Raw genomic sequence first — 55,272 nt, 5'->3', positions numbered from 1 at the left:
GCGCCGCTTGCAAAAAATGACATTAACCGACGTTTTCATACGCGTCGGTTATTTTTTTGCATCAAACCAATCATTCATACAAAGAGGCCGGGCTTCGTACCGGATAGATATTTACTAAAAACCGACAGTTGTTGTCGCTGAGGAATCCAGAAAATGGGGCAATTTTTTGCTTACGCGACGGCATTCGCCGTAAAGGGGAATGACCATGTCGCATAACGCTACTCCAAAAACCTCTCGCGTGGAATTGCGTAAAACGCTTACGCTGATTCCGGTTGTCATGATGGGTCTTGCCTATATGCAGCCGATGACGCTGTTCGATACGTTTGGTATCGTTTCGGGCCTCACTGACGGTCACGTTGCAACGGCGTACGCCTTTGCGCTGATCGCTATTCTTTTTACTGCGTTGAGCTACGGTAAACTGGTTCGCCGTTTCCCGTCTGCTGGCTCGGCGTATACCTATGCCCAGAAATCCATTAGCCCGACCGTTGGCTTCATGGTGGGTTGGTCATCCCTGCTGGACTACCTGTTCATGCCGATGATCAACATCCTGCTGGCTAAAATTTACTTTGAAGCGCTGGTGCCGTCCGTGCCGTCGTGGATCTTTGTTGTCGCGCTGGTGGCCTTTATGACCATCTCTAACCTGCGCAGCATCAAGACCGTGGCGAACTTCAATACCCTGATTGTGATCCTGCAGATGGGCATTGTGGCGGTGATTGTTGGCCTGATCATCTACGGTGTTTCGAACGGCGAAGGTGCCGGTACGCTGACCAGCACCCGTCCGTTCTGGTCGGAAGGCGCGCATGTTGTGCCGATGATTACCGGGGCAACGATTCTGTGCTTCTCATTCCTGGGCTTCGACGGTATCTCTTCGCTGTCTGAAGAGACCAAAGATGCAGAACGCGTGATCCCGAAAGCTATCTTCCTGACGGCGCTGATTGGTGGTCTGGTGTTCATCGGCGCTTCGTACTTCCTGCAACTGTACTTCCCGGATATCTCTCGCTTTAAGGATCCGGATGCGTCTCAGCCTGAAATCATGCTGTACGTGGCGGGTAAAACTTTCCAGTGGGGCGTGCTGATTTTCTCCAGCGTGACCGTTCTGGCTTCCGGTATGGCAGCACATGCAGGCGTCTCTCGTCTGATGTACGTAATGGGCCGTGACGGTGTATTCCCGACGCGTTTCTTCGGCTACATTCATCCGAAGTGGCGTACCCCGGCGTGGAACGTGCTGTTGGTGGGGGCGATTGCCCTGATGGCGATTAAGTTTGACCTGGTAACGGCGACGGCGCTGATCAACTTCGGTGCGCTGGTGGCATTTACCTTCGTGAACCTGTCTGTGATTTCACAGTTCTGGATCCGCGAAAAACGCAATAAGACGCTGAAAGACCATTTCAACTATCTGGTGCTGCCGGTATGCGGCGCGCTGACCGTTGGCGCTTTGTGGATCAACCTGGAAGAGAGTTCCATGGTTCTGGGGCTGATCTGGGCTGGTATCGGTCTGGTGTATCTGGCTTGCGTGACCAAAAGCTTCCGCAACCCGGTTCCGCAGTACGAAGATATCGCACAGTAATTCATAACGTCTGTAGGCCCGGTAAGCGAAGCGCCACCGGGCAGGAAGCCGGAGTTAACCACTCCGGCTTTTTTTATGTCGTTGGTTTATTTCCAGTCATTATTCATAACCATTCGTTCTAAATTAGAGAATTTGGTTATTGGTTCCCCGCCGCGTGGTCAGGAATAATTTCCTGATTGATATTCTTCAGGCTAACTAATTTATGTTTTCAATGATTTTGAGCGGGGTTATCTGCGGCGCGCTGCTGGGTTTTGTGATGCAACGCGGTCGATTCTGTCTGACCGGTGGTTTCCGCGATATGGTTATCGCCAAAAACAACCGCATGTTCTATGCGCTGCTGATCGCGATTTCCGTACAGAGCGTCGGTGCCTTTGCGCTGATTCAGGCGGGGATAATCCGCTATGATGCTGGCGCGTTCCCGTGGCTCGGCACCGTTGTCGGTGGCTACATCTTCGGGATTGGGATTGTCTATGCGGGGGGATGTGCCACCGGAACCTGGTATCGTGCGGGTGAGGGGCTAATCGGTAGCTGGATTGCGCTGGCGACCTACATGGTGATGAGCGCGGTAATGCGTTCGCCTCATGCCAGCGGTTTAAACCAGACGCTGAAGGCGTACAGCACGGAGCACAACGCTATTGCCGACACGCTGAACCTCTCCGTCTGGCCGCTGATTGCGGTTCTGCTGGTCGTGACGCTCTGGGTGGTCAGCAAAGAGCTGAAAAAGCCAAAGCTGAAGGTGGCCTCTTTACCGCCGCGCCGTACCGGGCTTGCCCATATTCTGTTTGAAAAACGCTGGCACCCGTTCGTGACGGCGGTGCTGATCGGTCTTATCGCGCTGCTGGCATGGCCGCTGAGCGAAGCCACCGGGCGTATGTTTGGGCTTGGGATCACCTCGCCGACGGCTAACATCCTGCAGTTTCTGGTGGCGGGAGACAGCAAATTCCTCAACTGGGGCGTTTTCCTGGTGCTGGGGATTTTCCTCGGTTCGTTCATTGCGGCAAAAGCCAGTCGTGAATTTCGCGTACGGGCAGCCGATGCGCCAACGACGCTGCGCAGCGGTTTCGGCGGGATCCTGATGGGCTTTGGCGCCAGCATTGCCGGCGGCTGTTCTATCGGCAATGGTCTGGTGATGACGGCGATGATGACCTGGCAGGGCTGGATTGGCCTGGTATTTATGATCCTTGGCGTCTGGACCGCGTCGTGGATTGTGTTTGTACGACCGCAGCGTAAAGCCCGTCTGGCAACCGCTGCGGCAAATTAAGCGTAAGGATTAATGATGGCAATTAAAAAACTGGACGTGGTCACGCAGGTTTGTCCGTTTCCACTGATTGAAGCAAAAGCCGCGCTGGCCGAGATGGCGAGCGGTGACGAACTGGTGATTGAGTTTGACTGCACCCAGGCGACCGAAGCGATCCCTCAATGGGCTGCAGAGGAAGGGCATGCGATTACAGATTATCAGCAGGTTGGCGATGCCGCCTGGAGCATCACCGTACAGAAAGCATGATAACAGGCCCTCCGCCGTGGCGCGGAGGGCGAATCTCAGACAATCTCTTCCGCGTACTGCCACAGCGCCTTCAGTAGCGCCTGCTTCTCTTTATCATCCGCATATTCCTGATATAACACCTGCAACTCATCGGCGTAGTGCTGTAAATATTCCGGCGTAAAGACCTGGCGACGGTGTTCCAGCCAGCGCTGCTGTTCCGCTTCATCCAGCGTTCCGGGGAAGTTACGCGCCCGATAGTTGAACAACAGTTTTTCAATACGCGGATCGACAAAGGTGATATCCAGTGCCGGCAGATTCTGCGGGTCGGTTTCCAGCACAATCTTCATGGCCGCCCGGTCAGCATCGCTGAAGAAGCCGTTATAGAGCTGGGCATCGACGTTGTCAGACGGCGTGAATGGTTCCGCTTCAGCAAAGACGGCGACCACTTTGTCACGCACCTGCGGATTTTCACGCAGTACTTTCAAATTATCGAGGCAGTGCTGGCGATTAATGCCCAGACGGTCAGCATCTTCCGGGCGCAACGTGTTCGCCTGCGCCAGCACCGGACATTTGTTGATGTGTACCAGTTTCAGGGGAACGGCGGCGTTATCGCCCAGACTGGCTTTGGCGGTATACAGACGCTCGCGCAGGGTGTCGCTGTCCAGTTCCAGCAGCGGCGAAATATCACCGGCCAGGTCAACCATAATCACCGCATTGCGGTTATCCGGATGCCAGGCCAGAGGCGCAACCCAACTGGTATTGCCGCGCCATGCGCCAAACATACCGGAAACATGCACCAGCGGCTTCATTTGCGGCACATCTATCAGCGCGGCCAGCTTGTGCTTGTTGCGGTGCGTATAGAGATACTCAAACAGACGCGGCTGACGTGACTTCACCAGTTGTGCCATGGCAATGGTGGCATAGACGTCCGCCATCGCATCGTGCGCATTGCTGTGTTCGATACCATTCGCTTTCGTCAGATGCTCCAGGCGAAAACTGGGGAGCCCGTCGTCATTTTCCGGCCAGTTGATGCCTTCCGGGCGCAGGGCATAGCAGGCGCGCATGACGTCCAGCAGATCCCAGCGTGAATTATCATGCTGCCAGCTCCACGCGTAAGGATCGTAGAAGTTGCGGTACAGCACGTTACGCGTGACTTCGTCGTCGAAACGCACGTTGTTGTAGCCAATAATGCAGGTTTTCGGCACCGTAAACAGTGCGTGGATCCGCGCGGCAAACGCAGCTTCATTGTCACCTTTCTCCCGCGCTTCCTGAGGGGTGATTCCGGTGATCATCACAGCACCCGGTTGAGGCAAATAGTCATCCGCCGGTTTGCAGTAAAACACCTCTGGTTCGCCGATAACGTTGAATTCGCTATCGGTACGCAGGGCGGCAAATTGCGCTGGTCTGTCGAGCGCCGGGTGAATGCCAAAGGTTTCGTAATCGTGGAAGAGAAAGGTGGGTTGCTGCTTGCCGTCATTCATAAATAAGTGGGTTCCGTGACTTCTGGTTGCGCGCTGCCTGGACTGCACAGAGTACCAAAGTTCGACGCGGTAATCAGCCTGACTCGCCGTGAAGCAATAAAGAAACTCGCGACCGGAAACGCGCTCATAACAACGAAAGAGAGAAAACTATGCGATAAGTCACATTTCCTTGCAATTAATCCCTGTTTGTTTTGCCAGTTTTCCGTAAAAAGGACGGCTCTTTTGGAACACCTGAGGACATGCTGTTGAAACCCCGTCTGTTTATTGCCGCTTCTTTACTCGCGATTCATCTCTCTTCTGCTTTTGCCGCGAGTTCGGCCAGTTTTGCGCCCCCTCCGCCCAGCATTGAGGCCGGTTCGTGGGTGCTTATGGATTACACCACGGGGCAAGTTCTCACTGCGGGTAATGAACATCAGCAGCGCAATCCTGCCAGCCTGACCAAGCTGATGACCGGTTATGTGGTCGACCGCGCCATTGACAGCCAGCGCATTACGCCGGATGACATGGTCACGGTGGGACGCGACGCGTGGGCGAAAGACAATCCGGTTTTCGTCGGCTCCTCGCTCATGTTCCTCAAAGAAGGTGATCGGGTATCCGTGCGCGACTTAAGCCGTGGATTGATTGTCGATTCCGGTAACGACGCCTGCGTTGCGCTGGCTGACTATATTGCCGGTGGACAGCCGCAGTTTGTCGCCATGATGAATAATTACGTCAAGAAGCTCAATTTACAGGATACCCATTTTGAGACGGTTCACGGGCTGGATGCCCCTGGTCAGCACAGCTCGGCTTACGATCTGGCGGTATTGTCCCGGGCCATCATTCATGGCGAGCCTGAGTTCTATCATATGTACAGCGAGAAAAGTCTCACCTGGAACGGCATTACGCAACAGAACCGTAATGGGCTGCTGTGGGACAAAACCCTGAACGTTGATGGGCTAAAAACCGGCCACACCTCGGGCGCGGGCTTCAATCTGATTGCCTCTGCGGTGGATGGCCAGCGCAGACTGATTGCCGTAGTGATGGGGGCGAATAGCCCGAAAGGGCGTGAGGAGCAGGCCCGTAAACTGCTCCTCTGGGGGCAACAACATTTCGACACGGTGCAGATCCTGCGCAGCGGTAAGCAGGTTGGGACGGAGCGCATCTGGTACGGCGATAAAGAGAACATCGCGTTAGGCACCGAACAAGATTTCTGGATGGCGCTGCCGAAGGCGGAAATCCCGAACATCAAAGCGAAGTACATCCTGGATAAGAAGGAACTGGAAGCACCGCTCGCCGCGCATCAGCGGGTCGGAGAAATTGAGCTCTACGACCGTAACAAACTGGTCGCCCACTGGCCTCTGGTGACGCTGGAAGCGGTAGGCAAGGGGGGCGTCCTTTCGCGTCTGAGTGATTATTTTCATCATAAGGCCTGACGATCTCTGGCAGGAGACTGGCAGGAGTTCGGCTCTGCTCACATAATAATCACAAATCTCTTGTGGCTGTTATTCAGGCTTAGTTACACTGTATATAAATACAGTGTAACAATGGAGGCAACATGAACTACGAGATCAGACACGCTGACAAGCGCACCGTTGCAGGTTTCCACCTGGTGGGACCGTGGGAACAAACGGTGAAACAAGGCTTTGACCAGTTGATGATGTGGGTGGATGACAAGCAGGTTGTGACGCAAGAATGGATCGCCGTTTACTTCGACAATCCAGATGAAGTGCCTGCCGAGAAACTGCGCTGTAGTACAGTCGTTTCGGTGCCCGCTGATTTTGTCATACCGGAAAACAGCGAAGGCGTGACGCTCAGTGAAATCGATGGCGGTCAATATGCGACGGCGGTTGCACGCGTTGACAATGGTGACTTTGCGACGCCATGGCATCAGTTATTTAATAGCCTGATGCAGGATCAAACGTATGAAATGACGTGCAAACCCTGCTTTGAAGTCTATCTGAACAACGGTTGCGAAGACGGTTACTGGGATATCGAGATGTATATATCGGTACAACCTGTCACGAAGTAAGCATAAAACCAGGCGGACCGGCGCTGAGCGACTACGCTTAGCGAGATGTCCTGTCCGCTGCGGTGATCCTCTGCGCGTAAAAACAGGTACAATCTGTTTTTGTCTTTGCCTGACGGAGTGCGTGAGTGCGTGCCGATAAGTCACTGAGTCCATTTGAAATCCGCCTGTATCGCCATTACCGCATTGTGCATGGTATTCGCATCGCGTTGGCCTTCATCCTGACCTTTTTACTTGTTCGCCTGTTTAACATTCCTGAAGGGACGTGGCCTCTGATTACGCTGGTGGTGATCATGGGGCCAATCTCGTTCTGGGGAAACGTGGTTCCCCGCGCGTATGAACGGATCGGTGGCACGATCCTCGGGTCGGCGCTGGGTCTGGTGGCGCTGCGCCTCGAGCTTTTCTCATTGCCGCTGATGCTGCTCTGGTGTGCGGCGGCCATGTTTCTGTGTGGATGGCTCGCGTTAGGTAAAAAACCGTATCAGGCGCTTTTAATTGGCATCACGCTGGCCGTGGTGGTGGGCGCTCCTGCTGGCGATATGGAGACCGCGCTCTGGCGCGGCGGCGATGTCATTCTCGGGTCGCTTCTCGCCATGCTGTTCACCGGAATCTGGCCGCAGCGCGCCTTTATCCACTGGCGAATCCAACTGGCACATTGCGTAACGGCCTATAACCGGGTGTATCAGGCTGCACTGTCGCCCAATCTGTTAGAACGTCCTCGGTTGGATAAACACCTGCAACAGCTCCTGGCTGACGTGGTAAAAATGCGCGGGCTTATCACTCCCGCGAGCAAAGAAACGCACATCCAGAAATCTATTTTTGAAGCCATTCAGACCGTCAACCGTAACCTGGTCTGCATGCTCGAATTGCAGATCAATGCCCTGTGGGCGACTCGTGAGAGCCATTTTGTCATGCTCAACGCCCATACGCTGCGGGAAACGCAGAAAATGACCCAGCAGGCGCTACTGACGATTGCGCATGCGTTGTTTGAAGGCAATCCGCAACCGATTCTCGCGAACAGTGAAAAACTGAATGAGACCGTTAACGAACTGCGCACGCTGATACGCCAGCATGATGAACATAATGTGGCCGAAACGCCGATTCATGGCTATGTCTGGCTCAGTCTGGAAACCGCCCGTCAACTGGAGCTGCTGTCGCATCTTATCTGCCGCGCACTGCGCAAATAAAAAGCAGGTAAGGGGAATGCTGCCGCTGCTGCTTCGATTCAGCAAGGAATAAGGGTATGATGGAAACCAGAATGAAGCCATTGTCATTTGTGGCTGCGAAAAGTAATGTTAGCCCTATCGTTTAAACGAATCCGACTCTCACATTATCAGGGGTGTAAAAATGGAAACTACCAAGCCATCTTTCCAGGACGTGCTGGAATTTGTCCGTCTGTTCCGTCGTAAAAACAAACTGCAGCGTGAAATCCAGGACGTTGAGAAAAAGATCCGTGACAACCAGAAACGTGTTCTGCTGCTGGACAACCTGAGCGATTACATCAAGCCGGGTATGAGCGTTGAAGCTATTCAAGGCATCATCGCCAGCATGAAAAGCGACTATGAAGATCGCGTTGATGACTACATCATCAAAAATGCAGAGATCTCCAAAGAACGCCGCGACATCTCCAAAAAGCTGAAAGCAATGGGCGAAATGAAAAACGGCGACGCGAAAGCGGAGTAACGTTTGTGTGCAGTGAGGATCCGCAATGCGATCCTCACTGACGTTTTACGCCGCCGCTGACCATCCGTAACAGGTGCTGTTCTGGCCAGTGTTCGGTCAGTCTGTTTTTTGCCAGTAGCCACTTAACATAGTCCACATCGTGTCGCTGTCTGTCGAGCATCAGTCCGACGACGCTGCCGCTGTGCGCCACGTTCACGCCGTATAAATCGCACTCTTCAACCAGCGACAATAGCGCATCGAAATCGGGTTTCGGCAACAGCATCTGGCTGGCGATGGCGCTCAGCGTCGCCGCTTCTCCCATGCGATACGGATTTTGTTCCGCACAAGCTTCCTGGACTTTTTCCCATGCCCGCTTGAGTGCAGGCGCACCAGCATGCAAACCGGCCTGCCGCGGAATGCGGTGATAGTCGGCGGTGCGTAAAGTTTGCGGGCTTTCCAGCACGAGGAGATCCAGTGTGGGTTGAGAATCGCAGGGGATTTGCGTCGAAGCGTCGTTGTGGTCAAACAGCGTCAGCTGTTGAAAAACGGTGCTGTCAGTCGGTTCCAGCGAGACGCAGAGTTGCGCGAGCGTGGATTCATCCAGTTGATGACCGAGATGCTGCGCAGTGGCGACAGCGGTTGCGGCGATATCCGCCGTACTGCTGGCCATACCTTTTGCAATCGGGATAGTTGAATGGATCGAAACACGAATATCCTGGCTCAGGTGCGCGGGGTAGTTCCAGTGTTCAAGGAGTCGGTTGACCATCGCCCGGGAAAGAGGGCGCTCGTCCGCTAAAGGAGAACCGGTACAGACCTCGACGGTGCTGTACCAGTCAACCGGGCAGGAGACCAGTTTCTCGCTGCCCATAATCCAGCCCTGAATAAGCTCTCCGCATGACGCGGGGCACTGCGCAACAGCCACGTTATCACCTTTCTGCTCGACAATCCTCGGCGCATAGTGTCATGGCGATTTCGCTATTACCATGATTTGCCGCAATTTGTGCGGCGCGAACTCAGGCCGACACGGCGAAAGTTTCTGATTCTGCGAGAGCAATCCGCATCACGTCCTGGGCTATCATCAGCTCTTCATTGGTGTTGATGACCGCCACTTTGACGATCGCGTTTTCCGCCTGAATAAAGGTTGCATTCCGTTGGTTCTTCTCTTCGTCTATGGCAAGACCCAGGAAGTGCAGGTTCTGACAGATTGCCGCTCTGGCGCGCGCCGAGTTTTCCCCGATACCACCGGTAAACACCAGCGCATCCAGTCCACCCATTTGCATGATATAGCTGCCAATCGTGGCGCGAATACGCTCCGCAAACAGCGACAGTGCGAGCGCCGCGCGGGGATCCCCGGCGTCAGCAGCCTGCTCAACGTCACGATAGTCATGCGAGACGCCCGAAACGCCAAGCAGCCCGGATTCATTGTTCAGCAGGTGATTGAGCTGCTGTGGCGTCTTGCCTTCACGCTGGGCAACCCAGGGTAAGATGGACGGGTCGATATCCCCGCTGCGGGTTCCCATCATCACGCCAGACTGCGGGGTGAAGCCCATCGATGTATTAACCGACTTTCCGCCCTTAATCGCGCAAATACTGCTGCCGTTGCCCAGATGACAACACACGACGCGCAGTGCGCTAAGCGGTACGCCAAGCCTTTCGGCGAGTGTCGCACTGACATACTTATGGCTGGTCCCGTGGAAACCGTAGCGGCGGATACCAAACTCCGCGTAATACCGCCACGGAAGCGGATAGATATAGGCAGGTTCTTCCAGCGTTTGATGAAACGCGGTATCAAAAACGGCAACTGAAGGTACGTCGGGCAGCAACTGGCGAAACACGTTGATGCCAAGCAGGTTAACCGGGTTATGCAAGGGTGCCAGTTCGGCAAGGCGTTCAATTTCCGCCAGCGATTCATCGGTCACGCGCACGGAATCCTTAAACGATTCCCCGCCATGCGCCACGCGATGGCCGACACCCTCGATATCCTGCAGGCTGGTGATAATACCGTGGCTAATCAGCATTTCGAGAAGCAGGGTCACCGCCTCGCGATGATCGGCAACCGGCGTAGTTTGCTGCCATTTTTGATCCTGCGCTTTCAGGGTGATCCGGGCATCCGGCAGGCCGATACGCTCAATGAGCCCCTGGCACAGCAAATCGCCCTGCGGCATGTCCAGCAACTGAAATTTAAGGGACGAGCTGCCCGCGTTGATCGCCATTATTTTGTGAGACATGAAGATTCCTTTTGGTTCAGAAAGGCAAACAGTTCATCAAGACCGGAATGGTTGACGGCGCTGGTCACGAAGACGCGCCGCGCGCCGGCCTGCTCCAGCCACCCGGTGACCTGCGCAATTTTCTGCGGGTTCGCTAAATCTGATTTGGTCACCACGCCGAATGCCGGTCTGTTCATCGGCGCGGTAAAGCCGGGGGAGAAAGGTGACCACTGCGCATCGCTATTAAGCACCAGCGCAATGACATCCGCCTCGCAGGCGCTTGCCAGCAGTGCGCTGTACAGACAACGGTTTTCCAGATATTCGCCAGGGGTGTCGATGGTTTCGGCAGACCAGACAATCGCCTGCGTTTTCTGATACTCGAGAGCCTCGCCGCGCAGACACTGCGTCAGCGAGGTCTTACCGCACTGGCTGGGGCCAATCAACATCATGCGCTGCATAACGCTACGTCCGCGTGATGGAACAGGTTGTAAAACGCATCATTTCACCAAGCGTGCGCGTTACCTGCTTCAGGGCGTACTCCACCGCCGACACGTCGCCGGTTAACACCACCGCACCGGTGAAACGGTCGAGAAAACCTATCTCTACTGCGCCGGATTTCGTTGCGATGTCACAGGCAATAATGGAAGCTTCACTTGGCGTGATGGTGAGAATGCCAATCGCCGAGACGCTGTCCTGCAATCCCAGTTTCTTGAACAGATCTTTGCCGGGGTTCGCAATCAGATGTGCCAGCGTGACCTGTTTGCCCGGTACGTACTCCTGGATCATGCGATCCGTGGTCGGTTGTCTTTCCATCATCCCTCCACTATCTGACGCCACATCGCGTCGTGCGGGCGTGGGATCACCGAACGATAAACCAGCAGACCTTTTTCACCCGCGCTCTCACTGGCAACCGTGACCGCGTTGTTGACATCGGAGACGTCGCCTGCGACCACCATGTAGCATTTGCCGCCGATGCCGAACGCCATATGAACGCGCACGAGCGTCACGTTGGACGCCTTCACCGCCCGGTCAGCCGCGCTGATACAGGCCGCTACGCTCCAGGTTTCGACAATCCCCACCGCCTGACGTTTATCCACGCTGTTCAGGCCGCTGATTGCGGGAAGCACGCTGGCATGAATGTTGGGCAACACCAGACTGTCGACCAGCATTTCGCCAGCGAGCGTGTTTCCGGTTTCGATCGCCTGTTGTACCGCGCCAACGTCGCCGCCCAGCATGAGTAAAAATTTACCCGGACAAATGGTTTTGCTGACCAGCAGATCCACATTGGCGCTTTTCAGCATGGCATCGCCCGCTTCCATCCCTTTGGCAATGCTGGTGAGTTCTAAAATACCTATGGCCTGAGACATGGTTAACCTCTTACAACGATAATGGCCTGATCTGTTACCTCACAGACAATGCCGTCAATACTGGCGTGAACAGGCGCACCGAGTGCGCCTTGCGGAATGTCAGCAACGCACTGACCACGCGCGACGCGCTCGCCTTTCTGAACGCAGGGCACCGCGCTGGCGCCGATGTGCTGGCGCAGCAACAGCGTCGTTTTCTCAACAACGGGCTCGCTGTTGACTAACGGCGCTTCCCGATACCACGGCGTTAGCCCCAGTTTGGCGATGAGTCGTTTAACCGGCACCAGACGGTATTTCGCCATCTCATCAGCCGGATTGAGCGGGCCCTCGTAGCGCTGATTTTGGGCGCGCAGTTCGCGCTTCAGCATGCGGTTAATCCGCATGGGTGAAATACCTACCGGACAGGCCACACTTTCACAGACGTTACATTCGGAACAGGTGAGGGCGCTGAGCAGCAGTTGTGGTGTGGCGGCCTGATGGAAATTGACTGCGCGCACCAGCAGATGCGGAGAGAGTTCGTGACCGATGAGATGCCTCGGGCAGAGATCGGTACACAGGCGACATTGTTCACAAACGGTTCTCGCTACCGACAGCACGGTACGCTCATCCTGCATACGCTGCTGAATCAGCGGATGTGATTTCGGCAGCACCAGCAGTCCGCCGGTAGTTTTCGTGACCGGCGCGTCCAGCGACGTCACCAGGCTTCCCATCATTGGTCCGCCGTTGATAAATCCCGGATCGTCGATGGTTGCGCCGCCAACCATCTCCAGCACGTCGCGTAAGGACATGCCGATGGGGACGGTTACGGTCTGTGGGCGGGCAACGGCACCGTTAATCGTGAGCGTACGGCGCGTCACGGGATACTGCTGCTCGACCGCGCGGGCGATATTCAGTACGGTTTGTACGTTGTTGACCACCACCCCCACGCTGACCGGCAGGGCGGCGGGGGGAACGCGACGACCTGTTGCCATCCAGATCGTCAGAACTTCATCTCCCGCCGGATAGACGTCGGGCAGAATGTGAAGCCTGATCGCCGGGGGCAACAGCGGCGTCAGGGCGGCAATCGCTGGCTGGTACTTTTCTTTCAGGGCGATAATCCCTTCGCGGGCTCCGGTGGCCTTCATCGCATACTGTACGCCGCGAATCAGACGCGCCGCCTGCTGCGCCATGAGTTGCTGATCGACTTTCAGCATCGGCTCGCATTCGGCAGCATTGACCAGGAAAATCTCCACCTGAGCCTGGAGTTTGACATGCGTCGGAAAGCCGGCACCGCCGGCCCCCACAATGCCTGCCGCGCGAACGCGCTCGACGAGGGTCTGCGCATTCAGTGTGGCCAGTTCATCATTCAGGGCGGTATTCATAGCAACTCCTCAAGCAGTTCCTGAATGGCTCCGGCATCCGCAGCTCTGGGGTTGGTCTTCAGCGTTACGTCCGCCAGCGCGGCCTGAACCATTGCCGGAATACGCTGTGACCAGTCCTGCTTTTGTTCTTTAAGCGTGGCGGCGAGGGTAGGGATAGCGCACGCTTTTTTCAGTTGTTCAATGTGCTGCACCAACGCATTCACACTCGCCGTTTCATTGGCGCTGTCAGGAGATAAATGACAGGCTTTGGCGAATCGGGCATAGCGTTTAGCCGCCCGTGGATCGTGCGCGTTGAAGCGGATCACTGACGCCAGCAGCAGGGCATTTGCCAGGCCGTGGGGCAGATGGAACTGGCCGCCTAACTGGTGGGCGATGGCATGGTTCAGTCCCAGTCCAGCCTGGCTGAATGCCATTCCTGCCAGCGTAGAGGCGTTGTGCATTTTGCCTCGAGTGGCTAGACAGTCGCCTTTACGAACGGCGACAGGCAGATACTGAAAGACGATCTGAGCTGCTTTTTCAGCGAGTGCATCGGTAAAGTCACTGGCGTGCGTGGACACATAGGCTTCCAGCGCGTGCGTCAGAACATCCATCCCGGTATTGGCGGTGATGGCGGGCGGGACGCTGACGACCAGCATCGGATCAAGGATCGCCATGTCCGGATAGAGCGCGTTGTTAAAGAGCGGATACTTAATGCCTTTCTCCGGATCGCTAATCACGCAGGCGCTGGTGACTTCCGACCCGGTTCCGCTGGTGGTCGGGATCGCCACGCAGGTTTCAATATCAATATCAAACTGACGGCTGAACCAGACAATGGCCTTCGCCGCATCCAGCGCGGAGCCGCCGCCGAAACCGATCACCACATCAGGGCGCAGGGATTGCATTTGCGCAATCCCCTGAACGACGGTTCCGATGGTCGGGTCTGGCGTGATCTCACTGAATACGCTGATCCGGTTATCCGCCGGTATCGCCTCGCGCAGCGTATTAATCAGCGGCGAACGAGCGAGAAAACTATCGCAGATAATCCAGATGTGCTTGTTCGTAAAGCGGCCAAGCACCTTCAGACTTCCAGGGCCGCTGTACAAACGGGTTTGCAGTGAAAAGGTATTCATCACAACCTCATTAGCGGATTGAGAAACCGTTAGTCAGCACACAGCGACGGGAACGGGCAAACGTGCGCGCCGACGTTGTCCCTTCACCGGTCGGCGTGGCGATGGTGAAGGTGGTAAAACCTTCGCCGCCGACGCCAATTCCCGCATAGGAGGGGCCATTTTTAACGAAAATGGAGGTTTGCAGGGTCCGCGCGGCGAGGTTCAGGCGGGACACATTCTGCGAGTGCATAATGGCGGTATGATGCAGCCCATCTTCCACTTTCAGCGCCAGCGACAGCGCGGCGTCAAAATCGTTAACCTTCACCACCGGCAGCATCGGCATCAACTGCTCACTGGTTACCCAGCTGTCATCCGCGCTGACGACGCCAATCAACAGGCGCGGCGCTTTTGCCGGGACCGGAATACCGGCGGCGTCGAGCATGGCGGAAGGGCTTTTACCGACCAGTTTTTTATTGGCAATGCCTTCAGGCAGGCAGGTTGCGCGCAGTTTCTCGATATCGGCCGGACTGAGCAACAGTGCGCCGAAACTTTGCATTTGCTGGATTAGCTGTTCCGCAACTGACTCCACCACTATCAGGCTTTTCTCTGAGATACAGGGCAGGTTGTAGTCAAATGCCGCGCCGTTGATGATATCTTCTGCGGCCTTCACCAGGTCCGCTGTCTCATCGACGATGCAGGGGGGATTGCCCGCGCCTGCGCCAATCACTTTCTTCCCACTCTTCATGCCCATTGCCACAATGCCTGGACCGCCGGTAATGGCCAGTACGGCAATTTTCGGATGCGCCATCATTTGTTGGGTGGCTTCAAATGTCGGTTCGGCAACGGTCACCACCAGATTGCGAATGCCACAGCTGCGAAACGCGATATCCTCAATCATGGCGATAAGCTTCAGCGACACCGTTTTGGCACCCGGATGCGGGCTGAAATAGACGCTGTTGCCTGCCGCCAGCATGCTGATGCTGTTGTTGATAATGGTTTCTGTCGGGTTGGTGCTGGGAGCGACTGAACCAATCACGCCAAACGGTGAATATTCAAACAGTACCATGCCGCCGTCGCCGGTGAGCGCGGTAGTGGTCAGGTCTTCGATGCCAGGGGTGTTGTCCAGCGCCGCTTTGTTTTTGAGGAATTTGTCCTCTTTGTTACCCATTCCGGTTTCCGCTGCGCTTTCTGCTGCCAGGGCTGCCAACTGTGGTGCCAGCTCTTCCCGGATAGCGCTGATAATGGCGCTGCGCGTTTTCAGCGGTGACTGCTGATAACGCAAGAACGCCTGGTGGGCGGCATCGACTGCTTCACCAACAGACTGAAAGATTCCGTTCCCTTTGATTTCAGTTTTTGCGGGAGCCAGTTGCTCGCTCAAAATGGTGCGGATGAGGGTTTCCAGTTCAGTAGTATTCATTGATGTGTTCTCACGTTTATTGCCGCAATGGCAGCCTGTGCAATGTCCATGTCCTGTTCAACGCTTCCCCCGCTGATACCAAGACCCCCAATAAGCAATCCATCACGCCATAGCGCATAGCCGCCGCCAAACGTGACGACTTTTCCCTGCATATGACTTTCCAGCCCGTACAGCGGTGCGCCGGGCTGAACCACCGACGCGAGTTCATGAGTCGCGGTTTTCATCGCCACGGCGGTCCAGGCTTTTTTCGGTGCCAGTTCGCTGCTGACCAGCAGAGCGTCCGGCATCCGCCAGGTAACGGCTTCTGTACCGTGGGCGTCAACAATACTGACGACCACCGGGACGTTTAAGGCTTGCGCCCGCTCAACGGCGGCGCGGGTTAACTGATGGAGATCGCCAAAAGAGAGCGACATCGCAGATTCCTTTTTGACAGGGGCGTGACCGGTTGCCAGATAGCGTTTCGTCACTTCCCGGATAATCGTGTCCTGATGGGCGTCGTGATCTTCCGCGCGCGCCAGCGCATACAAGCAGTCTGACAGGCGATTGATATAGCGCATTAGCACATGCCTGACGCTGACATCGGCAGCGAGTTCAACCAGCCGGCGTTCAGCCCGGCGCGCCAGCGTGCGGGCAAAATGCAGGCGGCTTGCTGCTTCACAGCGGCCTGGCAGAATAAAACTGTGCAAGGGCGCGACGCGTCCCATTGCGGTATCAATAGCCGCTTCCAGCGCGGCAATGTCCTCAGAGCTGATGTAGCGCTGGTCCGCTGAGGGCTGTTCGCTTTCGCTGGCAAGTTCAGCGCTGAACCAGAAAATTTGCAGTTGAATGGCTTCCAGCAGCGCGCGATGCTGCGCGTTGCGGGTGGCGCAGACGCACAGGCTCAGCGCGGCGTTAAGCTCATCAAGCGTGCCGTACGCTTCCACTCGGGGGTGCGTTTTACTGACGCGCTGTCCGGTAAAAAGCGCCGTTGTGCCTGCGTCGCCTGTGCGGGTATAAATCGCCATAACACCCCCTTAACGAGAAAGCGTGTCGACAATGCCGACAACGGCCAGATCGATGGCCTCATTCGGCCCGGAAAAAACATGCCTGGCGCTGGAACCGCTGCTCAGGAGCACCAGTTCGCCAACGCCTGCGCCGACGGAGTCAACGGCGACTTCATCGCCTGCCGTCGGATTCGCCGGCAGTTCGCCGTCGGCACTGACCCGGCGTACCAGCAGAAGTTTTTTACCGACCAACGAGGGCGATTTTTGCGTGGATACCACCGCGCCTGTAACACGTGCCAGATGCATGGTTCACTCCTGCTTAATTAAATGGATGTGGCGTGAACTCGCGGTCTCGCGAGCCAGCGCGGTAACAACACATGTGCGATGCAGCACCAGTAATCCTGAGGGTAACCGGGCAACATCGGCATAACTTAACAGTCGGGTAGGGTGCAACATGATCGGCTGACCCTGTTCATCGCAGAGAACCAGCGGCAGTCGGGCCAGTTTCTTCACCGGCAATGCGGGCAACAACCGACGTTGCACTGAGAGTTGCACCCGAAGACCCAATGCCAGCGCCTCATGAATCATGACGGCGGCGGCATGCGATGAATCGTTGTCGGCGATCTGCTCCAGCAGGGGCAGATCGACCTGCAAAATATGCAGGGAGGCGTACTGACAAAACAGGATGTGGGAAGGTGTTTCCCGCAGTTGCGCGACGCTCAGCGTGACGGAGCTTTGTGTTCGACGCTGCAGGCGGGAGACCACCTCCTCGACGATTCGCTGCAACAGTTCGCCGTTCATCGCGGTGTCACCAGCGTGACGAAGGCATTGGCGTCATCTGCCCCAGCGGCATTGGCCTCGTCGGTATCAATATGCATCTCCAGGCGCATATCGGGGGAAACACGTACCGCAACGTTGTCGAAGATCAGCCGACGATCGGTTCCCTCAATGGCGACACTGACGCTATCGCCATGAGCAACGCGCAGGATCAGCGCATCCAGCGGCGACATGTGAATGTGGCGCTGGGCGACGATCACGCCAGAGGGGAGTTCGACTTCGCCAAAGGGGCTCACGAGGCGAATACCCGGCGTACCATTAAGATTACCGGACATCCGTAACGGTGCGGCGATGCCCAACGTTCTGGCATCCGTGCGCGAAATCTCCACCTGGCTGGTGCTACGTAGTGGCCCCAGCAGGCGGACATTTTTCAGTTGACCTTTTGGACCCACTAACGTGACGGTCTGCTCAGCCGCGTACTGTCCCGGTTGCAGGAGTCCTTTTTTCTCACTAATCGGATGTCCCGGAAAAAGACGGGCATAATCCTCAGCGTTAAGGTGGATATGACGGTTGGAAACGCCCAGTGGAATAGGGCGATCCCGCAATTCATTCAGCACTTTGCTGACCGTCGTTTCCAGAAGTTGCTTATCCATTACGCTTAACCTCGTTTACCTGAATGCAGGCAGAGCGACCGGGGTTCGCCTTTCTGGCGCTTACAGGCCGGGTCCAGACACAAATTGCAGCTGATAATCCCGTCTTCAGGCGCCGCTTCCGGTGCTGACTCTTCTACAACGACTTCAGTTTCAGGTTCTTCAATGGGGGCTGGCACGGGCTCAGGTACAGACACCGCTGCGGGTGCTGATACAGGCGCCGGGGTGGCAGCCATCGCGCGGGAGAGAATGCCCTCGCCGGGTCTGGCGATCACTTTATGCGCGACCAGGCCATCTTGCTGTTCGGCGAGATGAGCACCGGTGATGATGGCAGATTGTACTGACGCCACATCACCGGTTATCTTGATCACCGTCCAGCCTGAACCGTTGGTTTTTTCAAGGCCAACCAGCGTGATGGAAGCCGCTTTCGCCATGGCATCTGCGCAACAGATGGCTAATGCCAGACCACTAACTTCGAGTAATCCCAGTGATTGCTTCACGCTGTGCTCCTTTTCGATAGTACTCAGGCAGATTTCGGTAAAATAGCCTCAACGTCGCTGTGCGGACGCGGGATAACGTGGCTGGATTTCACCTCGCCCACGACGCTTGCTGCCGCGCAGCCTGCATCAACGGCGGCTTTAACGGCGCCGACGTCACCGCGAACCATGACGGTCACCAGACCGGAGCCGATTTTTTCGTAACCGACCAGTTGCACGTTGGCAGATTTCACCATGGCATCTGCGGCTTCAATCGCGCCGACCAACCCTTTTGTTTCAACCAGTCCCAGTGCGTTATTCATACTGCGATTCTCCTGTGGATTAAGCATTGAGATCCCGGAAGGGGATCCCTTTGACTAACCTTGCCGCGTTGTTTCCAGTACTTCGCCGGTCAAGGCTGTTTTGGCGATACGTCAGCGTAAAAAGCGGCGCTGAAGTGGGTAAATTTTTGTAGTGCACGACCAGGGTTTCTTCGTTGCAGGCGATGCCAACCAGCAGCGGCGACATGCGGGCTGCCTGCCATGCGCTCTGAACGACTTCTCCCGCCGCCTGGTGTTGAATCACAAACGGGATGCCTTCTTCTTCAATGCCGAGCAGCACCTCTTTCCAGACGGAAAGACAGTCGCCGATAGTCGAAATCACAATGGCAGGCGTAGTGACGCTACTGTCCATGGGCAAACTCCTTATGCCAGGAAAGGATGAGGCCGGTAGCCACTGCGTTTCGCGGTCCTTCGGTGCCGCGAATATTTCCGCGTCCGGCAACCAGTCGATAATGCGCCAGGGCGTCCGTCACCAGTTGCGGCACTTCAAAGTCCAACGAGGAGCCGCCCACCAGAACGACGAACGGAATGTCGCGGATATTGCCCGTCGGGCTAACCTGTCGTAGCGCGCGCAGGGCATTGGTGACAAATACGCGCTCTTTGGCGCTGCGACGAATGGCGCGAACTTTTTCCAGTGCGAGATCGCCGGGCAGAGGCACCAGTTCATCCGGTTTGACCACGCAGACGCGGGCAAATACCGCAGGGGGAAGCGGAGTCGGGAAAAACTGAACGCTGCCGTCTTCGTGACGCAGATGGAACAGGCTTTCGACCTTGGCTAACGGATACTTTTTGATCTCTTCTGCCAGGTAGCGGTCATCAAGCCCCAGTTCCCGGGCGATGATCATGGTCACCATGTCGCCAGCCCCGGCCAGGTGCGTGGCGATAATTTCGCCTTTAGGATTTATGATGGAGGCGTCGGTCGAGCCAGCGCCTAAATCCAGAATCGCCAGCGGACGCGTGGTGCCGGGCGTGGTGAGTGCGCCCAGAATCGCCGCTTCAGCTTCTGCGCCGCCAACCTGAACGTCCACGTTCAGCTTTTCTTTGATTTCGCTGGCGATCATCGCCATCTGCAGACGGTCTGATTTCACCATCGATGCGATACCGACGGCCTGTTCCAGAGAAAACTCACCGGCCAGTCCGCCGGTGACGCTGACGGGGACGGAGGTGTCGACGGCCAGCAAATCCTGGATAAAAATTTCGTTGCTTGGCTTGTTGGTCAGTTCCGCCATCGTCTGGCGAACGTGTTCCAGCATGCCGCCAATATTGGTGCCCGCTTCACCGGTAACGTTGTCCAGTTTCGGGCATTCGCCGACCGCTTTCATAATGGCGTCGGCACCCGCGGCGACATCAACGCGCAGCGTACGTCCCTGTGACTGCAGTTCAATGTTTCCAGCAGGAATGGCGCGCGCTTTAACATCACCTGAAGGGGTTTTCACCACCACAGCGGAGCGGTTGCCAATCAGCGCTCGCGCCATCGGAACAATGTTTTTGGTCTCGTTCGCGTTGAGATTAAACACCGTCGCGATGCCATAAGGGTTTGACAGCGTTTCGATAACCTTACCGGGTACGGCGACCTCAATGGCGGCCAACATTCCGAGCGGTATACGGTCGATGTACAGCACTTCATCAACGATAGGCAGCGGTTTTTCCAGTCTGTTACTGACCAGAACGCCATCGTCCTGTTGCAAAATGACGCCCGTTAACTGATAACCAGCACGGACAGAGGCGTTAATCATGGTGGCGACATCAGCGAAATCGAAAGCGGATGACACCACCAGAATTAACGGGGTATCCGCCGGGCGGGTGAGTAACTCTTCCGGCGTGATAGTGATCCCCACACCCAGACCGACACCGCCCGGTGTTTTCGGGTTATGACCGATCATGGTGGATTCGGTGATGATAGTTTCCGTGATGGTTTCCATCGCGACATCACCAATCACCGGGGTGGCTTCGTTGATACGGATAAGCGAGATATCGCTGACATTGATGCCTGCATTGTTAGCCGCAAGCGTAAGCGCCTCCTGAATCCCAAACACATTACGCAATGTGCCTTTTATCCCGGTGGTTTCCGCCAGCGCGCTACCGGTAATGGTGAGCGCGCCAGTGCCATCCACTGTCGCCAGTGCGACTTCTGTGGATGAGTTGCCGATATCAATGCCAGCTATATATCTCATGACCTTTCCTTAGTCGTCGCCTTTCAGTTTCTTACGCTCGACGTACAACACCGCAGCTTCACGAACAAACGCGGCGCAGATTTTGGCCTGATAGCGATTTTCAAGATCGTCCGCGATCGCGAGCAGTTCTTCTTTCGTTGAACGGTAAGGACGCAGAGCGTTATAGATCTCAAGAATGCGATCGTCCGGTACTGCCGTCAGTTCTGCGGCACGCTCAAAGTTCATCGCCAGGCGGTCACGTCCAGCATCTTTGGCGATAGCCGCCTGAATGCGCAGCGTTTCCGGTGTGATACGCATATCCTGCGCGGTCACTTTGTTGCTCAGAACGTTTTCGAGAGTGAACTCATCCAGCGTTTTGTTGGTGGCCGTTTTGACCCACTCAGGATGCTTACTGGCGAGTGGATAGTCGGTCACTTTTGCGGTCTGGGTCGTACTGCTCGAACCGGCTGCCGGGGCAGATGTGTCGCCCTGCAGGCTGTTCATGCGGCTCAACACATCCCGTACCATCGATTCAATTGCATCGGTATTCATAAAGGGATCCTTATTAAAGCGCCACGCGCAGTTCCTGCGGGTTTTTGCCCGTCACGACGTACTTCGTCTCTTTAATGTGCAAAATGGCGGATTTAGCCTGATATTTCGGGCGTGCCATCTGATCGTTCAGCGTCGGAACCGGCTGCGGTGATTCACGCTTGGCATAACGCGCGGCGTTTTTACCAATCTGGCGATAGGTTTCCAGCGTCAGCAGCGGTGCCTGCGGGAACAGCTCCAGGTTGGACAGCGGCGGCAGTCCCTGTTGGTGGATGACCGTCGTGCCTTTTGACTGGATGCCGATAGAGATGCCAGAGCCGCTCAGACGGTTACCCTCCACGGCAACAAAGGCCACGTCGGACGATTTAAAGCAGCGAATCACACGCGCTTTGATGCCTTCTTCTTCAATACCGGCAATCACTTCACGCAGAATGTTCTTGTGCGGCAGACCGACGATATTAACGGTCTGAGAAAGGCCAAACGCCGGGCCGACAGCGATGATGACTTCATCCTGTTGCGTGCCCTGTTTTGCCTCGCCAATTTCCGTCAGAAAACTGTCACCGGCCGGTGCAGCAGGTGCGGTTGACGTTCCCGGCGCGCGAAACGAGACGGGCTTATCGCTGGTCTGCATTTCGGACAGAACGTCTTCAATAATCTGGCGCAGCAATTTTTCATTAATTTCCATTGTTCACCCCTTAGCCAAGCTCGTTGGGATCAAGTGCGCCAGGGATGTTCTTAATTTCTTCCCAGCGTTCGCCTTGCAGGCGATAACCTGTTGCCGGACCGGCATAATCGTTGACGTCATTGACTGCAGAGAGCACTTGTCCGTCGCCGACGATAATGGCGGAGGTATGCAGATAGTCCCCGGTTAACTTGGCTTTCTGGATGTTGAGCATGTCCTGCGCGACATCGGTAAAGCCACCCTGAGCCAGCGCTTTCACCACTTCCAGACCGTTGCGGTTTTTGTTGATGATTTCCTGCGCAAACTTGATGTCCTCAACGATGTTACGTTCAGGCATATCTTTTGAACCGTGTGCGTAGGTGGCGGCTTCGACTTCTTCATCCGTAATCGGCGGCAGACCCATGCCGGCGAAAACCGCCTGCAGAGCACGTGCTGCTTTGTTACGAATGGCGATAACGTCCTCTTCACGCACCGGACGCAGACCACCGTCCACTTTCAGGTCACGCTGGATAACGTTGTAGTCATCGAAGTCTTCCGCATCTTCGTTGGAGCCCGCGAACATGTTGTCGTAGTTCGGTACGGCGGAATAACCGGAAGAGATAAAGTCGGTACCCGGCAGGAACTGCATCAGCAGACGCGCGGTACGACGCATATCGGAGTGGGTAAAGGTCTGGTCGTTACTGGAGGCGCATTCCAGATCCAGTGATGAACAGATCAGGTTTTCTGCCAGAACTGCGCGGATCCCTGATGGAACGGCGGACGGAACGCCGATGCAGCTCACGGAGCCGTTTTGCAGACCTTGAACACCCGCCGCTTTGGTGATGTATATGCAGCGCGCTTCCAGATACAGCATGGATTTACCTTCGGCATAGCCCATCTGCACTTCGGAACCTGAACCGGAGGTGAAACGCATTTTCAAACCACGGGAGGCGTAAGAAGAGGCGAGGAAGCCTTTTGACCACGGCGTATCATCGCCATCGGTAAATACCGGTTCGGTACCGTAGACGGAAATGGTTTCGGCGTAGCAGGTATGGCCCAGCATGCCGAGTTTCAGTTCAGTGGCTTCTTCCAGCGAACATTGCGTCAACACGCCCGGACGACCGACCTGAGAACCGACGAGCAGAGCAATGGCGTTGAACGGGGCATAACGCGCCACGGCCACGGTCGTCTCTTGCTCATCAAAACCGCGCCATGCACCTTCTGCTGCGTCGGCAGCAATCTGCACCGGATTATCTTTGACGTTGGTGACGTGTGCCTGCTGGGATGGAGTACGACGTGCGCGCATTTTTTGCATCGCCATCATCATCTCAACCACGTTCATGTGCGAAACCACTTCGACAATTTTCGCCGGGGTCATCGCCGTAGTCAGCGGCACAATGTCGCGACGTTTCACGTTAGGATCGCACAGCATATTGGCGAGCTTAACGGAGTCCATTGCCATGACTTCTTCTGCGCGCGTCAGGTTGATGCCGTAGCGGGCAATGAAGTGGTCAATCAGGTCGAACTGGCTGACCGATTTGCCATCGAGTTCGGTGACTGCGCCGTTAACGATTTTAATCGACGGCTTAGGATCGTTCGGGCTTTCCATCGCAATGAAGCCTTCTTCGATCCACTCCTTAACGAATCCGTCCTGATTTACAGGGCGTTTCGCCAGTGCTTCAAATCTTTTCGATCTCATGAATGAGCCTCACGGATATCAGATGTAGGACGGGCGATCGTTTTTCGGTTCTGAACCGAGGGTCGCAAGGACGGTTTTACCGATTTCTCGCGCCGAGATAACCGCCTGACGCACTGCGCCGGAATCGCCGGAGATAACCAGGATCGCTTCGTTACTGAAGCTGGTGCCATGCGCCGGAGAGCTGTAAGCCACGACTTCAACATTCGCTGCTTTCAGCGCGGTATCCGCCATCAGCACGCCGACGGAAGCCGGGGCACCGACAATCACGCCGCAGGCACGGCCAACCGGCGCGCCGAAGGCTTTTTCCAGTGCGTAACTGGCACGCGCGGTGTACTGCAGTTCGATGTGTCCGGCCTCATTGCCATAAACATCACCGAAGGTCCGGTCGAGTTCTTTCAGCGCCACTTCAATCCCGCGCTTAACGTCGGAAACGTCGTTGCCGCCGATAATGATTAACGAACCGTGGCCTGCACCGCCTTTGGTATCGCGTGGGAGTTCAATGCTCACCACTTCGGTATTGGTGGCTTTGACCGCTTCGTCAGCCGCCATGATGTGTGGACCCGCGCCGGTACGCGCGCCCAGGATGCCAATGGAGCGATAGCGCTTCTCAAGCTTCATTGCTTCCAACAGGGCACTGTCTACGTTTGCAATCACCAGACCTACGGTGTCGCCAATCGCAGTGCCAACAAATTCCGTTAAACTGCAGCTCTTCTCTGCCATAGCCGTCTCTCGTTTTGGATGGGTTTTATCAGGGATGCCCGCTTGCTCAGGCGTTGCCACACGGGCAATGACCTGCGCCATGATCTGTTCAACCAGTTCATTGCTGCTCATGGGTTAATTCCCTTCGGTAAGATTTTTTCAACATCGGTATGAGGGCGTGGAATGACGTGTACGGCTTTCACTTCTCCCACGTTGCGCGCAGCGGCAGCACCCGCATCGGTCGCCGCTTTTACGGCACCGACATCACCGCGAACGATGACGGTTACCAGCCCTGAGCCAATTTTTTCGTAGCCAACCAACATGACATTGGCTGACTTCACCATTGCATCTGCGGCCTCTATGGCTGCAGTTAAGCCTTTGGTTTCTACCATTCCTAATGCTTCTTGTTGCATAAAGACCTCGCCTGGGTTTGTCCCGATAATCATGACTATAAAAAGAAGCGAGGAAAAAGAATGGCTGACTTGAAAGTAAGGGAGAAAAATTAGTGGGGTATGAATGTGATAAACTTGCTTTATTGTATTTTATCTTGTTGTTTTTTCAGGTTTTGTTAATTTTTATGGATGTGATATTTTGGTTTTTGCTATTCCATATTTACATTTTTAGGGGTGACAGTATTAATTTAATTTGCTATGCGGGAAAGCCGATTTGTGACGTCGATTGGAAAAGACGAATCTGCAAATAACCAATTTTTATTATTATGAATCGTTCTGGTTAATTACATTCAGGCACTCTACACGCTGCCTCTGAATAAATGAATGACAAGAAATTGCTATAACAACACGATTTTTCCAGGTCTCAGAGTGCTCAGTTTGCCAACAATTTTCAGCGACCTCTTTCTATAGTAGGTGTTGTTGTACTCTACGACCAGCAAGGGTCCGCTGGTAAGGACACGAACGCTTCTAAGAAGGTGTCACAATGAATGATTCACTGAAAGCGCAATGCATTGCCGAGTTTTTGGGTACCGGATTGTTTTTGTTTTTTGGTATCGGCTGCCTTAGCGCACTGAAAGTTGCAGGTGCCAGTCTGGGTCTCTGGGAAATTTGTATTATTTGGGGTCTGGGAATTTCGCTTGCGGTTTATCTGACAGCGGGCATTTCCGGGGCGCATCTGAACCCGGCGATCACCGTCGCACTCTGGCTGTTTGCCTGCTTCCCGGGACGCAAAGTTCTGCCTTACACCATTGCGCAGGTTGCGGGTGCGTTTGGCGGCGCGGTGCTGGCCTATCTGCTTTACGGCAATTTATTCACCGAGTACGAAACTGCCCACAATATGGTTCGCGGCAGCGCCGATAGCCTCTATCTGGCCAGCATTTTCAGTACATATCCAGCCGCCGCACTTAGCGTGTGGCAGGCGGCAGGGGTCGAAATCGTCATCACCTCTATTCTGATGGGGCTGATTATGGCGCTGACGGATGACGGCAACGGCGTGCCTAAGGGACCACTGGCGCCGCTGCTGATCGGCATTCTGGTGGCGGTGATTGGCGCATCCACAGGCCCGTTGACAGGGTTTGCCATGAACCCGGCGCGTGATTTTGGTCCTAAACTGTTCGCCTGGATGGCGGGCTGGGGGGATATTGCGATGACTGGCGGACGTGATATTCCGTACTTTATAGTGCCGATTATCGCGCCACTGATTGGTGCGTGCGCGGGAGCGGCTATCTACAAGTACCTCATTGGTAAAAATTTGCCCTGTAATACCTGTAAAATTGAAGAGACAGACGCGTAATTCGGACACATACGGCTATTATCACGTCTTTAATTTCTATTTCGTGATCTGCTTTCACGAACTGACTAAAAAGTCTCCCCACCCGGGGAGACTTTTGTTATTGTCCCTTATACTTTCTGTCATTTACATACACGGATAGGGGATGATAAAAAGTGAATGTAAAATTTATGTTTTCATTATAACAATGGATTAACTGAGGGATTTTATCATGATTTCTGCGAGTACCCTGAACTCAGAACTCATTAATAAAATCGCACAGGATTTTGCGCAAGCGACCAGCCTGGCTGTTGTGGTTGTCAATATTCACGGTGATGAGATTTCTGAGCTGTTTAATTTCACGCCTTTTTGTCAACTGATGCGTCAGCATCCACAACACAGTACCCGGTGTCGTATGAGCGATCGCTGTGGAGGACTGGAAGCGTCAAAATCGGATCAACCCTGTATCTATCGCTGTCATGCCGGGCTAACCGATTTTTCTATTCCTCTCGTGATCTCAGGCCATCTTGTCGGGTTCGTCTTGTGCGGCCAGGTGCGTTTACGTAACGATGACGGTATCGATCTGCTTAACATCATGAAGGTTGACGATCGCTGGCAGGCCGATCCAGAACTGCTCAATGAGTTCAGTAATGTCCCGGAAATGGACTATTCACGCGTGATGGCCTCGGCGGATCTGCTCAAACTCATTGTTGAAAACTGCCTCAAAAAGCAGCTCAATTTCGTGGTGATCAAAGACAGTGCGCAGCCTACGGAACCTGCACGTCCGGCCCGCGCCGCCAGCCCTCATGACAGTAAGATGAAAAAAGCGTTGCGCTATATTGATGCGCATCTGTCTGACGATCTTCGTCTTGAAGATGTGGCATCGCACGTCTATCTGAGCCCGTACTATTTCAGCAAACTGTTCAAAAAATATCAGGGCATTGGTTTTAATGCGTGGGTCAATCAACAGCGCATGGCCAGTGCCAGAGAGCTGCTTTGCCACAGTGACTGGAGCATTGCCAGTATTGCCCGCAATTTAGGTTTTTCGCAAACCAGCTATTTTTGCAAAGTGTTCCGTCAGACTTATCAGGTTACGCCGCAGGCCTATCGACAAAAAATAAATGAAAACTTGCCTGCTGAGTCGGCATAAATAGCAATATTTTGCTATTGCCGATTTTTGATATTCCCGTGTAATCCGGTCATTTATAATGGTTAAGTGTTTTTAGTACAGCAATAAATTGTCATAGCGCAATAAAATATCGCTCTTTACGGAATAAACTTCACCAGTTTTTATTTCTGTGATGAGATACAGTGTCATTGTTAAGAGGTTTCATTATTCTCTTGCATGACATTTCATTCAGAATCGTTTTATTGCGGCATTTTATGTTGATAAAAAATGCGCAACGAATAAGTAACGAAAAAGTATTGTTGTGATGAGGAGAATTCATTCTGCTCGTCATTTAAGCCGACAGGTTTGACACAATTGTGTCTGGGAAGGGGGTGAAAATCCCCCGCAGCCCCCGCTGCTGTGATGCTGACAACCCCGTGAAGACCACTGATCGCAAGATTGGGAAGGACGGGCGAGGACGACGCTAAGCCAGAAGACCAGCCTGTCGGATACTACCAACAACTTCGGTGGGAAGTGGGTTGCTCAGATGCGTACAGTCGGAAGACTGGGTGTCAGTACATCCCTACCACCCTGAACAGGATCAGGGTCATGGCGGCAAAGCAGTACGCGTTTGTTCTGGCAGGTACCGGTAGCGGCTGTGGTAAAACCACGGTGACGCTGGGCTTGCTGAACGCATTGAAACAACGTGGTTTACGCGTCCAACCCTGCAAAGTCGGCCCTGACTACCTGGATACCGCCTGGCATACGGCCATCAGCGGCACCGCTTCCCGTAATCTCGACAGCTTCATGCTTCCCGAATCGATTCTTAATGCGCTGTTCCGCGAACAGATGCAGGACATGGATATTGCGGTGATCGAAGGAGTGATGGGGCTGTACGACGGCTACGGCACTGACCCCAACTACTGTAGCACCGCTGCGATGGCAAAACAGTTGGGCTGCCCGGTGATTCTGCTGGTTGATGGGAAAGCCGTTTCTACCTCCATTGCCGCCACGGTGATGGGCTTCCAGCATTTTGACCCGACGCTGAACATTGCCGGCGTTATTGTTAATCGCGTCAATAGCGAGTCCCATTTCCAGTTGCTGAAAACCGCCATCGAACACTACTGCGCCGTGCCGGTGCTGGGTTACGTTCCGCGCGTTGAGGGCGTTGTGTTACCCGAACGGCATCTGGGGCTGGTGACCGCGCGCGAGTCCGTCGTGAATCAACCGTTGTGGCAGGATTTCGCTGCCCGACTGGAAAACACGCTGAATATCGACCAGTTACTGGCGTTAAGCCATCTTGAGGCGTTACCACAGGGTGAGTGGCCTGAGCTTCCTGCGGCGAACGCCGGGGACGGTCTGACGCTGGCGATGGCCGATGATGAAGCCTTTAACTTTTATTACCCCGACAACGTAAAGTTGCTGGCGCGTACCGGTGTCAACATTGTGCGCTTCAGTCCGCTCCACGATCGCGCGTTGCCCGATTGCCAGATGGTCTGGCTGGGTGGTGGCTATCCGGAACTGCATGCGGCCACGCTGGCGGCCAACAGCACCATGCTGGCAAGCCTGCGCGAGGCGCACCAGCGCGGCGTCGCGATCTACGCCGAGTGCGGCGGATTAATGTACCTCGGCAGCCTGCTGGAAGATGCTGACGGGGTAGAGTATCGCATGGCCGATATCATTCCCGGTCGCAGCAAAATGGGTAAACGACTGACCCGCTTCGGCTATTGTGAAGCGCAGGCTCTGCAGCCCACGTTGCTGGCTGCGGAAGGTGACGTGCTGCGCGGTCATGAATTTCATTACTCCGACTTTTCCCCTGAAACGCCCGCCGTGCTGGCATGTCACAAAGTCCGTGACGGTCAGACGGTGCAAGCGTGGTCTGGCGGCTGGCGAATCGGCAATACCTTTGCCAGCTATCTGCACGTTCACTTTGCTCAGCGTCCATTAATGCTTAATCACTGGCTGAACGCCGCACGGGAGGCGTTATGACGCTACTGGCATGGTGCGTGGCCTGGCTTCTGGATGTCGTGATTGGCGACCCGCCAGACTGGCCGCATCCGGTGCGCTGGATAGGCAATCTGATCAATGTCGTGCAACGGATTATTCGCCGCTTCTGCCACAGCGATCGGGCGTTACGTATCGGCGGCGGGGTAATGTGGCTGGTGGTTGTGGGGCTGACGTGGGCGGTTGCCTGGAGTGTCTTATGGCTTGCGGCGCTGATTCATCCGTGGCTCGGTTGGGTCGTTGAAGTCTGGATGATCTTCACCGTGCTGGCGGGGCGCTGTCTGGCGACGGCGGCGCAGGAGGTTGAGCGCCCGTTACGTGAAGGCAACCTTGCGCAAAGCCGTGAAAAACTCTCGTGTATTGTGGGGCGTGACACCTCGCAACTTCAGCCGGAACAGATCAACCGGGCGGTGGTGGAAACCGTTGCAGAGAATACGGTTGACGGCATCATCGCGCCGCTGTTCTTCCTGTTACTCGGCGGCGCGCCGCTGGCGATGGCCTACAAAGCGGTGAACACCCTGGATTCCATGGTGGGCTATAAGCACGAAAAATACCGGGCGATTGGCATGGTAAGCGCGCGGCTTGACGACGTCGCGAACTATATTCCTGCGCGGCTGAGTTGGCTGTTACTGAGCGCGGCGGCGGTTTTGTGTCGGCGTAATGGCTCCCGGGCGCTCTGCGTGGGGTGGCGAGACCGCTATAACCACAGCAGTCCAAACTGCGCGTGGGCGGAGGCATCCGTTGCCGGTGCGCTGGGCATTCGCCTGGGCGGCCCTAATGATTACTTTGGTGAGCGTGTTGAAAAACCGTGGATCGGCGACGCGCAGCGCATCATTTCCGTAGATGACATTTCCCAAACGATTCGACTGATGTGGGTCGCCTCAACGCTGGCTCTGGCGCTGTTCCTCGTAACGCGCTGGCTGGTGGTTGGGGTGGCCTGAGGATAAATGACAATGCAATACATCCAGCAACCCCAGGCGATTGAAGCCAAAAGTTTTGACATCATTGGCGAGATCATTAATGAAACGCGCCCGGAGTACCAGTTTGCCAGTCCGCTGCATGAAGCGATCATCAAGCGAGTGATTCATACCACCGCTGACTTTGACTGGCTGGATATTCTCTGGTTTTCGGGCGATGCGCTGGAAAAACTTTGCGCGGCGCTGAGTCGTCCGACGGTTATTTATACCGACACCACCATGGCACTTTCGGGGATTAACAAAACCCTGCTGGCGAAGACGGGGGGCGAGTGCCGCTGCTACATCAGCGATCCGCGCGTGGTAGCACAAGCGAAAGCGCAGGGGATCACCCGTTCAATGGCGGCGGTAGATGTGGCCGTGACGGAAGAGAGTGAAAAAGTGTTTGTCTTTGGCAACGCACCCACCGCACTGTTTCGCCTGCTGGAGCATGATGTGGCGGTAAGTGGCGTGGTGGGCGTACCGGTGGGGTTTGTCGGCGCGGCGGAGTCTAAAGAGGCGTTGACGCACAGTCAACTGCCCGCCATTGCTGCCCTTGGACGTAAAGGCGGCAGCAACGTTGCGGCGGCGATCGTCAACGCCATGCTGTATCACATGCAGGGGGCGCGATGAGCGATCAAACTTTCGACGCGCCCGTCTGGCATAACGGCAAAGCGCTGCGCAAAGGTTACACCACCGGATCGTGCGCCACAGCGGCGGCAAAAGTCGCCGCGCTGATGGTCCTGCGCCAGCATTTGATCCACCAGGTGTCGATTGTTACGCCGTCCGGCGTCACGCTGTGTCTGAACGTGGAATCGCCGCACATCGAAGGACAGCAGGCCATTGCCGCCATCCGCAAAGACGGTGGCGACGATGTGGACGCCACCCACGGCATGTTGATTTTCGCCCGCGTCACGCTGAACGATAGCGGCGAAATTGTCCTGCTCGGCGGCGAAGGGGTTGGCACCGTCACCCGCAAGGGGATTGGTTTACCCGTTGGCAGTGCGGCAATTAATCGCACCCCGCGTCACACCATTGAATCCGCCGTGCGTGAGGCGATAGGCCCGGCACGCGGGGCGGAAATCGAAATTTTTGCTCCGGAAGGCGAAGAACGGGCGCAAAAAACCTACAACTCGCGACTCGGTATTCTTGGCGGCATTTCCATCATTGGCACCACCGGCATCGTGACCCCAATGTCCGAAGAGAGCTGGAAGCGGTCGCTATCGTTGGAACTGGAAATTAAACGCGCCGCCGGGCTGGAGCGAGTGGTTCTGGTGCCGGGTAACCACGGTGAGCGTTTTGTCCGCGAACAGATGGGCATCGACACCAACGTGGTGGTCACCATGAGCAACTATGTCGGCTACATGATTGAAGAGGCGGTACGACTGGGATTTCGCCAGGTTGTGCTCGTTGGCCATCCTGGAAAGCTTATCAAAATTGCCGCCGGGATTTTCCATACCCACAGCCACATTGCCGATGCGCGGATGGAAACGTTGGTGGCCCATCTGGCGCTGCTCGGGGCACCGCTGGAGTTGCTAACGCTGGTGAGCGACTGCGACACAACCGAAGCGGCAATGGAGCACATTGACGCGTACGGTTTTCAGCACATTTACAACCACCTTGCTGAACGTATCTGCCTGCGCGTAATGCAGATGCTGCGCTTTACCAAAACCCCGCCGACCTGCGACGCTGTCATGTTTTCGTTTGATAACCAGGTACTCGGCAGCAACCGGCCCGTCGAGGCTATCGCCCGGGAGATGCAATGCTGACGGTGGTTGGGATGGGGCCCGCCGGTCTGCTACTGATGACACCAGCAGCGCGCGCGGCGGTTGACGAGGCTGATGTGCTGGTTGGCGGTCAGCGCCATTTGCAGCAGTTTCCGGACTTTCGCGGCGAGCAGTTTGCGCTGGGCGCCAACATTCCCGAGCTGCTGACGTGGATTGACGCGCATCAGGATAAGCAGGTGGTGGTTCTGGCCTCCGGCGATCCGCTGTTTTACGGCATCGGTACGCGGATGGTGGCGCATTTTGGCATTGAGCAGGTACGTATCATTCCTGGTATTAGCGCGGTGCAGTATCTGTGCGCGCAGTCGGGAATCGACATGAATGACATGTGGCTCACCAGTAGCCATGGGCGCAGCGTCTGTTTCGATACGCTGGCCGAACATAACAAAGTGGCAATGGTCACCGACGGTCAGTGCGGACCGCGTGAAATTGCCGCGCAACTGGTTGCACGAGGAAAGGGCGATCGCTGGATGGTGATTGGCGAAAACCTGGCGATGGAAAACGAACGGATCCACTGGCTGCGCGTCAGCGAGGTCCATGCCGAATACGAGATGAATGCAGTGGTGATCCTTGATGAAAGATGAGCTTTTCCTGCGCGGTGAGAAGGTGCCGATGACCAAAGAAGCGGTACGTGCACTTGCTCTCGCAAAACTTGAGCTGCACCGGGCCAGTCACCTGATTGATATCGGGGCGGGGACCGGCAGCGTATCCATCGAAGCCGCGCTGCAGTTTCCGTCGCTGCACATCACGGCTATCGAGCGCAATCCGGCAGCGCTGCGTTTGCTCGACGAAAACCGTCAGCATTTCGCCTGCGCGAATATCGATATTCTGCCGGGCGAAGCGCCGATGATGATGACCGAGAAAGCCGATGCCGTCTTTATGGGCGGCAGCGGGGGGCATCTCACGGAACTGATCGACTGGTCCATGCGCCAGTTGCACGTTGGCGGGCGTCTGGTGATGACCTTTATCCTGCAGGAAAACCTCAACACCGCGCTGGCGCATCTGCAACAACTTGGCATGCAGGAGGTGGACTGCCTGCAAATGCAAATTTCGTCACTGACCACGCTGGGCGCGGGTCACTATTTCAAACCGAATAATCCCGTTTTTGTTATCGCCTGTCAGAAGGAAGAACACCATGTCTGAGTCATTTGATCCCCGTTGTGTGTGGTTTGTCGGCGCAGGTCCAGGTGACCGGGAACTGATTACCCTTAAGGGTTACCGGCTGCTGCAACAGGCGCAGGTGGTGATTTATGCCGGATCGCTTATCAACACTGAACTGCTGGAGTATTGCCCGGAGGGCGCGGAGTGTCACGACAGTGCGGAACTGCACCTGGAGCAAATCCTCTCCCTGATGGAAGAGGGCGTGAAGGCCGGAAAAACAGTGGTGCGCCTGCAAACCGGCGACGTGTCGCTGTATGGCTCGGTGCGTGAACAGGGTGAAGAACTGACCAAACGCGGCATCAACTGGCAGGTGGTGCCGGGCGTCAGCGCTTTCCTCGGCGCAGCGGCGGAGTTGGGCGTTGAATACACCGTGCCGGAAGTCTCGCAGAGCCTGATTATCACGCGGCTTGAAGGCCGCACGCCAGTACCGGAACGCGAACAACTGGAATCCTTCGCCAGCCACCAGACCTCAATGGCTATCTATCTCTCCGTCCAGCGCATCAATCGGGTGGCGGAACGGTTGATCGAGGGCGGTTATCCGGCGACCACGCCCGTGGCGGTTATCTATAAAGCGACCTGGCCGGAAAGCCAGACCGTGCGCGGCACGCTGGCGGACATCGCGGATAAAGTGCGCGATGCCGGGATCCGCAAAACGGCGCTCATCCTGGTCGGGAATTTCCTCGGAGATGAGTATCACTACTCCAGACTCTATGCCGCGGACTTTAGCCATGAATACCGTAAAGCCTGAATCTATCGCGCTGTTTTGCCTGACGCCCGGTGGCGTTCAGCTGGCAAAACGGCTGGCAGCGATGCTGCCGCTGACCTGTTTTACCAGTGAAAAACTGCTGGAGGACGGTTTTCTGCCGTTCGACGGCGGATTCGCCCACGCCGCGCGCGACGCGTTCTCGAACTATTCCGCGCTGATTTTCATCGGGGCGACCGGCATTGCGGTGCGCGTGCTGGCCCCGCTGGTGAATGACAAGTTCAGCGATCCGGCGGTGGTGGTGATCGACGAGCGCGGGCAGCATGTGATCAGCCTGCTTTCAGGTCACGCGGGCGGCGCGAACGCGCTGACCCGTTATCTCGCCGGCATGCTGGGGGCCGATCCGGTGATTACGACCGCCACTGACGTCAATGAAATGGCGGCGCTGGATACCCTCGCGTTTCAGCTCAATGCCCGCATGACTGACTTCCGTACGGCGGTGAAAGTGGTGAATCAGATGCTGGTGAGCAACCAGCGAGTGGGGCTGTGGTGGGATGAAGAACTGGATGAAGACGTCCGCCACTGCGATCGCCGTGGGTTCATTACCGTCACCGATCTCCAGCAACTACCGGAACTGGATGCGCTGGTGTGCGTCACGTTACGTAACGAACTGCCGGCTATCCCGGTTCAGCACTGGAAACTGGTGCCGCAGCGAGTCGTCGCCGGAATTGGTTGTCGCCGCGATACCCCGTTCCCGCTACTGGCGGCACTGCTGGCTCGTCAGCTTGAAGCGCAGCGCTTTGACCCGCTGGCGTTGAAAGCCATCGGCAGCGTGTCGCTCAAGAAAGATGAAGAGGGGCTGATTCAGCTTGCCTTCTGCTGGCGCGTGCCTTTTGAAACCTTTACCGCTGACGCGCTGCGTGAGCATGAACATCACTTTCCGGCCTCGCCGTTTGTTCGCCAGACGGTTGGCGTCGGGAGCGTCTCGGGTCCGGCAGCGTGGCTGCTGAGTCATGGGCAATTGACCGGCGAAACCCTGCGCGAGCAGGGCGTCACTATCACTTTGGGAGTTTCACACTGATGTTAACCGTAATCGGAATCGGCCCCGGCTCACAGGCCATGATGACTATGGAAGCCGTTGAAGCACTGCAGGCGGCAGAAATCATTGTGGGTTACAAAACCTACACCCACCTCGTCAAAGCGTTTACCGGTGACAAGCAGGTGATCAAAACCGGTATGTGTAAAGAGATCGAGCGCTGCCATGCGGCGATTGAACTGGCGCAGGCTGGGCACAACGTGGCGCTGATCAGCAGCGGTGACGCCGGTATTTACGGCATGGCGGGGCTGGTGCTGGAGTTGGTCAGCAAACAGAAACTGGATGTTGAAGTGCGTCTGATCCCAGGGATGACTGCCAGCATCGCTGCTGCGTCGCTGCTCGGTGCGCCGCTAATGCACGATTTTTGCCACATCAGCCTGAGCGATCTACTGACGCCGTGGCCGGTTATCGAAAAACGCATTATTGCCGCAGGGGAAGCAGACTTCGTGATTTGCTTCTACAACCCGCGCAGCCGGGGCCGTGAAGGACATCTGGCACGCGCATTTGAACTGCTTTCCGCCAGCAAGAGCGGGCAAACGCCGGTAGGGGTGGTGAAATCTGCCGGGCGTAAAAAGCAAGAGAAATGGCTGACCACGCTGGGTGAAATGGATTTTGAACCGGTGGACATGACCAGTCTGGTGATCGTCGGCAACAAAGCGACCTATGTGCAGGAGGGTCTGATGATCACGCCACGAGGTTATGTGTTGTGAGTTTTGGCGAGGTTCTGGTCATGGGCGGCACCAGCGATGCCCGCGCGCTGTGCCAGCAACTGGACGCCGCCAACGTGGCGTACACCCTGTCGGTGGCGACGCCGACCGGGAAACAACTGGCCGGCGACATCAAGGGCCAGGTGCGTTGCGGTCGGCTGGAGCAGGATCAGATGGTGAACTGGCTGAAGAAAAACGGCACGCGTTGGGTGATCGACGCTTCACACCCGTATGCCGAAGTGGTGAGCCGCAACATTCTGCGCGCCTGTGAACGGGCAGGAGTGCTGCTCAGTCGCTATCAGCGCCCGGAGCAGCTCAGCAATCTGACGCATCCGCTGCTCTTTGCCGTACAGAGCATTGATGAGGCGTGTGACGTTGCGCGACGTTTCGGCGAGCGAGTACTGCTGACCACCGGGAGTAAAGATCTGGCAACGTGGCGTGCGGGTTTACCAGAAAAAACGCTGCTCGCTCGCGTGTTGCCCGTACCCGAAGTGATTCAACAATGCGCCGATCTTGGCTTTGGCGTTGGCGAGACGTTCGCGCTGTGTGGACCGTTTAGCGCCGAGTTCAACGCCGCATTTTATCGTCAGTGTCAGGCTGACGTCGTGATAACCAAGGCTTCTGGTGCAGAAGGTGGTTATCAGGAAAAGGTTCAACCCTGTCTGGATGCAGGCATTCCCTGCATCGTGATTACCCGCCCGGCGCCGCTGGTGACGGGAGATGAGTTACTGGAAAGTCAGGCCGCATTTGCGCAGCGTTTGGCGCGCTGGCTGGCCGCTGCTTAAGGAGTCAGAAAATGAAAAAAGCGCTTCTGGTGATAAGCTTTGGCACCAGCTATCACGACACCTGCGAGAAGAACATTGTGGCCTGCGAGCGCGATCTGGCCGCCAGCTGTCCCGACCGCGATTTGTTCCGTGCCTTTACCTCAGGAATGATTATTCGCAAGCTTAAACAGCGTGATGGAATCGAGATAGACACCCCGCTGCAGGCGCTGCAAAAGCTTGCTGAGCAGGGATATCAGGATGTGGCGATTCAGTCACTGCACATTATTAACGGCGACGAATACGAAAAAATTGTCCGTGAAGTGCAGAGTCTGCGTCCGCTGTTTGTCCGCCTGACGCTGGGCGTGCCGCTGCTGAGTAGCCATGATGATTACGCGCAGTTAATGCTGGCCCTGCGACAGCAGATGCCTGTGCCTGCCGACAATGAAAAAGTGGTGTTCATGGGCCACGGTGCCAGTCACCACGCGTTTGCCGCCTATGCCTGCCTCGATCACATGATGATGGCGCAGGGTTTCCCGGCGCGCGTCGGCGCGGTGGAGAGCTATCCGGAAGTCGACATTCTGATCGAGAGCCTGAGCAAAGAGGGCGTCAAAGCCGTCCATCTGATGCCGCTGATGCTGGTGGCGGGGGATCACGCCATCAACGATATGGCCTCTGACGAAGATGACTCGTGGAAAACGTTGTTTACTGCGGCAGGGATCACGGCAACGCCGTGGCTGAGCGGTCTTGGCGAAAATCCGGCGGTACGAGCGATGTTCGTTGCGCATCTGCAACAGGCGCTGAGCGTGGCGATGGAGGAAGCGGCATGAGCGGCAAACTGTACGCCCTGAGCACCGGTCCGGGAGCGGCCGATCTGATCACCGTTCGCGCTTCACGCATTCTGGGGGCGCTGGACATTCTCTATGCACCAGCGGGACGTAAGGGCGGCGACAGCCTCGCGCTTTCCATCGTGCGGGAATACATCGGCAAAAACACCGAAGTGCGCTGTTGTCATTTTCCCATGAGCGCAGACAGCGCGGAAAAAGAGGCGGTCTGGGATGAAGTGGCCGCCGCGCTGGTTAAAGACGTGAAGGCGGGTAAACAGGTGGGATTTATCACCCTGGGCGACGCCATGTTGTTCAGTACCTGGGTCTTTTTGCTACAGCGCATCGGTTGTCCTGACTGGCTGGAAATTGTCCCAGGCGTGACGTCGTTTGCCGCCATTGCTGCACGATCCAAAACGCCGCTGGCGATGGAACAACAGTCGCTGGCGGTGATCTCTTGTACCGCGCCGGAAGCGGAAATCGCCCAGGCGCTCCGTCAACACGACAGTCTGGTTTTAATGAAAGTGTATGGTCGATTCGCGCGGATTAAAACGCTGCTGGAACAGGCTGGATTACTGGACTGTGCACTGATGATGTCCGAGGCCACGCTCCCGGGAGAGCAGTGCTGGCGGCATCTCAACGAGGTCAGCGACGATCGGCCGTTGCCTTATTTCTCGACCATCCTGGTCAACAAACAGTGGGAGTATGCAGAATGAAACTCGAACAACAGCTGAAACAGCTGTCATTCAGTGGGCTGGCTGCGGCGCTATTGCTGATGATTGTGCCGGAGCAGGCGTTCGCCATGCACATTATGGAAGGGTTTTTACCGCCGATGTGGGCGCTGGCCTGGTGGCTGCTGTTTTTACCGTGCCTGTGGTATGGACTGGTGCGTTTGCGTCATATCGTGATGGACGACAGTCATCAGAAAGTGCTGCTGGCGCTGTGTGGGGCATTTATCTTTGTGCTGTCCGCACTGAAGATCCCGTCGGTCACCGGTAGCTGCTCACATCCGACGGGCGTTGGGTTGGCGGTTATCCTGTTTGGGCCGGGCGTGGTGGCGGTTCTCGGCGCTATCGTCCTGCTGTTCCAGGCGCTGTTGCTGGCGCACGGTGGTTTAACTACCCTGGGTGCGAACGGTATGTCGATGGCGGTGATTGGGCCGGTGGTGGGCTACATGGTGTGGAAGATGGCCTGCCGCGCCGGGATCCGCCGGGATGTCGGCGTCTTTCTCTGCGCGATGCTGGCGGATCTGGTGACCTACTTTGTCACGTCGGTGCAGTTGGGCGTGGCCTTCCCGGATCCCGAAGCGGGTGCGACAGGGTCTGTCGTCAAGTTTATGGGGATTTTCTGCCTGACGCAGATCCCGATTGCTATCGCCGAAGGATTGCTGACCGTGATGATCTACGACCAGTTGACGAAACGGCAACTGATTACCGCGCAAGGACATTAAGATGAAAAAGACGCTGATATTGTTAGCCATGGTGATTGCCCTGGTCATTTTGCCGTTTTTTATTGACCATGGCGGAGAGTTTGGTGGTTCAGACGGCGAGGCGGAAAGCCAGATTCAGGTGGTCGCCCCGCATTATGAGCCGTGGTTCCAACCGCTGTACGAACCGGCGAGTGGGGAAATTGAAAGCCTGCTGTTTACGTTACAGGGGTCGATTGGCGCGGCGGTGATTTTCTATATTCTGGGTTACACCAAAGGCAGACAACGCCGTGATGACCGGGCTTGATCGACTGAGCTATCAGAGCCGCTGGTTTCACATCGCACCTGAACGTAAGTTTCTGTTCTGGCTGCTGTTGATGATTCTGGCTTTTACCTTGCCTGCGTGGGGGCAGGGGATCGAACTGGCGCTGATAGCCGGGCTGACCTGTTGGCTGCTGCGGATCTCCCTGCGTCGCTGGTGTCGCTGGATGGCGTTGCCGTTTGGTTTTTTGCTGGTCGGCGTGGTGACGATCCTGTTCAGCGTCAGCCGCGACCCGCAAACGCTGCTGGTAAGTTTCCCCGTGGGCAGTTACTGGCTGGGCGTGACGGCGTCAGGACTTCATACCGCTAACGAGACGTTCTGGCGCAGTCTGGCTGCGCTGGCCGCCACGTTCTGGCTGGTGCTTAATCTGCCGTTTCCGCAGTTGATCGTCCTGCTCAAACGGGCGCGGGTGCCGCGCCTGCTGACGGAACAGATCCTGCTGACCTGGCGCTTTATTTTTATTCTGTTAGATGAAGCGATGGCCATTCATCGCGCGCAAACGCTGCGTTTTGGCTATCGTAGTCTGCCGATTGGCTATCGCTCGCTGGCGATGCTGGTGGGCGTTCTGTTCACCCGGGTGCTGATTCGCTATCAGCAAATGGCGGCGACGTTAGATATCAAATTGTATCAGGGTGATTTTCACCTGTAAGGAAAAACATGCTTGCCACCACCGAACTCTGGTTTCGTTATCAGGATGCGCAGGTACTTAAAGGGCTGACGCTGGATTTTTCGCAGCACGCCGTCACCGGACTGGTGGGGGCCAACGGCTGTGGGAAATCCACCCTATTTATGAATCTGAGCGGCTTACTGCGACCGCAGCAGGGCGCGGTACTGTGGCAGGGAAAACCGCTGGACTACAGTAAGCGTGGTTTACTGGCGCTGCGTCAGCAGGTGGCGACGGTATTTCAGGATCCCGATCAGCAAATTTTCTACACCGATATCGACAGCGATATCGCTTTCAGCCTGCGCAATCTTGGCGTGGAAGAAGCGGAAATTGCCCGACGAGTCGACGAGGCGTTAACGCTGGTCGATGCCCAGCATTTTCGCCAGCAGCCGATTCAGTGCTTAAGCCACGGGCAGAAGAAACGGGTGGCTATCGCCGGTGCGCTGGTATTACGGGCGAAATACCTGTTACTGGATGAACCCACGGCGGGTCTTGACCCTTCGGGGCGCAGTCAGATGATTGACATCATCAAGCGGATTGTGGCGCAGGGAAACCATGTGGTTATCTCCAGCCATGATATTGATCTGATTTATGAGGTCAGTAACGCCGTTTACGTCTTGCGTCATGGCGAAGTGCTGGCGCACGGTGAACCGGGCGAGGTCTTTGCCCGCACGGCGCTGATTGAAGAGGCCGGGTTAACGCAACCCTGGCTGGTGAAACTGCACGCGCAGTTAGGCATGCCGCTGTGCAAAACCGAAGATGAATTTTTCAGTTGTATGCGACAACGCGCAATCAAGGAGGCGTCATGACGCAGGCCATTATGTTGCAGGGAACGGCGTCTGACGTCGGCAAGAGCGTTCTGGTGGCGGGACTGTGCCGCATTTTTTATCAGGACGGTCGGCGGACCGCACCGTTCAAGTCGCAGAATATGGCGCTCAACTCCGGCATCACGCCGGAGGGGAAAGAGATGGGTCGCGCGCAAATTTTCCAGGCCGAAGCGGCGGGCATTGTGCCGGATGTCCGCATGAATCCGGTGCTGTTGAAACCGACCAGCGATCGCAAGGCGCAGGTGGTGCTAATGGGCCAGGTGGCGACCGATATGGACGCGGTCAGCTATCACGAATACAAACCGCGTCTGCGCGAGCAAATCCTCTCCGTTTACACCAGTCTGGCGCAGGAGTTTGATGTGCTGGTGCTGGAAGGCGCGGGCAGTCCGGCGGAGATCAATCTGCGCGATCGGGACATCGTGAATATGGGGATGGCCGAGATGGCGCAGTGCCCGGTGATTCTGGTCGCCGATATCGATCGCGGCGGGGTGTTCGCCTCTATCTACGGTACGCTGGCGCTGCTGCATGAACACGAACGTGCGCGGGTGAAAGGGGTGATCATCAATAAGTTTCGCGGCGACGTGGCGCTGCTTAATCCCGGTATCGAACAGATTGAAAGTCTGACCGGCGTTCCCGTGCTGGGAGTGATGCCGTGGCTGGATGTCGATCTCGAAGATGAAGACGGCGTGGCGCTGCAAAAAGGGAAATACCTGCGTACGGAAAAACGCGATATCAACATTGCGGTGGTGCAAATCCCGCATATCTCCAATTTCACCGATTTTAACGCGCTGGCAGCGCAACCTGATGTGCGCGTGCGCTATGTACGCCATCCGCAAGAGTTGGCGGACGTTGATTTGGTTATCCTGCCGGGCAGCAAAAACACGCTCGGCGATCTGGTATGGCTACGTGAAAGCGGCATGGCTCATGCGGTGTTGCAGGCGCACCAGCAAAATATCCCCATCGTTGGGATCTGCGGTGGCTATCAGATGCTCGGCGAGACCATCATTGATGAGGTTGAATCGGGACTGGGAACGCTGCCGGGGCTGGGGTTGCTTGATACTGTCACCCACTTTGCCCAGCGGAAAACCACCACTCAGGTGACGGCGACGATGTCATTGGCACTGCCTGACTGGCTGTCTGCGGCGTCCGGATTGCCGGTACGTGGCTATGAAATTCATATGGGTGAAACGACGCTGAACGGTGGCTGTCGGTCGGTGATGCAACTCCAGAAGCACGGCGAAAACGTCGCGGATGGCGCCGTCACGGCAGACGGACGGGTGTTTGGCACCTATCTGCACGGTCTGTTCGACAGTGATGGCTTTACGCGGGCGTTGATTAACGGCCTGCGCGTGCGTAAAGGCCTGGCTCCCCTGGATCCCGCCTTCCAATACGCGCAATATAAATCGCAGCAGTTCGATCTGCTGGCGGATGCGATGCGGCAACACATCGATATTGAGAAAATTTATACCATCATGCAGCAGCACCGGGAGTCCGTATGATGATTCTGGTGACTGGCGGCGCGCGCAGCGGTAAGAGTCGTCATGCCGAAGCGCTAATCGCGGATTTCCCGCAGGTGCTGTACATCGCGACATCGCAGATTTTTGATGACGAGATGGCCGCGCGTATTCAGCATCATCGTGATGGACGTCCTGCGCACTGGCGTACCGCCGAGCGCTGGCAACATCTTGATACGCTAATAACGGCGGATAACGCGCCGGATGAAGCCATTCTGCTGGAATGTATCACGACGATGGTCACTAACCTGCTGTTTGCCCTTGGCGGTGACAGCGATCCGGACGGCTGGGACTACGCGGCGCTGGAAACGACGATTGAGGTGGAGATCCAGACGCTGATTGCGGCCTGCCAGCGATGCCCGGCGAAGGTGGTGCTGGTGACCAACGAAGTCGGGATGGGCATCGTGCCAGAAAACCGTCTGGCACGGCACTTTCGGGATATTGCCGGGCGCGTGAATCAGCGTCTGGCGGCTGCGGCGGATGAGGTCTGGCTGGTGGTATCGGGTATTGGAGTCAAAATTAAATGAGTAAGTTGTTCTGGGCAATGCTCTCTTTTATTACGCGTTTACCTGTTCCAGGTCGCTGGTCGCAAGGACTGGAGTTCGATCAGTATTCGCGCGGTACTGTGACTTTCCCACTCATTGGCCTGCTGCTTGGCACCTTGAGTGGGCTGGTGTTTATGCTCTTTCAGCCCTGGTGCGGCGCACCGCTGGCCGCGCTTTTCACCGTGTTAGCGCTGGCGCTGATGACGGGAGGCTTTCATCTCGATGGGCTGGCCGATACCTGTGACGGCGTTTTCTCTGCCCGCAGTCGGGAACGTATGCTGGAGATTATGCGCGACAGCCGCCTGGGAACGCACGGCGGTCTGGCGCTCATCTTTGTTCTGCTGGCGAAAGTACTGGTGGTCAGCGAACTGGCGCTACGCGGTACTCCTGTGCTGGCGGCGCTGGCGGCCGCCTGTGCGGTAGGGCGCGGGACGGCCGTACTGTTGATGTACCGCCATCGCTACGCCCGTGAAGAGGGGCTAGGCAATGTGTTTATCGGCCATGTCACCGGAACGCAAACCTGCTTTACTCTTGGCCTTGCGGCGATTCTGGCGGCGGTCCTCCTGCCCGGAATGCAGGGCATCGCGGCGCTGGTCGTGACGATGGTGGCGATCTTCCTGCTGGGACAACTGTTAAAACGTACGTTGGGTGGACAAACCGGCGATACGCTGGGTGCGGCAATCGAACTTGGTGAGCTGATATTCCTGCTGGCTCTGCTGTGAGTCAGCCAACATAATGAGAACCCTTATGCAAATGTTAACCTCTTTACTGTGCGAAATTCCGCCGATAAACCGTGACGCCATGACTCGCGCCCAGCAGCATATTGACGGCCTGCTTAAGCCGCCGGGTAGCCTTGGGCGACTGGAGGCGCTGGCGGTACAACTGGCGGGGATGCCAGGTTTGAACGGTATACCGCGTGTCGGTGAGAAAGCGATACTGGTGATGTGTGCCGATCACGGTGTCTGGGATGAAGGGGTTGCCGTTTCACCTAAAGTGGTGACCGCTATACAGGCCGCCAATATGACGCGCGGCACGACGGGCGTCTGCGTGCTTGCGGCCCATGCCGGTGCAAAGGTACATGTGATAGACGTGGGGATTGATGCGGAACTCATCCCCGGCGTGGTGAACATGCGCGTGGCGCGTGGGTGCGGGAATATCGCCACCGGCCCGGCAATGAGTCGTTCACAGGCGGAAGAACTGCTGCTGGAAGTTATTCGCTACACGCGCGAACAGGCACAGCGCGGCGTGACGCTGTTTGGCGTGGGTGAGTTGGGGATGGCGAATACCACGCCCGCCGCGGCGATTGTCAGCGTGCTGACAGGCAGCGAGGCTGAAGCAGTGGTAGGGATTGGCGCCAATCTGCCGCTTTCCCGCGTGGGAAATAAAGTAGAGGTGGTTCGTCGCGCGATTGCCGTCAACCAACCCAATCCGCATGATGGACTGGACGTGCTGGCGAAAGTCGGTGGTTTTGATCTGGTGGGCATGGCGGGGGTCATTCTGGGGGCCGCTTCCTGCGGCTTACCGGTGTTGCTGGATGGCTTCTTGTCCTATTCCGCTGCGTTGGCGGCCTGCCAGATTGCGCCTGAGATCAAGCCGTATCTGATTCCTTCGCACTTCTCCGCCGAAAAAGGGGCGCGGATTGCGCTCGAGCATCTGGAGCTCGATCCCTATCTCAATATGGGAATGCGTCTGGGCGAAGGCAGTGGTGCCGCACTGGCTATGCCAATCGTGGAGGCCGCTTGCGCGATGTACAGCAACATGGGGCAACTGGCTGCCAGCAATATCGTACTGCCGGATGGTAAAGAAACCGTCTGATACGTCTGTTTTCTGGCCTGCGCACTGTGCTGTTCGCCGGCCAGTTTCAGAAGACGGCAGAGGGTATAGGTTTACGCACGCTAAAAAAGCTATAATTTCCCTACATCTGCCGCGACTGAGGAAAGGGAAATGTTGCCTCGTGTAAAATTGTTCTGTTCATTATTTATGCTGTTTGCAAGCCAGAGCGCGCTGGCTGTCAGCTACCCACTACCACCTGAAGGAAGTCGTCTGGTCGGAAATCCGCTGACGATTACTGTCCCTGACAAGAATACTCAACCGCTTGAAGCTTTTGCCGCGCAGTACGGACAAGGGCTGAGCAATATGCTGGAAGCCAATCCGGATGTGGATGTGTTCCTGCCGAAGTCGGGTTCAACGCTGGTTGTGCCGCAGCAAATCATTCTGCCGGCTACCGTTCGTCAGGGCATTGTCGTGAACGTGGCGGAGATGCGTCTCTACTACTATCCGAACGGCAGTAATACCGTTGAGGTTTTCCCTATCGGTATTGGTCAGGCAGGGCGAGAAACGCCGCGTAACTGGGTGACGAAAGTTGAGCGTAAGCAGGAGGCACCGAGTTGGACGCCAACGGCGAATACCCGTCGTGAATACGCGAGAAGGGGAGAAAGCCTGCCCGCCTTCGTTCCTGCCGGGCCGGATAACCCCATGGGGCTGTACGCTATCTATATCGGCAAGCTGTATGCTATTCATGGCACCAATGCTAATTTCGGCATTGGTCTGCGCGTGAGCCAGGGCTGCATTCGTTTACGCAACGATGATATCGAGCATCTGTTCCAGAATGTACCTGTGGGAACTCGCGTGCAGATCATCGATCAGCCGGTGAAAACCACCACAGAACTGGATGGTAGTCGCTGGGTGGAAGTGCACGAACCACTGTCCCGTAACCGCTCAGAATATGAATCTGACAAAAAAGTCCCACTGCCAATCACGCCTGTGATGCGTAGCTTTATGAGCGGTGAGGGTGTGGATGTTCACCGCGTCAGCGAAGCGCTCGAACGCCGCTCGGGGATGCCCGTCAACATTAGCCATGGGCAAACCGGAATTTGATGGCGCTGAGGCTGCTGTCAGAAAAGCAAAAAGCCCGCTAAAAAGCGGGCTTCTTAAATTTGGCTCCTCTGACTGGATGCGAAATGTTGTTTATCCAATTGAATTTAATAATATTTATTTTTTAGATAGAAAGTGAGGCCCTCAATAAGGCCCCAAATGTTATTGCTGCTTTAAAATGTGATATTTGTCATCTATGAGGTAGCTATTCAGCTTTATGGTGGGATGCCTCATTTGATAGGATTGGGGCGTTGACGGGTATGAGTGCCATCCGGTGTGAGAGCCCTGCTGAAGTGCGTTAAGCCATGCAACACCTAGACTCCCAGGCGCTACATCATGTTTCGTGATCACATTCACAACAAAAGACGGAAAATTATCAGCAAGGTATTGCAGGAATGAACTAATTGACATATGTTTCGCATAAATCTGATATTGTTGCCATAGCTTTAGTTGACGACCAAATTAAAACCCTCGGTTAAATGCTGGGGCTTTGTTTTTGGTGAGGTCACAAGTTGCAAGGTCCGCAGTGTACAGCTATTAAGGCTATCAGAGGGATTAATACAGAGTGTAGAATCCTATTTAACAAAATTCATTCTGGATTGGAATAAGCATGAGAATAAGCGCTACATGTATGGAATGCTTTAAAGAACTTGGTCGTCCCAGCTTTGAAATGTTTAGCTTACCTTACTATGAGAATCGAATTGCGGTAGTTCAATGTTCGCATGGGCACAAAAGCGCACTAGTCCTTCAGAGCCAAAAGTTTGAGGTTTTAATGGAGTCAGGGGCTGAAGCCTTACTAAATGGGTTTACTTTAGAAGCTTGTGCAACTTTCTATGCTGCACTTGAAAGAACCTATGAGTTTGCAATATGTGTATTGATGAAAGCTAGGGGCGTGGACGATCAACACTACTCTAGCATGTTCAATGAGATGTCTAGGATGTCTGAAAGGCAGGTTGGTGCATTTATGGCACTCCACTTACTTGAGACTGGAATGCCGTATAAAATAGATAATGCACTTACAAAGTTCAGAAACAGTGTGATTCATAAGGGAGCAATACCTGAGCCTGATAAAGCACACGATTTTTGCTCTAAAGTATTCGCTAAAATTATCGAAATAACAGAGATTCTTACGTTAAAGTATCCTGAATTAGTGCATAAAATTATTAGATTAGATATGCAAAAAAGAATATCTGAAATGGGAGAGAAACTTCCCATAACATCAACAACGGGAACTATTTTCTTCAGCCTAAGTAAAGCGCAAAATAATCGTGACTTCGACGAGGCGATGCAAAGCTTCAAAGTAGCTATGCAAATGTTATCTGCGCGTTAGAGAAAGCATGGTTTTAACTTGTAGACTTGTCTATCTAATTTGAAATGTGATGAGCTATCTACCTGATAGGATAGCCCACTGGACTACCGTTGAATATAGCTCCTACTACGATTTACCTTTTTAAGTACAAGATTTCATGACGAAATTTCACATTTTCTCTCGTTGATTAAGAAAATACCGTTCGTTACGCTCAGTAGATAGCAGTCTGTACAAAAAACAGGCTTAACGTAGGATATTTCCCGTTTTCCAAGCGGACCCCATTAACATGAGAATACTCAACGCTGCCAGTCAGTTACTTTGAATTCCTGGATATGTTTAGACAGCCGTCTGCATGCCCAGATAGAATGAGCAGAGTGCCCAGTGTGACTCGGGATGTATTACACAACCGATACTAGCCCCCAATTTAAGGGGCTATCTAAAAACCTACTCTTATGAAAAGAAATCACTAAGCCCTGAGTATCTAGAGCTTACGTAGTCAAATAAATTATATATTGGAGCCGACTCCGCGTAACTTTGCCATGATATTCTATCGAATTGAATCGAAAGCAATCGAATTTTTTCAACATTGAAAAATTTGTCATACTCACCATCATACTCTGGAATTCTATATCGAAATAGATAAAGAATAGCTCCATTATTTAAAATAGATGATTGATAACAAGAGGTTATGGTTATCTCACTATTATAATAAATTACAGGTGGCACTTGCTCTGAAAAACACCAAGCTATACTACCTTCAACGGATCTTTTGAAAACCTCATTTATAAACGATATCTCATCAAAATTCATTTTCGTTCCTTATACTTTCTTAGCTCTCATGGATTGTAAATTCCTAAGCGCTTCGTTAAGAACCGCAAGGTTATTGTAGTAAGACCACACGGTTTCATATGTCAGTTGATCTTTTATATTAAGATTGCCTTGTAAGTTAATAGTGGCTGACCGAAATTTTTCAATATATGAAAACATAGTTTCATCAGTTTCTTCTCTTTTACATATCAATGCATATCCGTTGCATTCATTTATTAAACTCCAAAACTCATGTTTAATGCCGTTATCATCATTTGTTAGAGACTCTCTTTTAATACTCTTCATTTTTTCATTAAATTTATCATATGCCTGTTTTATATTTACAGTAATGAACTCATTTCCAATCTTTGTGTTATATAACTTTGATAATTTTGATGTCTGATATAAAACAAAAAATGTTATGAGTGTCCCAACAAATGTAGCAATCATTCCTAAGTTAACAACCCATTCAGGCCATGCTTCGTTCATTTTTCATTATTTCCATTTCATTCGCATTAATTGCATTAGATATAATATTAACCATCTTAAAGATTAATTGTAATAGATGCTTAAAATTATTTCAATTGAAAATGTCCGAGATTATTGTTACAGACTCTATACACGCAAACTGGAAGCCATCTGCGTCGCTGCAATTTCTAATTTCCGCCCGACCTTGACTCCCTTGTGTCCGGGCGCGGTGCGTCCATCGATTGAACCCACAGCGCATAGCAGTCCGATAACGCTTGACCGTATAGTGAAGGGCAAAAAAATTTCATCTTTTATTCGCATCTACCTTCCGGCGGCTCTCAATCATTCTGATATACATATCTCTAAATTCCTTATTCTTCTTGATTACCATTTCCTGGGCAAGAAGGATTCACGCTCATTATTCCATTCCTTAACGATATCGTCGCGCGCCTTATAACCATTATTGACAATATCTTCAGCAGGAATCATCGTGTTGATATATGGGATAGTATGTTTATTTAGGCATACGGCGATCTATGGGGCCAGTCTATCATGGTCTTCAGCATGGAGGTGAATAGCGAAAAGCACTGTAAACAATGTTATAAATATCATTTTTCCTGCTGTCACAATGTAATCAGAAACGTCTGTTTTCTGTAGAAATATCCACTTTTCACAATAAACCTTTAGTCGCTGAAGATAGTTATTATGCAGATGTTGTGACTGCTTGCGCAATCCCTGCTAAGTAATAGCCCACATGTATCAAAATCAGATTATAAGAGCTGCAACATCTGCTGTTCGCTCTTAACAGACTGTCAGATTTGCCCATAGACTTGTGCCACATATCGCCCACGCCCGTCACCATGCCCCAGATCCATCGCCACCATTGCCAGTGCCTCTTTCCTGCTGAACCCCTGCGCCAGATAGTGACGGATGGCATCCTGCGCCCACGCATAACGCAGAGAATGCGGGGAATATACGCCAGTGAGGCCAATGCGCACTGCCTGGTTGTGCCAGTAGTCCATCGCGCTTTTCAGATCGGGCTTGTCAATCAACCGGTTATTACGGTTTTCTGCGACAGCTAACGCATTATCCAGTGCTTTTTTAACTGCGCCAGCATCCAGAATCACCGTTTCGCGAGGCCGACCGCCTTTGGTGCCGAAAACTACTGTCAGACGCGTATAGCCATGTTCAACGGCCTGTTTCCACGTTTTCAGTGATTGTGCGCTTTGTACTGCCTCCTGAGAACGTAATCCCATCAGCCGCGACAGTTCCAGTGCTGCCGCCAGTCCTGGATCTTTTGCGTGGGCCATTTCCAGTACATGCCGATAATGATCCGGTGTGATGGCCTGCCGTGTACCGCTGCGGGATGCGCCAGACAACCCCAGGGATTTATTTGTCAGTCTCTCATGCTCAGCAATCAGTTTGCGCCCGGCCTGTTGCAGTACAACACGTAGTGAGGCCATTTCATTCTGTAGTGTGCGTTTGCTGATCCCCTGCGCCAGTCTTTCATGAATGTAGTTTTCAATGTGGCGAACCTTAATCTGTGCCACACGCTGGATCTGGATGTTCAGCGCCCGTAAATGCTGGTCAAAACGCTGCACAATATGGATGCGATCGTTCACCGTTTTATGGCTACCGCCGCAATGTTTTGCCAGCGCCTTCATTTCACCGCCTAACTTGCCCATACACTTCTCCCCCGATTTTGGGAATACAAACGGTCTCCGGCGTATGCTTTTTGGCTGCGCCAGAACGATACCTTCACGCCGGAGTGGCAGCTTGTTGAGGTATAGGGAGTTTCAGGCTGTACGCGGTACAGACTGCCTGCCGAAGCAGGAAATTCTCCGGGGCATCGTGCCCCCCTCGGTATCGATCTTTTTCTCCTTTACTCTGGCCCCAGAGGGCATGTCAGTTGGCGGGAATGTGGCGCAGGCCGGATAATCCGGGGCTTGCGGCGGTGTGTGGTGCGGCGTCACTTTGCTTTTTCGCTGACGCGATCAAAGTGACGCCTCGTCTGGTGCAGGGGGTAAACATTGCGTTTCTGGTGCAGGATGACGGTCACGCGGCAGCAATGCCTGGCGGCAATGCAGGCCGCAGCCCGTCATATAAAAGGTGCTGGTAATCAGCAGATATGAGTAAATCGTTCAGCGAGTGAAGGCCGTTGTCGTTAAGCGATGACGACAGAATCGTCCGGGATGCAGGTTAACGGTCACGCGACAGCAAAGCCTTCGGCAATGCAGGACGCAGCCCGTCATGTAAAAGGAGCTGGAAATCAGCAGGGTGTGAGTAAGCTGTTCAGCCAGTAAAGGCCGTTGCCGTTAAGCGATGACGATGGAACCGTCCGGTGTATAAACTTCAGTCTCAGACGCGTGGGATTTGCGTCTCCGGCGTTTTCAGAGATCAACGCCAGTAAAGGGCTGGTCATCCTGATAAATCAGGGGCTTCTTGCAGACCATGAAGCCAAAGGGACTGTCAACAGACAGCTTATTGCAGGAGGGAGACTACACCGTTATTTATGACGCAGAAAGGGGAAACTCATTTTTCTGGAAATAGAGTTTCCCCTTGAAATATAGCTTATTTTATGAACGAAAAACTGCCGCGCTTCGCTTGTCTTCTCCCGGTGCGCGATCAGCCACTGGCTGACCACACACCGGGAGAGGCGATGTTACTGCATCATACATCGATAAACTTCACACCGTCGGTGGTACGCAGCCAGCGCGGGGCTTTCATTTCCGCAGCGAAATAGTTGATCAGATCGTATAACAGCCAGCTAAGGTATTTCCCGGTTTCAGAGGAAAATCCCTGTCCTGCCAGCGTCTGAATCAGGGCGAGACAGTAGTGACAAAGCTCTGTGCATTCGGGTTCGAAACGGGGCGCGGTTGCCGGAAGTGTGTCTACAGTCAGGCTTTCAATAAGGTGCGGTGGTATGGGCTCTAATAATGTGGGCTGGAGTAGCGTCAGGCAGGCGTTAAGTCTGCCGCAGAGCGCCATTTTCAGCGCGGGATCATCATTTTCAATCAGGGTTTCCGCGAAGTTTTCGCAGTAGTTGGCCAGAACGGTGAAATCCGTGGCAGCGTTGAAGGGGATGGCGAGTAACGGGTGTATTGGGGTGAGGGTCGTAGCCATAGGGCAACCTCCTGTAACGGGTAGTAATTCCACCACCAGAGGTTCCAATCTCATTGGTGGTGAACTGAACGGGGTTGGAACTACCGGTGTTACAGGAAACCGGCGCATCTTGCGATGCCCCCGCCCAGCCCACCATTGAGGTGTAGCTAAACGCACGACATAAAAAAGACGCGAATGCGTCATATGTCGCCTGTAACACTTATCAGGGTTCCAATCCCGGCACCTGATTTTGCAGGTGCGGGCTAACGATACAGCGGCAATTCATTAACAGCAAGGGGATTTACCGGAAGGCAGATCGCAGAAAAAACAAAACCCCGCCAGTGGGCAGGGTTCTTTATTATCGCGTATGAAGGTAAAGCTGTTCAGGCACTTGCAAGTGCAGAGAACTGAAAACCAGCTGCGTGGACAACACTGCGGAGTGTTTTCAGTGTCGGGTTGCCGGTCGGGGAGAGCGTGCGGTACAGCGATTCACGCGATACTCCGGCTTTCTGGGCAACCGTTGCCATTCCTCCGCGCGCTTCAACAACATGGCGTAACGCGAGTAAAAAAGCCTCCTGACCGCCATCTTCATCCATCTCAAGAAACGCCTGATGCAGATAGGCCTGAGCAAAGGCCGGATCTTCTCTGAGCGCCTCCACCATGACATCATCATATAAACGTTCTTTCGCCATACATCACCTCTTCAAATAATCTTTGAGGCAGCGAACAGCCTCATCTATATCTGCATCCTGGGTGCGCTTGTCGCCAGCTAGAAGCAACAGGACGACTTCTCCATCCACCAGGCTGTAATAAACCCGATATCCAGCCCCCTGATCTATCCTGAGTTCCCAGACGCCTTCCCGGCAGGGCTTGTGGTCGCCAAAATTGTCTGAGGCCATCCGGTTGATTCGGGAAGCGATCTTTGCTTTCGCAATGGGGTCGCGTAGTCCTTTAAAAAACGCTGCATACAGATCCCGCCCGTCAGCAGTTATGTAGGTCTTTATCGTTTTCATAGAAGATAGTAGCTTAAAAGCTACTTTGTATCCAGTGAGTTTAGTTTAAAAGCGACAGCCAGCCTCGACATTTGGGGTGTATTGAAGGGGGAATATACCTTCTCCCCCTCTGATGTTTTGTTAACTTACGATGCCTGTTTCAGCCGTCGGGCATACTGGTAAGCCGAAACATACCCGTTGTTATTTGCATCAAGATAATCAGCCCACCACTGCATCATCTCGATCCGCTCTTCCAGATATTCAGCCTTATGAATATACGCCGCGCGAACGCTGCTTCTCTCCTGGTGGCTCATCTGCTTTTCAATGGCTTCCTTGCTCCACAATCCCGACTCACTCAGCGCACTGCACGCCATCGCCCGGAAACCGTGACCACAGATATCTTTTTTAGTGTCGTAGCCCATCACGCGCAGCGCCTTATTCACGGTGTTATCGCTCATGCACTTATCCTGGTCGTACTCGCCGGGAAAGATAAAGGCCAGATGCCCGGAGAGGGCTTCGATCTGTTTCAGTACCGCAATCGCCTGACCCGACAGCGGCACGATGTGCTGGATTTTCATTTTCGAGCCCCGGTAAGAGAAGCGCACGTTTTCGATCTGCTCGCGTTCTTCCGGGATCACCCACAATTTTTGTTGCCAGTCGATTTCACTCCAGCGGGCAAAGCGTAGCTCGCTGGAGCGCACAAAAAACATCATCGATAGTTTAAGCGCGTATTTCGTCAGCAACCTGCCGCTGTAGCTCTCCGTGCGGGATAAAAGTTCTGGCAGTTTATCCAGCGACAGGGCCGGGTAGTGGTTCGTTTCTGGCGCAGCAAATTCACCATCCAGATACAGCGCCGGGTTGGCTTTGAGTAACTGCTTTTTCATCGCGTAGTGCATGATATCGGTGACGTAGTTTTTCAGCCGCGCGGTGATCTCCAGAAAGCCTTTGCTCTCCACCTTGCGCAGCGTGACCAGCAAATCCTCCGTTTCGATTTCCTCGATAAGGCGATCCCCGATATCCGGGAAAACATACATTTCCAGCCGACGCATAACCGTTTTCGCGTAATGCTCAGACCAGCGTTTATGCTCACCGTGCCAGTTAGTAGCGATCTGAGAAAACGTATGCCCGTTTTTCTTCTTCTGCTTCTCCGTCTGCTTTGCCGCAGCCGGATCGACACCTGCATGAATATTATTGCGTGCAGCTTCCCGCAAACGACGGGCCTGCAACAGCGAGATCTCCGGGTAGGGGCCAAAGGCCAGCTTTTTCTCTTTGCCGTCGATGCGGTATTTCATATACCAGAGTTTTGAGCCGTTGGGTTTGATCAACAGGTACAGTCCGGAACTGTCTGTCATTTTGAAGGGTTTATCGGAGGGTTTGATCTTGCGAATAGCGGTGTCTGTTAATGCCATAGCGTGGGGGCTCCGTTTGCTCACCGAACCGTGAGGCCCCTGATTAGGCCCCCAAAAACCATGGATATCAAGAAACCCGGTAGCCTCTTGCGAGACAGCCGGGTAAAGATAAGTTCTTGTTTTTTAAACATCTTGAGACTCATAGAGATATCTCAAGACTAAAATTTGGCTCCTCTGACTGGACTCGAACCAGTGACATACGGATTAACAGTCCGCCGTTCTACCGACTGAACTACAGAGGAATTGTGTGAACGGGGCGCATATTAGCGACGCCCACTGCCAATGTCAAAGCCTGAATGCGCTATCGCGACTGTTTGCCGAAATATTCTCCACTTCGTCGTTTATTCAGACACAACGGGGGATTTTATCACCTTTTCATGTTTCGGACGCGGATACTTCCAGAGCCAACGACCGCTAACCATACGCCAGTAAAACAGCACTGCACGTACTGCCCAGTCGAAGAACATCCCCATCCAGACCCCCACGACACCCCAGCCTAGTACGATCCCCAGCGTATAGCCAGCAACCACACGGCAACCCCACATCCCCAGCATCGATACCCACATGGCGAAGCGAGCATCGCGCGCGCCTTTAAACCCTGAAGGTAAAACCCAGGAAGCGGCCCAGATCGGCATAAATGCCGCGTTGAGCCAAATCAGGATGACAACAACGTCTTTTACCTCCTGATCGCGGGTGTAAAACGATGCCATCAGCCCGGCAAACGGTGCACTCAACCAGGCGATAGCGGTCAGGCCAATGGTGGAAAGCCAGAACACATGACGCAGTTGAATCTCTGCCTGGGCAATTTGTCCGTTTCCCAGACGCCTTCCGGTAATGATGGTGGATGCAGACCCCAGCGCGTTCCCCGGCAGGTTAATCAGCGCGGCAATGGAGAAAGCAATGAAATTACCGGCAATGACGCTGGTCCCCATCCCGGCGACGAACATCTGCGTTAACAACTTACCGCCGTTGAACAGTACGGATTCAATACTGGCTGGGATACCAATCCCCATCACTTCCCAGATGATGGCGAAGTTCAACGGTTTAAAATAACTTTTCAGCGATATGCGCAGCGCCGGATTAAACCCAATCATCAGTACCCAGATAATGGCGATCGCGCCGATATAGCGCGAAATGGTCAGGCCCAGTCCAGCGCCGACAAAACCGACCCCTTGCCAGGAAAAAATCCCGTAAATCAGGATGCTACTGATAATAATGTTGAGGATATTCATCCCACCATTAATCAGCAGTGGGATTTTCGTATTGCCCGCACCGCGCAACGCACCGCTGCCAATCAGGGCGATCGCCGCAGCAGGGTAGCTAATGACCGTTAATTCCAGATAGGTCAGCGCCAGTGCCTTCACTTCCGCCGTTGCTTCTCCCGCAACAACATTGATAATCTGCGCACCAAAGTAGTGAATCACCGCCGCCAGAATCACGGCAAACAGCGTCATAATCACCAAAGATTGTCGGGCCGCCGCACGGGCGCGTCTGCGATCGCGCTTACCGAGGCTAAAGGCCACCACGACCGTCGTTCCCAGATCGATAGCAGCAAAAAAGGCCATAA

64 protein-coding genes, 1 tRNA gene and 1 riboswitch (1 of these 66 only partly in view) are annotated in these 55,272 nt (G+C 54.6%); of the genes, 33 read left to right on the top strand and 32 right to left on the bottom strand.

The annotated features are described in order from the left end of the window. Positions 1–153 precede the first annotated feature (153 nt). The 4 genes from yoeI to tsuB all read left to right on the top strand — a co-directional run bounded on the left by yoeI (position 154) and on the right by tsuB (position 3,071). Entirely contained in the window at positions 154–216 is a 63-nt protein-coding gene (gene yoeI, locus OGY35_RS23485) for a membrane protein YoeI (protein WP_099433339.1), read from the top strand. Next, complete coding sequence (locus OGY35_RS23480) at positions 206–1,567, top strand: APC family permease (RefSeq protein WP_042318166.1); 1,362 nt, start codon at positions 206–208, stop codon at positions 1,565–1,567. Before yoeI ends, OGY35_RS23480 begins: the two co-directional genes overlap by 11 nt. A 202-nt stretch (positions 1,568–1,769) precedes the next feature. Further along, positions 1,770–2,828, top strand: a complete 1,059-nt coding sequence (tsuA, locus tag OGY35_RS23475; protein ID WP_286633600.1) for a thiosulfate utilization transporter TsuA/YeeE — start codon at positions 1,770–1,772, stop codon at positions 2,826–2,828. Between the two features lie 15 nt (positions 2,829–2,843). Then, on the top strand, positions 2,844–3,071 hold the full coding sequence (tsuB, locus tag OGY35_RS23470) for a thiosulfate utilization sulfurtransferase TsuB/YeeD (protein WP_000985275.1): 228 nt from the start codon (positions 2,844–2,846) through the stop codon (positions 3,069–3,071). 35 nt (positions 3,072–3,106) lie between these two features. Here the strand turns inward: tsuB and sbcB are convergent, their stop codons facing one another. Continuing rightward, positions 3,107–4,531: an exodeoxyribonuclease I gene (sbcB, locus tag OGY35_RS23465; protein WP_286633599.1), complete on the bottom strand. Its 1,425-nt coding sequence runs from the start codon at positions 4,529–4,531 to the stop codon at positions 3,107–3,109. Positions 4,532–4,770: 239 nt separating this feature from the next. Here sbcB and dacD point away from each other — a divergent pair, with 239 nt between their 5' ends. From dacD to OGY35_RS23445, 4 genes are all read left to right on the top strand, one after another. Further along, the gene (gene dacD / locus OGY35_RS23460; protein ID WP_286633598.1) at positions 4,771–5,943 is read left to right on the top strand and encodes a serine-type D-Ala-D-Ala carboxypeptidase DacD; all 1,173 of its coding nucleotides are present in this window, start codon (positions 4,771–4,773) and stop codon (positions 5,941–5,943) included. 122 nt (positions 5,944–6,065) lie between these two features. Beyond that, positions 6,066–6,539, top strand: a complete 474-nt coding sequence (gene sbmC / locus OGY35_RS23455) for a DNA gyrase inhibitor SbmC (RefSeq protein WP_286633597.1) — start codon at positions 6,066–6,068, stop codon at positions 6,537–6,539. Between the two features lie 125 nt (positions 6,540–6,664). Further along, positions 6,665–7,723 carry an FUSC family protein gene (locus tag OGY35_RS23450; RefSeq protein ID WP_286633596.1) on the top strand — a complete coding sequence of 353 codons (1,059 nt, stop codon included), beginning with the start codon at positions 6,665–6,667 and terminating at the stop codon, positions 7,721–7,723. A gap of 160 nt (positions 7,724–7,883) precedes the next feature. After that, positions 7,884–8,219: a DUF496 family protein gene (locus OGY35_RS23445; RefSeq protein WP_042318175.1), complete on the top strand. Its 336-nt coding sequence runs from the start codon at positions 7,884–7,886 to the stop codon at positions 8,217–8,219. A 34-nt stretch (positions 8,220–8,253) separates the two neighbouring features. Here OGY35_RS23445 and OGY35_RS23440 read toward each other — a convergent pair whose 3' ends face one another. The 21 genes from OGY35_RS23440 to pduA all read right to left on the bottom strand — a co-directional run bounded on the left by OGY35_RS23440 (position 8,254) and on the right by pduA (position 25,036). Beyond that, entirely contained in the window at positions 8,254–9,120 is an 867-nt protein-coding gene (locus OGY35_RS23440) for an L-threonine kinase (RefSeq protein WP_286633595.1), read from the bottom strand. Positions 9,121–9,211: 91 nt separating this feature from the next. Further along, positions 9,212–10,426, bottom strand: a complete 1,215-nt coding sequence (locus OGY35_RS23435) for an acetate/propionate family kinase (protein ID WP_286633594.1) — start codon at positions 10,424–10,426, stop codon at positions 9,212–9,214. After that, on the bottom strand, positions 10,411–10,863 hold the full coding sequence (pduV, locus tag OGY35_RS23430; RefSeq protein ID WP_152403786.1) for a propanediol utilization protein PduV: 453 nt from the start codon (positions 10,861–10,863) through the stop codon (positions 10,411–10,413). The genes OGY35_RS23435 and pduV overlap by 16 nt, the downstream gene beginning before the upstream one ends. Positions 10,864–10,867: 4 nt before the next feature. Next, a complete protein-coding gene (gene pduU, locus OGY35_RS23425) occupies positions 10,868–11,218 on the bottom strand; it encodes a propanediol utilization microcompartment protein PduU (RefSeq protein ID WP_042318179.1) in 351 nt (116 codons plus the stop codon). Continuing rightward, entirely contained in the window at positions 11,218–11,772 is a 555-nt protein-coding gene (pduT, locus tag OGY35_RS23420) for a propanediol utilization microcompartment protein PduT (RefSeq protein ID WP_286633593.1), read from the bottom strand. The genes pduU and pduT overlap by 1 nt, the downstream gene beginning before the upstream one ends. Before the next feature lie 2 nt (positions 11,773–11,774). After that, positions 11,775–13,130 carry a 4Fe-4S dicluster domain-containing protein gene (locus tag OGY35_RS23415; protein WP_286633592.1) on the bottom strand — a complete coding sequence of 452 codons (1,356 nt, stop codon included), beginning with the start codon at positions 13,128–13,130 and terminating at the stop codon, positions 11,775–11,777. Further along, positions 13,127–14,239 carry a 1-propanol dehydrogenase PduQ gene (locus tag OGY35_RS23410; RefSeq protein WP_286633591.1) on the bottom strand — a complete coding sequence of 371 codons (1,113 nt, stop codon included), beginning with the start codon at positions 14,237–14,239 and terminating at the stop codon, positions 13,127–13,129. The genes OGY35_RS23415 and OGY35_RS23410 overlap by 4 nt, the downstream gene beginning before the upstream one ends. Positions 14,240–14,249: 10 nt before the next feature. After that, on the bottom strand, positions 14,250–15,635 hold the full coding sequence (pduP, locus tag OGY35_RS23405; protein ID WP_178827415.1) for a CoA-acylating propionaldehyde dehydrogenase PduP: 1,386 nt from the start codon (positions 15,633–15,635) through the stop codon (positions 14,250–14,252). Further along, positions 15,632–16,639 carry a two-domain cob(I)yrinic acid a,c-diamide adenosyltransferase PduO gene (pduO, locus tag OGY35_RS23400; RefSeq protein WP_286633590.1) on the bottom strand — a complete coding sequence of 336 codons (1,008 nt, stop codon included), beginning with the start codon at positions 16,637–16,639 and terminating at the stop codon, positions 15,632–15,634. Before pduO ends, pduP begins: the two co-directional genes overlap by 4 nt. Before the next feature lie 9 nt (positions 16,640–16,648). Further along, positions 16,649–16,924 (bottom strand): propanediol utilization microcompartment protein PduN, encoded by a 276-nt coding sequence (gene pduN / locus OGY35_RS23395; protein WP_012906340.1) that lies wholly within the window; start codon positions 16,922–16,924, stop codon positions 16,649–16,651. A 3-nt stretch (positions 16,925–16,927) separates the two neighbouring features. After that, positions 16,928–17,419, bottom strand: coding sequence for a microcompartment protein PduM (pduM, locus tag OGY35_RS23390; protein ID WP_286633589.1), 492 nt, complete (start codon positions 17,417–17,419; stop codon positions 16,928–16,930). Further along, a complete protein-coding gene (locus tag OGY35_RS23385) occupies positions 17,416–18,048 on the bottom strand; it encodes a phosphate propanoyltransferase (RefSeq protein ID WP_152403801.1) in 633 nt (210 codons plus the stop codon). Before OGY35_RS23385 ends, pduM begins: the two co-directional genes overlap by 4 nt. Before the next feature lie 5 nt (positions 18,049–18,053). Then, entirely contained in the window at positions 18,054–18,545 is a 492-nt protein-coding gene (locus tag OGY35_RS23380) for a BMC domain-containing protein (RefSeq protein ID WP_286633588.1), read from the bottom strand. A gap of 23 nt (positions 18,546–18,568) precedes the next feature. Continuing rightward, the gene (gene pduJ / locus OGY35_RS23375) at positions 18,569–18,844 is read right to left on the bottom strand and encodes a propanediol utilization microcompartment protein PduJ (protein WP_042318188.1); all 276 of its coding nucleotides are present in this window, start codon (positions 18,842–18,844) and stop codon (positions 18,569–18,571) included. 19 nt (positions 18,845–18,863) lie between these two features. After that, entirely contained in the window at positions 18,864–19,214 is a 351-nt protein-coding gene (locus OGY35_RS23370) for a glycerol dehydratase reactivase beta/small subunit family protein (protein WP_042318189.1), read from the bottom strand. Continuing rightward, positions 19,204–21,036, bottom strand: coding sequence for a diol dehydratase reactivase subunit alpha (locus OGY35_RS23365; protein WP_286633587.1), 1,833 nt, complete (start codon positions 21,034–21,036; stop codon positions 19,204–19,206). The genes OGY35_RS23370 and OGY35_RS23365 overlap by 11 nt, the downstream gene beginning before the upstream one ends. A 9-nt stretch (positions 21,037–21,045) precedes the next feature. Continuing rightward, positions 21,046–21,567, bottom strand: coding sequence for a propanediol dehydratase small subunit PduE (pduE, locus tag OGY35_RS23360; protein WP_152403807.1), 522 nt, complete (start codon positions 21,565–21,567; stop codon positions 21,046–21,048). 13 nt (positions 21,568–21,580) lie between these two features. Beyond that, positions 21,581–22,249 carry a propanediol dehydratase medium subunit PduD gene (pduD, locus tag OGY35_RS23355; RefSeq protein WP_043000237.1) on the bottom strand — a complete coding sequence of 223 codons (669 nt, stop codon included), beginning with the start codon at positions 22,247–22,249 and terminating at the stop codon, positions 21,581–21,583. A 10-nt stretch (positions 22,250–22,259) separates the two neighbouring features. Further along, positions 22,260–23,924 (bottom strand): propanediol dehydratase large subunit PduC, encoded by a 1,665-nt coding sequence (gene pduC, locus OGY35_RS23350; protein WP_152403809.1) that lies wholly within the window; start codon positions 23,922–23,924, stop codon positions 22,260–22,262. A gap of 18 nt (positions 23,925–23,942) precedes the next feature. After that, on the bottom strand, positions 23,943–24,755 hold the full coding sequence (gene pduB / locus OGY35_RS23345; RefSeq protein ID WP_286633586.1) for a propanediol utilization microcompartment protein PduB: 813 nt from the start codon (positions 24,753–24,755) through the stop codon (positions 23,943–23,945). Then, on the bottom strand, positions 24,752–25,036 hold the full coding sequence (pduA, locus tag OGY35_RS23340; protein WP_012906330.1) for a propanediol utilization microcompartment protein PduA: 285 nt from the start codon (positions 25,034–25,036) through the stop codon (positions 24,752–24,754). Before pduA ends, pduB begins: the two co-directional genes overlap by 4 nt. A 523-nt stretch (positions 25,037–25,559) precedes the next feature. On the opposite strand from pduA, the gene pduF reads away from it, so the two are divergent. The 24 genes from pduF (at position 25,560) to OGY35_RS23220 (ending at position 46,948) form a co-directional block, all read left to right on the top strand. Continuing rightward, positions 25,560–26,369 (top strand): propanediol diffusion facilitator PduF, encoded by an 810-nt coding sequence (pduF, locus tag OGY35_RS23335; RefSeq protein ID WP_044326732.1) that lies wholly within the window; start codon positions 25,560–25,562, stop codon positions 26,367–26,369. Positions 26,370–26,577: 208 nt separating this feature from the next. Next, complete coding sequence (pocR, locus tag OGY35_RS23330; protein WP_152403811.1) at positions 26,578–27,495, top strand: transcriptional regulator PocR; 918 nt, start codon at positions 26,578–26,580, stop codon at positions 27,493–27,495. A 303-nt stretch (positions 27,496–27,798) separates the two neighbouring features. Then, positions 27,799–27,973, top strand: a riboswitch (cobalamin riboswitch). An 89-nt stretch (positions 27,974–28,062) separates the two neighbouring features. After that, on the top strand, positions 28,063–29,442 hold the full coding sequence (locus tag OGY35_RS23325; RefSeq protein ID WP_286633585.1) for a cobyrinic acid a,c-diamide synthase CobB: 1,380 nt from the start codon (positions 28,063–28,065) through the stop codon (positions 29,440–29,442). Further along, a complete protein-coding gene (gene cbiB, locus OGY35_RS23320; protein WP_286633584.1) occupies positions 29,439–30,398 on the top strand; it encodes an adenosylcobinamide-phosphate synthase CbiB in 960 nt (319 codons plus the stop codon). Before OGY35_RS23325 ends, cbiB begins: the two co-directional genes overlap by 4 nt. A 12-nt stretch (positions 30,399–30,410) precedes the next feature. Next, the gene (locus OGY35_RS23315) at positions 30,411–31,043 is read left to right on the top strand and encodes a cobalt-precorrin-8 methylmutase (RefSeq protein WP_286633736.1); all 633 of its coding nucleotides are present in this window, start codon (positions 30,411–30,413) and stop codon (positions 31,041–31,043) included. Then, the gene (cbiD, locus tag OGY35_RS23310; protein WP_286633583.1) at positions 31,040–32,179 is read left to right on the top strand and encodes a cobalt-precorrin-5B (C(1))-methyltransferase CbiD; all 1,140 of its coding nucleotides are present in this window, start codon (positions 31,040–31,042) and stop codon (positions 32,177–32,179) included. The genes OGY35_RS23315 and cbiD overlap by 4 nt, the downstream gene beginning before the upstream one ends. After that, positions 32,173–32,778, top strand: a complete 606-nt coding sequence (locus OGY35_RS23305; protein WP_286633582.1) for a cobalt-precorrin-7 (C(5))-methyltransferase — start codon at positions 32,173–32,175, stop codon at positions 32,776–32,778. Before cbiD ends, OGY35_RS23305 begins: the two co-directional genes overlap by 7 nt. Further along, the gene (locus OGY35_RS23300) at positions 32,768–33,337 is read left to right on the top strand and encodes a decarboxylating cobalt-precorrin-6B (C(15))-methyltransferase (RefSeq protein ID WP_152403821.1); all 570 of its coding nucleotides are present in this window, start codon (positions 32,768–32,770) and stop codon (positions 33,335–33,337) included. Before OGY35_RS23305 ends, OGY35_RS23300 begins: the two co-directional genes overlap by 11 nt. Continuing rightward, positions 33,330–34,103 carry a cobalt-precorrin-4 methyltransferase gene (locus OGY35_RS23295; protein WP_152403823.1) on the top strand — a complete coding sequence of 258 codons (774 nt, stop codon included), beginning with the start codon at positions 33,330–33,332 and terminating at the stop codon, positions 34,101–34,103. Before OGY35_RS23300 ends, OGY35_RS23295 begins: the two co-directional genes overlap by 8 nt. Then, positions 34,084–35,139 carry a cobalt-precorrin 5A hydrolase gene (gene cbiG, locus OGY35_RS23290; RefSeq protein WP_286633581.1) on the top strand — a complete coding sequence of 352 codons (1,056 nt, stop codon included), beginning with the start codon at positions 34,084–34,086 and terminating at the stop codon, positions 35,137–35,139. The genes OGY35_RS23295 and cbiG overlap by 20 nt, the downstream gene beginning before the upstream one ends. Further along, positions 35,139–35,864, top strand: coding sequence for a precorrin-3B C(17)-methyltransferase (locus OGY35_RS23285; RefSeq protein ID WP_152403827.1), 726 nt, complete (start codon positions 35,139–35,141; stop codon positions 35,862–35,864). Before cbiG ends, OGY35_RS23285 begins: the two co-directional genes overlap by 1 nt. Next, complete coding sequence (locus OGY35_RS23280) at positions 35,861–36,646, top strand: cobalt-precorrin-6A reductase (RefSeq protein WP_286633580.1); 786 nt, start codon at positions 35,861–35,863, stop codon at positions 36,644–36,646. Before OGY35_RS23285 ends, OGY35_RS23280 begins: the two co-directional genes overlap by 4 nt. Positions 36,647–36,657: 11 nt before the next feature. Beyond that, positions 36,658–37,452 (top strand): sirohydrochlorin cobaltochelatase, encoded by a 795-nt coding sequence (gene cbiK / locus OGY35_RS23275; protein WP_152403831.1) that lies wholly within the window; start codon positions 36,658–36,660, stop codon positions 37,450–37,452. Continuing rightward, positions 37,449–38,162, top strand: coding sequence for a cobalt-factor II C(20)-methyltransferase (locus OGY35_RS23270; RefSeq protein WP_286633579.1), 714 nt, complete (start codon positions 37,449–37,451; stop codon positions 38,160–38,162). Before cbiK ends, OGY35_RS23270 begins: the two co-directional genes overlap by 4 nt. Next, positions 38,159–38,896, top strand: a complete 738-nt coding sequence (gene cbiM / locus OGY35_RS23265) for a cobalt ECF transporter S component CbiM (protein WP_042318216.1) — start codon at positions 38,159–38,161, stop codon at positions 38,894–38,896. Before OGY35_RS23270 ends, cbiM begins: the two co-directional genes overlap by 4 nt. Position 38,897: 1 nt before the next feature. Beyond that, positions 38,898–39,179 carry an energy-coupling factor ABC transporter substrate-binding protein gene (locus OGY35_RS23260; RefSeq protein ID WP_042318217.1) on the top strand — a complete coding sequence of 94 codons (282 nt, stop codon included), beginning with the start codon at positions 38,898–38,900 and terminating at the stop codon, positions 39,177–39,179. Continuing rightward, positions 39,166–39,843, top strand: coding sequence for an energy-coupling factor ABC transporter transmembrane protein (locus OGY35_RS23255; RefSeq protein ID WP_152406296.1), 678 nt, complete (start codon positions 39,166–39,168; stop codon positions 39,841–39,843). Before OGY35_RS23260 ends, OGY35_RS23255 begins: the two co-directional genes overlap by 14 nt. 8 nt (positions 39,844–39,851) lie before the next feature. Next, positions 39,852–40,667, top strand: coding sequence for an energy-coupling factor ABC transporter ATP-binding protein (locus OGY35_RS23250; protein ID WP_152403835.1), 816 nt, complete (start codon positions 39,852–39,854; stop codon positions 40,665–40,667). After that, positions 40,664–42,184 (top strand): cobyric acid synthase, encoded by a 1,521-nt coding sequence (locus tag OGY35_RS23245; protein WP_286633578.1) that lies wholly within the window; start codon positions 40,664–40,666, stop codon positions 42,182–42,184. The genes OGY35_RS23250 and OGY35_RS23245 overlap by 4 nt, the downstream gene beginning before the upstream one ends. Beyond that, entirely contained in the window at positions 42,181–42,726 is a 546-nt protein-coding gene (gene cobU / locus OGY35_RS23240; protein ID WP_286633577.1) for a bifunctional adenosylcobinamide kinase/adenosylcobinamide-phosphate guanylyltransferase, read from the top strand. Before OGY35_RS23245 ends, cobU begins: the two co-directional genes overlap by 4 nt. Next, positions 42,723–43,466, top strand: coding sequence for an adenosylcobinamide-GDP ribazoletransferase (gene cobS, locus OGY35_RS23235; RefSeq protein ID WP_286633576.1), 744 nt, complete (start codon positions 42,723–42,725; stop codon positions 43,464–43,466). The genes cobU and cobS overlap by 4 nt, the downstream gene beginning before the upstream one ends. Before the next feature lie 25 nt (positions 43,467–43,491). After that, positions 43,492–44,559 carry a nicotinate-nucleotide--dimethylbenzimidazole phosphoribosyltransferase gene (cobT, locus tag OGY35_RS23230; protein ID WP_286633575.1) on the top strand — a complete coding sequence of 356 codons (1,068 nt, stop codon included), beginning with the start codon at positions 43,492–43,494 and terminating at the stop codon, positions 44,557–44,559. A gap of 129 nt (positions 44,560–44,688) precedes the next feature. Further along, positions 44,689–45,621: a L,D-transpeptidase gene (ldtA, locus tag OGY35_RS23225; RefSeq protein ID WP_286633574.1), complete on the top strand. Its 933-nt coding sequence runs from the start codon at positions 44,689–44,691 to the stop codon at positions 45,619–45,621. 607 nt (positions 45,622–46,228) lie between these two features. Then, positions 46,229–46,948, top strand: coding sequence for a hypothetical protein (locus OGY35_RS23220; RefSeq protein WP_286633573.1), 720 nt, complete (start codon positions 46,229–46,231; stop codon positions 46,946–46,948). Positions 46,949–47,377: 429 nt separating this feature from the next. On the opposite strand, the gene OGY35_RS23215 is transcribed toward OGY35_RS23220, so the two are convergent. From OGY35_RS23215 to OGY35_RS23205, 3 genes are all read right to left on the bottom strand, one after another. Continuing rightward, on the bottom strand, positions 47,378–47,737 hold the full coding sequence (locus OGY35_RS23215; RefSeq protein WP_286633572.1) for a hypothetical protein: 360 nt from the start codon (positions 47,735–47,737) through the stop codon (positions 47,378–47,380). Positions 47,738–47,746: 9 nt separating this feature from the next. Continuing rightward, positions 47,747–48,223 (bottom strand): hypothetical protein, encoded by a 477-nt coding sequence (locus OGY35_RS23210; RefSeq protein ID WP_286633571.1) that lies wholly within the window; start codon positions 48,221–48,223, stop codon positions 47,747–47,749. 791 nt (positions 48,224–49,014) lie between these two features. After that, positions 49,015–49,887, bottom strand: a complete 873-nt coding sequence (locus OGY35_RS23205) for an integrase domain-containing protein (protein ID WP_286633570.1) — start codon at positions 49,885–49,887, stop codon at positions 49,015–49,017. Between the two features lie 233 nt (positions 49,888–50,120). Here OGY35_RS23205 and OGY35_RS23200 point away from each other — a divergent pair, with 233 nt between their 5' ends. Beyond that, positions 50,121–50,321, top strand: a complete 201-nt coding sequence (locus tag OGY35_RS23200) for a hypothetical protein (protein ID WP_286633569.1) — start codon at positions 50,121–50,123, stop codon at positions 50,319–50,321. Between the two features lie 551 nt (positions 50,322–50,872). On the opposite strand, the gene OGY35_RS23195 is transcribed toward OGY35_RS23200, so the two are convergent. The 7 genes from OGY35_RS23195 to OGY35_RS23165 all read right to left on the bottom strand — a co-directional run. Then, positions 50,873–51,325: a hypothetical protein gene (locus OGY35_RS23195; RefSeq protein ID WP_286633568.1), complete on the bottom strand. Its 453-nt coding sequence runs from the start codon at positions 51,323–51,325 to the stop codon at positions 50,873–50,875. Then, a complete protein-coding gene (locus OGY35_RS24470) occupies positions 51,213–51,461 on the bottom strand; it encodes an ash family protein (RefSeq protein ID WP_353655501.1) in 249 nt (82 codons plus the stop codon). Before OGY35_RS24470 ends, OGY35_RS23195 begins: the two co-directional genes overlap by 113 nt. A 226-nt stretch (positions 51,462–51,687) precedes the next feature. Beyond that, entirely contained in the window at positions 51,688–51,996 is a 309-nt protein-coding gene (locus tag OGY35_RS23185) for an addiction module antidote protein (protein WP_286633567.1), read from the bottom strand. 3 nt (positions 51,997–51,999) lie between these two features. Further along, on the bottom strand, positions 52,000–52,317 hold the full coding sequence (locus OGY35_RS23180; RefSeq protein ID WP_286633566.1) for a type II toxin-antitoxin system RelE/ParE family toxin: 318 nt from the start codon (positions 52,315–52,317) through the stop codon (positions 52,000–52,002). Between the two features lie 125 nt (positions 52,318–52,442). After that, positions 52,443–53,705, bottom strand: coding sequence for a tyrosine-type recombinase/integrase (locus OGY35_RS23175; protein WP_286633565.1), 1,263 nt, complete (start codon positions 53,703–53,705; stop codon positions 52,443–52,445). 166 nt (positions 53,706–53,871) lie between these two features. Beyond that, positions 53,872–53,947: transfer RNA gene (locus OGY35_RS23170), tRNA-Asn, on the bottom strand. Between the two features lie 99 nt (positions 53,948–54,046). After that, on the bottom strand, positions 54,047–55,272 hold the 3' portion of the coding sequence (locus tag OGY35_RS23165; protein ID WP_286633564.1) for an EmmdR/YeeO family multidrug/toxin efflux MATE transporter. 262 nt of this gene lie beyond the right edge of the window; 1,226 of the gene's 1,488 nt are visible here — the last part of the coding sequence; its start codon lies off the right edge, out of view; the stop codon is at positions 54,047–54,049.

It is taken from the genome of Citrobacter sp. Ct235 (genome assembly GCF_030332305.1).
GTDB lineage: Bacteria > Pseudomonadota > Gammaproteobacteria > Enterobacterales > Enterobacteriaceae > Citrobacter_A > Citrobacter_A telavivensis.
Note: the sequence above shows the minus strand (reverse complement) of the source record. Positions and strands in the feature narration are given on the sequence as shown.

Coding starts and splice junctions, on each gene's coding strand:
- OGY35_RS23210 (WP_286633571.1), bottom strand. CDS start 48,223: ATGAACGAAGCATGGCCTGAATGGGTTGTTAACTTAGGAATGATTGCT.
- OGY35_RS23370 (WP_042318189.1), bottom strand. CDS start 19,214: ATGGACAGTAGCGTCACTACGCCTGCCATTGTGATTTCGACTATCGGC.
- pduN (WP_012906340.1), bottom strand. CDS start 16,924: ATGCATCTGGCACGTGTTACAGGCGCGGTGGTATCCACGCAAAAATCG.
- OGY35_RS23245 (WP_286633578.1), top strand. CDS start 40,664: ATGACGCAGGCCATTATGTTGCAGGGAACGGCGTCTGACGTCGGCAAG.
- OGY35_RS23180 (WP_286633566.1), bottom strand. CDS start 52,317: ATGAAAACGATAAAGACCTACATAACTGCTGACGGGCGGGATCTGTAT.
- pocR (WP_152403811.1), top strand. CDS start 26,578: ATGATTTCTGCGAGTACCCTGAACTCAGAACTCATTAATAAAATCGCA.
- tsuB (WP_000985275.1), top strand. CDS start 2,844: ATGGCAATTAAAAAACTGGACGTGGTCACGCAGGTTTGTCCGTTTCCA.
- OGY35_RS23435 (WP_286633594.1), bottom strand. CDS start 10,426: ATGTCTCACAAAATAATGGCGATCAACGCGGGCAGCTCGTCCCTTAAA.
- OGY35_RS23175 (WP_286633565.1), bottom strand. CDS start 53,705: ATGGCATTAACAGACACCGCTATTCGCAAGATCAAACCCTCCGATAAA.
- cbiB (WP_286633584.1), top strand. CDS start 29,439: ATGACGCTACTGGCATGGTGCGTGGCCTGGCTTCTGGATGTCGTGATT.
- cbiK (WP_152403831.1), top strand. CDS start 36,658: ATGAAAAAAGCGCTTCTGGTGATAAGCTTTGGCACCAGCTATCACGAC.
- sbcB (WP_286633599.1), bottom strand. CDS start 4,531: ATGAATGACGGCAAGCAGCAACCCACCTTTCTCTTCCACGATTACGAA.
- OGY35_RS23415 (WP_286633592.1), bottom strand. CDS start 13,130: ATGAATACCGCCCTGAATGATGAACTGGCCACACTGAATGCGCAGACC.
- pduM (WP_286633589.1), bottom strand. CDS start 17,419: ATGAACGGCGAACTGTTGCAGCGAATCGTCGAGGAGGTGGTCTCCCGC.
- pduJ (WP_042318188.1), bottom strand. CDS start 18,844: ATGAATAACGCACTGGGACTGGTTGAAACAAAAGGGTTGGTCGGCGCG.
- cbiG (WP_286633581.1), top strand. CDS start 34,084: ATGAATACCGTAAAGCCTGAATCTATCGCGCTGTTTTGCCTGACGCCC.
- OGY35_RS23220 (WP_286633573.1), top strand. CDS start 46,229: ATGAGAATAAGCGCTACATGTATGGAATGCTTTAAAGAACTTGGTCGT.
- tsuA (WP_286633600.1), top strand. CDS start 1,770: ATGTTTTCAATGATTTTGAGCGGGGTTATCTGCGGCGCGCTGCTGGGT.
- OGY35_RS23410 (WP_286633591.1), bottom strand. CDS start 14,239: ATGAATACCTTTTCACTGCAAACCCGTTTGTACAGCGGCCCTGGAAGT.
- OGY35_RS23200 (WP_286633569.1), top strand. CDS start 50,121: ATGTGGCGCAGGCCGGATAATCCGGGGCTTGCGGCGGTGTGTGGTGCG.
- OGY35_RS23255 (WP_152406296.1), top strand. CDS start 39,166: ATGACCGGGCTTGATCGACTGAGCTATCAGAGCCGCTGGTTTCACATC.
- OGY35_RS23325 (WP_286633585.1), top strand. CDS start 28,063: ATGGCGGCAAAGCAGTACGCGTTTGTTCTGGCAGGTACCGGTAGCGGC.
- OGY35_RS23385 (WP_152403801.1), bottom strand. CDS start 18,048: ATGGATAAGCAACTTCTGGAAACGACGGTCAGCAAAGTGCTGAATGAA.
- pduU (WP_042318179.1), bottom strand. CDS start 11,218: ATGGAAAGACAACCGACCACGGATCGCATGATCCAGGAGTACGTACCG.
- pduD (WP_043000237.1), bottom strand. CDS start 22,249: ATGGAAATTAATGAAAAATTGCTGCGCCAGATTATTGAAGACGTTCTG.
- OGY35_RS23305 (WP_286633582.1), top strand. CDS start 32,173: ATGCTGACGGTGGTTGGGATGGGGCCCGCCGGTCTGCTACTGATGACA.
- pduB (WP_286633586.1), bottom strand. CDS start 24,755: ATGAGCAGCAATGAACTGGTTGAACAGATCATGGCGCAGGTCATTGCC.
- pduO (WP_286633590.1), bottom strand. CDS start 16,639: ATGGCGATTTATACCCGCACAGGCGACGCAGGCACAACGGCGCTTTTT.
- cobU (WP_286633577.1), top strand. CDS start 42,181: ATGATGATTCTGGTGACTGGCGGCGCGCGCAGCGGTAAGAGTCGTCAT.
- pduA (WP_012906330.1), bottom strand. CDS start 25,036: ATGCAACAAGAAGCATTAGGAATGGTAGAAACCAAAGGCTTAACTGCA.
- ldtA (WP_286633574.1), top strand. CDS start 44,689: ATGTTGCCTCGTGTAAAATTGTTCTGTTCATTATTTATGCTGTTTGCA.
- cobS (WP_286633576.1), top strand. CDS start 42,723: ATGAGTAAGTTGTTCTGGGCAATGCTCTCTTTTATTACGCGTTTACCT.
- OGY35_RS23365 (WP_286633587.1), bottom strand. CDS start 21,036: ATGAGATATATAGCTGGCATTGATATCGGCAACTCATCCACAGAAGTC.
- OGY35_RS23270 (WP_286633579.1), top strand. CDS start 37,449: ATGAGCGGCAAACTGTACGCCCTGAGCACCGGTCCGGGAGCGGCCGAT.
- OGY35_RS23295 (WP_152403823.1), top strand. CDS start 33,330: ATGTCTGAGTCATTTGATCCCCGTTGTGTGTGGTTTGTCGGCGCAGGT.
- cbiM (WP_042318216.1), top strand. CDS start 38,159: ATGAAACTCGAACAACAGCTGAAACAGCTGTCATTCAGTGGGCTGGCT.
- pduE (WP_152403807.1), bottom strand. CDS start 21,567: ATGAATACCGATGCAATTGAATCGATGGTACGGGATGTGTTGAGCCGC.
- OGY35_RS23315 (WP_286633736.1), top strand. CDS start 30,411: ATGCAATACATCCAGCAACCCCAGGCGATTGAAGCCAAAAGTTTTGAC.
- OGY35_RS23480 (WP_042318166.1), top strand. CDS start 206: ATGTCGCATAACGCTACTCCAAAAACCTCTCGCGTGGAATTGCGTAAA.
- dacD (WP_286633598.1), top strand. CDS start 4,771: ATGCTGTTGAAACCCCGTCTGTTTATTGCCGCTTCTTTACTCGCGATT.
- pduC (WP_152403809.1), bottom strand. CDS start 23,924: ATGAGATCGAAAAGATTTGAAGCACTGGCGAAACGCCCTGTAAATCAG.
- OGY35_RS24470 (WP_353655501.1), bottom strand. CDS start 51,461: ATGGTGGGCTGGGCGGGGGCATCGCAAGATGCGCCGGTTTCCTGTAAC.
- OGY35_RS23300 (WP_152403821.1), top strand. CDS start 32,768: ATGAAAGATGAGCTTTTCCTGCGCGGTGAGAAGGTGCCGATGACCAAA.
- pduT (WP_286633593.1), bottom strand. CDS start 11,772: ATGTCTCAGGCCATAGGTATTTTAGAACTCACCAGCATTGCCAAAGGG.
- OGY35_RS23445 (WP_042318175.1), top strand. CDS start 7,884: ATGGAAACTACCAAGCCATCTTTCCAGGACGTGCTGGAATTTGTCCGT.
- pduV (WP_152403786.1), bottom strand. CDS start 10,863: ATGCAGCGCATGATGTTGATTGGCCCCAGCCAGTGCGGTAAGACCTCG.
- sbmC (WP_286633597.1), top strand. CDS start 6,066: ATGAACTACGAGATCAGACACGCTGACAAGCGCACCGTTGCAGGTTTC.
- cobT (WP_286633575.1), top strand. CDS start 43,492: ATGCAAATGTTAACCTCTTTACTGTGCGAAATTCCGCCGATAAACCGT.
- OGY35_RS23250 (WP_152403835.1), top strand. CDS start 39,852: ATGCTTGCCACCACCGAACTCTGGTTTCGTTATCAGGATGCGCAGGTA.
- cbiD (WP_286633583.1), top strand. CDS start 31,040: ATGAGCGATCAAACTTTCGACGCGCCCGTCTGGCATAACGGCAAAGCG.
- OGY35_RS23205 (WP_286633570.1), bottom strand. CDS start 49,887: ATGGGCAAGTTAGGCGGTGAAATGAAGGCGCTGGCAAAACATTGCGGC.
- OGY35_RS23260 (WP_042318217.1), top strand. CDS start 38,898: ATGAAAAAGACGCTGATATTGTTAGCCATGGTGATTGCCCTGGTCATT.
- OGY35_RS23215 (WP_286633572.1), bottom strand. CDS start 47,737: ATGAATTTTGATGAGATATCGTTTATAAATGAGGTTTTCAAAAGATCC.
- OGY35_RS23185 (WP_286633567.1), bottom strand. CDS start 51,996: ATGGCGAAAGAACGTTTATATGATGATGTCATGGTGGAGGCGCTCAGA.
- pduF (WP_044326732.1), top strand. CDS start 25,560: ATGAATGATTCACTGAAAGCGCAATGCATTGCCGAGTTTTTGGGTACC.
- OGY35_RS23195 (WP_286633568.1), bottom strand. CDS start 51,325: ATGGCTACGACCCTCACCCCAATACACCCGTTACTCGCCATCCCCTTC.
- pduP (WP_178827415.1), bottom strand. CDS start 15,635: ATGAATACTACTGAACTGGAAACCCTCATCCGCACCATTTTGAGCGAG.
- OGY35_RS23285 (WP_152403827.1), top strand. CDS start 35,139: ATGTTAACCGTAATCGGAATCGGCCCCGGCTCACAGGCCATGATGACT.